Origin of the sequence: Novosphingobium sp. ERW19, assembly GCF_012641315.1 — a bacterium.
Classification (GTDB): domain Bacteria; phylum Pseudomonadota; class Alphaproteobacteria; order Sphingomonadales; family Sphingomonadaceae; genus Novosphingobium.
This window is the reverse complement of record NZ_JABAIC010000002.1, coordinates 1-57,671: the sequence shown is the minus strand read 5'-3', so window position 1 is coordinate 57,671 and position 57,671 is coordinate 1. Positions and strand designations below refer to the sequence as shown.

Annotated in this window: 49 protein-coding genes (1 of these 49 running past the window's edge); 17 read left to right on the top strand and 32 right to left on the bottom strand. The window is 63.7% G+C overall.

Going from position 1 to position 57,671, the window contains the following annotated elements; all coding sequences use genetic code 11:
- The 4 genes from HGI46_RS03635 to HGI46_RS03620 all read right to left on the bottom strand — a co-directional run.
- Window positions 1–1,494, bottom strand: partial view of an XrtA system polysaccharide chain length determinant gene (locus HGI46_RS03635; protein ID WP_168903163.1) — the 5' portion only. Its footprint begins 24 nt before the window's first position; 1,494 of the gene's 1,518 nt are visible here — the first part of the coding sequence; the start codon lies at window positions 1,492–1,494; its stop codon lies off the left edge, out of view.
- A 10-nt stretch (window positions 1,495–1,504) separates the two neighbouring features.
- The gene (locus tag HGI46_RS03630) at window positions 1,505–2,152 is read right to left on the bottom strand and encodes an XrtA/PEP-CTERM system exopolysaccharide export protein (RefSeq protein ID WP_168903162.1); all 648 of its coding nucleotides are present in this window, start codon (window positions 2,150–2,152) and stop codon (window positions 1,505–1,507) included.
- A gap of 209 nt (window positions 2,153–2,361) precedes the next feature.
- Window positions 2,362–3,588, bottom strand: a complete 1,227-nt coding sequence (locus HGI46_RS03625) for a pyridoxal-dependent decarboxylase, exosortase A system-associated (protein ID WP_118074100.1) — start codon at window positions 3,586–3,588, stop codon at window positions 2,362–2,364.
- The gene (locus HGI46_RS03620; protein WP_168903161.1) at window positions 3,585–5,111 is read right to left on the bottom strand and encodes an acyl-CoA ligase (AMP-forming), exosortase A system-associated; all 1,527 of its coding nucleotides are present in this window, start codon (window positions 5,109–5,111) and stop codon (window positions 3,585–3,587) included. Before HGI46_RS03620 ends, HGI46_RS03625 begins: the two co-directional genes overlap by 4 nt.
- A 17-nt stretch (window positions 5,112–5,128) precedes the next feature.
- Here HGI46_RS03620 and HGI46_RS03615 point away from each other — a divergent pair, with 17 nt between their 5' ends.
- From HGI46_RS03615 to HGI46_RS03600, 4 genes are read left to right on the top strand one after another with little or no spacing between them, the layout of a single operon-like run.
- The gene (locus HGI46_RS03615; RefSeq protein ID WP_168903160.1) at window positions 5,129–6,133 is read left to right on the top strand and encodes a GNAT family N-acetyltransferase; all 1,005 of its coding nucleotides are present in this window, start codon (window positions 5,129–5,131) and stop codon (window positions 6,131–6,133) included.
- A gap of 36 nt (window positions 6,134–6,169) precedes the next feature.
- On the top strand, window positions 6,170–6,427 hold the full coding sequence (locus HGI46_RS03610) for an acyl carrier protein (RefSeq protein WP_205525194.1): 258 nt from the start codon (window positions 6,170–6,172) through the stop codon (window positions 6,425–6,427).
- Entirely contained in the window at window positions 6,424–7,095 is a 672-nt protein-coding gene (locus HGI46_RS22045) for a hypothetical protein (RefSeq protein ID WP_168903159.1), read from the top strand. Before HGI46_RS03610 ends, HGI46_RS22045 begins: the two co-directional genes overlap by 4 nt.
- Window positions 7,092–7,880, top strand: coding sequence for a hydrolase 1, exosortase A system-associated (locus tag HGI46_RS03600; RefSeq protein WP_168903158.1), 789 nt, complete (start codon window positions 7,092–7,094; stop codon window positions 7,878–7,880). The genes HGI46_RS22045 and HGI46_RS03600 overlap by 4 nt, the downstream gene beginning before the upstream one ends.
- On the opposite strand, the gene trxB is transcribed toward HGI46_RS03600, so the two are convergent.
- The 6 genes from trxB to HGI46_RS03570 form a co-directional block, all read right to left on the bottom strand.
- On the bottom strand, window positions 7,877–8,851 hold the full coding sequence (gene trxB / locus HGI46_RS03595) for a thioredoxin-disulfide reductase (RefSeq protein ID WP_168903157.1): 975 nt from the start codon (window positions 8,849–8,851) through the stop codon (window positions 7,877–7,879). The genes HGI46_RS03600 and trxB overlap by 4 nt on opposite strands.
- Window positions 8,852–8,948: 97 nt before the next feature.
- Entirely contained in the window at window positions 8,949–9,815 is an 867-nt protein-coding gene (locus HGI46_RS03590; protein ID WP_346766666.1) for a tyrosine-protein phosphatase, read from the bottom strand.
- Window positions 9,816–9,854: 39 nt separating this feature from the next.
- Window positions 9,855–10,241, bottom strand: coding sequence for a response regulator (locus HGI46_RS03585; protein ID WP_168903156.1), 387 nt, complete (start codon window positions 10,239–10,241; stop codon window positions 9,855–9,857).
- Window positions 10,238–11,347, bottom strand: coding sequence for a PAS domain-containing protein (locus HGI46_RS03580; RefSeq protein WP_168903155.1), 1,110 nt, complete (start codon window positions 11,345–11,347; stop codon window positions 10,238–10,240). The genes HGI46_RS03585 and HGI46_RS03580 overlap by 4 nt, the downstream gene beginning before the upstream one ends.
- A 74-nt stretch (window positions 11,348–11,421) precedes the next feature.
- On the bottom strand, window positions 11,422–11,856 hold the full coding sequence (locus tag HGI46_RS03575) for a hotdog fold thioesterase (RefSeq protein WP_118074109.1): 435 nt from the start codon (window positions 11,854–11,856) through the stop codon (window positions 11,422–11,424).
- Window positions 11,853–13,055 (bottom strand): M20 family metallopeptidase, encoded by a 1,203-nt coding sequence (locus HGI46_RS03570; RefSeq protein WP_168903154.1) that lies wholly within the window; start codon window positions 13,053–13,055, stop codon window positions 11,853–11,855. The genes HGI46_RS03575 and HGI46_RS03570 overlap by 4 nt, the downstream gene beginning before the upstream one ends.
- Before the next feature lie 136 nt (window positions 13,056–13,191).
- On the opposite strand from HGI46_RS03570, the gene HGI46_RS03565 reads away from it, so the two are divergent.
- Together HGI46_RS03565 and HGI46_RS03560 are read left to right on the top strand one after the other, a co-directional pair.
- Window positions 13,192–14,439: an acetyl-CoA C-acetyltransferase gene (locus HGI46_RS03565; protein ID WP_118074111.1), complete on the top strand. Its 1,248-nt coding sequence runs from the start codon at window positions 13,192–13,194 to the stop codon at window positions 14,437–14,439.
- 81 nt (window positions 14,440–14,520) lie between these two features.
- A complete protein-coding gene (locus tag HGI46_RS03560; RefSeq protein WP_168903153.1) occupies window positions 14,521–15,564 on the top strand; it encodes a DUF4118 domain-containing protein in 1,044 nt (347 codons plus the stop codon).
- 106 nt (window positions 15,565–15,670) lie between these two features.
- Here HGI46_RS03560 and HGI46_RS03555 read toward each other — a convergent pair whose 3' ends face one another.
- Window positions 15,671–16,999: a M28 family peptidase gene (locus HGI46_RS03555; protein WP_168903152.1), complete on the bottom strand. Its 1,329-nt coding sequence runs from the start codon at window positions 16,997–16,999 to the stop codon at window positions 15,671–15,673.
- Between the two features lie 136 nt (window positions 17,000–17,135).
- On the opposite strand from HGI46_RS03555, the gene ettA reads away from it, so the two are divergent.
- Window positions 17,136–18,809 (top strand): energy-dependent translational throttle protein EttA, encoded by a 1,674-nt coding sequence (ettA, locus tag HGI46_RS03550; protein WP_118074114.1) that lies wholly within the window; start codon window positions 17,136–17,138, stop codon window positions 18,807–18,809.
- A gap of 308 nt (window positions 18,810–19,117) precedes the next feature.
- On the opposite strand, the gene HGI46_RS03545 is transcribed toward ettA, so the two are convergent.
- On the bottom strand, window positions 19,118–19,591 hold the full coding sequence (locus HGI46_RS03545) for a DUF6265 family protein (RefSeq protein ID WP_168903151.1): 474 nt from the start codon (window positions 19,589–19,591) through the stop codon (window positions 19,118–19,120).
- A 29-nt stretch (window positions 19,592–19,620) separates the two neighbouring features.
- Window positions 19,621–20,208: a flavin-binding protein gene (locus HGI46_RS03540; RefSeq protein ID WP_168903150.1), complete on the bottom strand. Its 588-nt coding sequence runs from the start codon at window positions 20,206–20,208 to the stop codon at window positions 19,621–19,623.
- A 191-nt stretch (window positions 20,209–20,399) separates the two neighbouring features.
- Here HGI46_RS03540 and HGI46_RS03535 point away from each other — a divergent pair, with 191 nt between their 5' ends.
- On the top strand, window positions 20,400–21,353 hold the full coding sequence (locus HGI46_RS03535) for an RcnB family protein (protein WP_168903149.1): 954 nt from the start codon (window positions 20,400–20,402) through the stop codon (window positions 21,351–21,353).
- Between the two features lie 58 nt (window positions 21,354–21,411).
- Here the strand turns inward: HGI46_RS03535 and HGI46_RS03530 are convergent, their stop codons facing one another.
- Window positions 21,412–21,780 (bottom strand): MarR family transcriptional regulator, encoded by a 369-nt coding sequence (locus HGI46_RS03530; protein ID WP_168903148.1) that lies wholly within the window; start codon window positions 21,778–21,780, stop codon window positions 21,412–21,414.
- Window positions 21,781–22,029: 249 nt separating this feature from the next.
- Here HGI46_RS03530 and HGI46_RS03525 point away from each other — a divergent pair, with 249 nt between their 5' ends.
- Together HGI46_RS03525 and HGI46_RS03520 are read left to right on the top strand one after the other, a co-directional pair.
- A complete protein-coding gene (locus HGI46_RS03525) occupies window positions 22,030–22,722 on the top strand; it encodes a 2OG-Fe(II) oxygenase (RefSeq protein WP_240946571.1) in 693 nt (230 codons plus the stop codon).
- Window positions 22,713–24,575: a DUF885 domain-containing protein gene (locus tag HGI46_RS03520; RefSeq protein WP_168903147.1), complete on the top strand. Its 1,863-nt coding sequence runs from the start codon at window positions 22,713–22,715 to the stop codon at window positions 24,573–24,575. Before HGI46_RS03525 ends, HGI46_RS03520 begins: the two co-directional genes overlap by 10 nt.
- A gap of 15 nt (window positions 24,576–24,590) precedes the next feature.
- Here the strand turns inward: HGI46_RS03520 and HGI46_RS03515 are convergent, their stop codons facing one another.
- Together HGI46_RS03515 and HGI46_RS03510 are read right to left on the bottom strand one after the other, a co-directional pair.
- Window positions 24,591–26,213, bottom strand: coding sequence for a lysine--tRNA ligase (locus HGI46_RS03515; protein ID WP_118074120.1), 1,623 nt, complete (start codon window positions 26,211–26,213; stop codon window positions 24,591–24,593).
- A gap of 125 nt (window positions 26,214–26,338) precedes the next feature.
- Entirely contained in the window at window positions 26,339–27,166 is an 828-nt protein-coding gene (locus tag HGI46_RS03510) for a flagellin (protein WP_168903146.1), read from the bottom strand.
- Window positions 27,167–27,339: 173 nt separating this feature from the next.
- On the opposite strand from HGI46_RS03510, the gene HGI46_RS03505 reads away from it, so the two are divergent.
- The 3 genes from HGI46_RS03505 to HGI46_RS03495 all read left to right on the top strand — a co-directional run bounded on the left by HGI46_RS03505 (window position 27,340) and on the right by HGI46_RS03495 (window position 31,426).
- Window positions 27,340–30,063 (top strand): ATP-dependent DNA helicase, encoded by a 2,724-nt coding sequence (locus HGI46_RS03505; protein WP_168903145.1) that lies wholly within the window; start codon window positions 27,340–27,342, stop codon window positions 30,061–30,063.
- Window positions 30,060–30,605: a histidine phosphatase family protein gene (locus HGI46_RS03500; RefSeq protein ID WP_118074123.1), complete on the top strand. Its 546-nt coding sequence runs from the start codon at window positions 30,060–30,062 to the stop codon at window positions 30,603–30,605. Before HGI46_RS03505 ends, HGI46_RS03500 begins: the two co-directional genes overlap by 4 nt.
- 161 nt (window positions 30,606–30,766) lie before the next feature.
- Window positions 30,767–31,426 carry a ferredoxin gene (locus HGI46_RS03495; protein WP_206065530.1) on the top strand — a complete coding sequence of 220 codons (660 nt, stop codon included), beginning with the start codon at window positions 30,767–30,769 and terminating at the stop codon, window positions 31,424–31,426.
- A gap of 113 nt (window positions 31,427–31,539) precedes the next feature.
- Here the strand turns inward: HGI46_RS03495 and HGI46_RS03490 are convergent, their stop codons facing one another.
- The 5 genes from HGI46_RS03490 to rpmF form a co-directional block, all read right to left on the bottom strand.
- Entirely contained in the window at window positions 31,540–31,950 is a 411-nt protein-coding gene (locus tag HGI46_RS03490) for a MerR family transcriptional regulator (RefSeq protein WP_168903144.1), read from the bottom strand.
- Window positions 31,951–31,960: 10 nt separating this feature from the next.
- On the bottom strand, window positions 31,961–32,257 hold the full coding sequence (locus HGI46_RS03485; protein ID WP_174544584.1) for an integration host factor subunit alpha: 297 nt from the start codon (window positions 32,255–32,257) through the stop codon (window positions 31,961–31,963).
- A gap of 140 nt (window positions 32,258–32,397) precedes the next feature.
- Window positions 32,398–33,375 (bottom strand): beta-ketoacyl-ACP synthase III, encoded by a 978-nt coding sequence (locus tag HGI46_RS03480; RefSeq protein WP_168903143.1) that lies wholly within the window; start codon window positions 33,373–33,375, stop codon window positions 32,398–32,400.
- Entirely contained in the window at window positions 33,372–34,475 is a 1,104-nt protein-coding gene (plsX, locus tag HGI46_RS03475) for a phosphate acyltransferase PlsX (protein WP_168903142.1), read from the bottom strand. Before plsX ends, HGI46_RS03480 begins: the two co-directional genes overlap by 4 nt.
- Before the next feature lie 25 nt (window positions 34,476–34,500).
- On the bottom strand, window positions 34,501–34,680 hold the full coding sequence (rpmF, locus tag HGI46_RS03470) for a 50S ribosomal protein L32 (protein WP_039331452.1): 180 nt from the start codon (window positions 34,678–34,680) through the stop codon (window positions 34,501–34,503).
- Between the two features lie 245 nt (window positions 34,681–34,925).
- On the opposite strand from rpmF, the gene HGI46_RS03465 reads away from it, so the two are divergent.
- A complete protein-coding gene (locus HGI46_RS03465; RefSeq protein ID WP_118074128.1) occupies window positions 34,926–35,318 on the top strand; it encodes an MAPEG family protein in 393 nt (130 codons plus the stop codon).
- A gap of 67 nt (window positions 35,319–35,385) precedes the next feature.
- On the opposite strand, the gene HGI46_RS03460 is transcribed toward HGI46_RS03465, so the two are convergent.
- Window positions 35,386–36,066, bottom strand: a complete 681-nt coding sequence (locus HGI46_RS03460; protein WP_118074129.1) for an MBL fold metallo-hydrolase — start codon at window positions 36,064–36,066, stop codon at window positions 35,386–35,388.
- 65 nt (window positions 36,067–36,131) lie between these two features.
- Here HGI46_RS03460 and HGI46_RS03455 point away from each other — a divergent pair, with 65 nt between their 5' ends.
- Complete coding sequence (locus HGI46_RS03455) at window positions 36,132–36,569, top strand: acetyltransferase (protein WP_168903141.1); 438 nt, start codon at window positions 36,132–36,134, stop codon at window positions 36,567–36,569.
- Here HGI46_RS03455 and HGI46_RS03450 read toward each other — a convergent pair.
- The gene (locus tag HGI46_RS03450) at window positions 36,566–37,264 is read right to left on the bottom strand and encodes a LexA family transcriptional regulator (protein WP_168903140.1); all 699 of its coding nucleotides are present in this window, start codon (window positions 37,262–37,264) and stop codon (window positions 36,566–36,568) included. The genes HGI46_RS03455 and HGI46_RS03450 overlap by 4 nt on opposite strands.
- 120 nt (window positions 37,265–37,384) lie before the next feature.
- Here HGI46_RS03450 and HGI46_RS22040 point away from each other — a divergent pair, with 120 nt between their 5' ends.
- Both HGI46_RS22040 and HGI46_RS03440 read left to right on the top strand, forming a co-directional pair.
- Window positions 37,385–37,573, top strand: coding sequence for a hypothetical protein (locus HGI46_RS22040; protein ID WP_118074132.1), 189 nt, complete (start codon window positions 37,385–37,387; stop codon window positions 37,571–37,573).
- Window positions 37,563–37,946: a hypothetical protein gene (locus tag HGI46_RS03440; protein WP_168903138.1), complete on the top strand. Its 384-nt coding sequence runs from the start codon at window positions 37,563–37,565 to the stop codon at window positions 37,944–37,946. Before HGI46_RS22040 ends, HGI46_RS03440 begins: the two co-directional genes overlap by 11 nt.
- A 76-nt stretch (window positions 37,947–38,022) precedes the next feature.
- On the opposite strand, the gene HGI46_RS03435 is transcribed toward HGI46_RS03440, so the two are convergent.
- The 9 genes from HGI46_RS03435 to HGI46_RS03395 form a co-directional block, all read right to left on the bottom strand.
- Window positions 38,023–42,600 (bottom strand): hypothetical protein, encoded by a 4,578-nt coding sequence (locus HGI46_RS03435; protein WP_240946570.1) that lies wholly within the window; start codon window positions 42,598–42,600, stop codon window positions 38,023–38,025.
- Between the two features lie 11 nt (window positions 42,601–42,611).
- A complete protein-coding gene (locus tag HGI46_RS03430) occupies window positions 42,612–44,618 on the bottom strand; it encodes a hypothetical protein (protein ID WP_168903136.1) in 2,007 nt (668 codons plus the stop codon).
- A complete protein-coding gene (locus HGI46_RS03425; protein ID WP_118074136.1) occupies window positions 44,618–46,606 on the bottom strand; it encodes a heme-binding protein in 1,989 nt (662 codons plus the stop codon). The genes HGI46_RS03430 and HGI46_RS03425 overlap by 1 nt, the downstream gene beginning before the upstream one ends.
- Entirely contained in the window at window positions 46,606–47,955 is a 1,350-nt protein-coding gene (locus tag HGI46_RS03420) for a cytochrome c family protein (RefSeq protein ID WP_240946569.1), read from the bottom strand. Before HGI46_RS03420 ends, HGI46_RS03425 begins: the two co-directional genes overlap by 1 nt.
- A gap of 254 nt (window positions 47,956–48,209) precedes the next feature.
- Window positions 48,210–49,646: an aldehyde dehydrogenase family protein gene (locus HGI46_RS03415; protein ID WP_168903134.1), complete on the bottom strand. Its 1,437-nt coding sequence runs from the start codon at window positions 49,644–49,646 to the stop codon at window positions 48,210–48,212.
- Between the two features lie 122 nt (window positions 49,647–49,768).
- A complete protein-coding gene (locus HGI46_RS03410) occupies window positions 49,769–51,424 on the bottom strand; it encodes an acetolactate synthase large subunit (protein ID WP_118074138.1) in 1,656 nt (551 codons plus the stop codon).
- A 162-nt stretch (window positions 51,425–51,586) separates the two neighbouring features.
- A complete protein-coding gene (locus tag HGI46_RS03405) occupies window positions 51,587–52,525 on the bottom strand; it encodes a D-2-hydroxyacid dehydrogenase (RefSeq protein ID WP_168903133.1) in 939 nt (312 codons plus the stop codon).
- A gap of 64 nt (window positions 52,526–52,589) precedes the next feature.
- On the bottom strand, window positions 52,590–54,071 hold the full coding sequence (gene cysS / locus HGI46_RS03400; protein ID WP_168903132.1) for a cysteine--tRNA ligase: 1,482 nt from the start codon (window positions 54,069–54,071) through the stop codon (window positions 52,590–52,592).
- Between the two features lie 38 nt (window positions 54,072–54,109).
- The coding region (locus HGI46_RS03395; RefSeq protein ID WP_168903131.1) for a hypothetical protein at window positions 54,110–57,671 on the bottom strand (3,562 nt) is incomplete at its 5' end.

The window sequence follows — 57,671 nt, the reverse complement described above, 5'->3', positions numbered from 1 at the left end:
CATCTCGACGCCGAGCAGGACGAAGAGGACGACGAACAGGCCCGCCACGCCGCCCGCCCAGTATTTCAGGCGCTTGGCGCGCAGGGCCCGCATATCGCGCGTGATCCCCTCGGAAATCGCGCCGAGCACGGGCAGGCCGGTGGCACGCTCAAGCTGGCCGGTGGTCGAATAGGCGGACTTGAGCTGGCCCAGCGCGAACGCGCCGCCACAGCCCGCACCAATGCCGACGATCAGCACAAGGAACAGCAGCAGCGGCCGGTCCGGCGCAGCAGGGCCACGAGGCATCGTCGGCGGATCGATCACCTCGAACTTCACAGCATCGCGCTCGGTCTCGACCTGGCCGCGCAGACGCAGCTGTTCACGGTCGCGCAGGAGCTTGTCGTACTGCTCCTTGAGCACATCGTAATCGCGGTTGATGCGCGCGGCTTCGGCAGCCACGGTCGGCTCGCTGTACTGCTGCGCGGTCAGTTGCGAGATTTCGGCCTGCAGCGATGCGCGGCGCGATTGGAGGGAGACGAGGCTGGCCTCGCGGTCGGCCTTGATCGATACCAGCGAGCTGTAGGCCGGGTTCGGCGCGCCGCCGCCACCGCCCTCGCCCGCCGCTGCCTTCTGCAGGTTGGCGATCTGCGCCTTGGCCGAAATCACGTCGGGGTGGCTGTCGGTCAGCCCCCGCGCGCGCATCGATCCAAGATCCGACATGGCCTGAGCCAGAGCGCCCTTGGCCCCGCCCGAAACCCCGGGAATGGCAATGGTCTGCGGCGTGCCCGAAAGCTGGCCGTTGATCGAGGCCAGCGCGCTCTGCGCCGCAAGCAGGTTGGATTCGACATCGCGCATCTGGTTGCGCGCCGCTTCAAGCCGGGTGGTGAGCGAACCGGCACCGGGGATGAAGCCGGCGTTCTTCGATTCGAACTCGGTGCGCTTGAGCTCAGCTTCTTCCAGCGCCTTCTTACGGTCGGCCAGTTGCTGGTCCATGAAGGCCAGCGTGTCGGTCATTTCGCCACGACCGCCCGCAAGGTTCTCCTCGCGGAAGATGTCGATCATCTTCTGGACAACGTCCTGCGCGAGCTTGGCATTCTCCGCGTCGTTGCGGCCGCCACCACCCGCCGTGCCGGTAATCTCGAACAGGTTGTCCTGCTGGCTGACCACCGTCACCTGCTTGCCGAGGCTCTCGACCGCAGACTGCATCTGCTTGTCGGTAGTGACCTTGTCGCCAAGCCGCGTGGCGCGGACCACCTTCTCAAGGTTGACCGCGCTGGTCAGGGTCTGGCGCACACGCTCGATATCGCGCTTGCGGTCACCACCGATGCCGATCTGGTCGGCCAGCACGTCATCGATCTGTACGAAGATGCGGGCCTTGGATTCATAGCTGTTGGGCACCATCGCCACAACCAGCCAGCCAAGCAGGCACACCGCCCAGGCAACTCCCAGCGCAATCCAGCGGCGATGCCAGATGCCGTGGAGCGCTATGCGCACTTCTTCGTAGATGCTGGTCATCGGGGCGCGCTCAGAACGTGCTCTCGGGGATGATGATCACGTCACCGGGCATCAGCAGCACGTTGGCCTTGGTATCGCCCTTGCGCAGCAGATCGCCGATGCGCACCGCATATTCCTTCTGCGCGCCCGACTGCTTGTCGAACCGCACCAGCCGCGCCTTGTTGCCGGCCGCGTATTCCGAAAGGCCGCCCACTGCGATCATCGCATCAAGCAGCGTCATGTTCGCGCGGAACGGGATCGAGGCCGGCTTTTCGGTGGCACCGACAATGCGCACCTGCTGGCTGAAGGTCCCGGCAAACTTGTTGACGATGACCGAGACGATCGGTTCCTGGATGTACTGCGAAAGCTGGAGCTTGATGTCCTCGGCCAACATCGACGGCGTCTTGCCGACGGCCGGCATGTCGGTGATCAACGGCGTGGTGATACGCCCGTCCGGCCGAACCTGCACGCTCGCGCCGAGTTCAGGATTGCGCCAGACGAAGATGGTCAGCTCGTCAAGCGGGCCGATCACGTATTCCTCGCCCGGCCCCTCCTGCAGCGCCACGAACGAGGCGGGCGGCAACTGCGGCCCCGCCCCAACCCCGCCGCAACCGGTCAGGGCAAGGCTCAACATGGCCGTTCCGGCAAGCATACGGGTCAGGCGGGAATTGAACGGCATGGACAGTCCTTCTTGCTGCGGTGCCCCCGCCCATCTGCCTTGTCGGCAACGGGCACGGGTCCGCAAATCACCGCTGGCTATCGCCAAAAAGGGTGAAGATTGCGTTAGCCTTGATTGCTTGAAGGCGTGACGCCAAGCGCCCATTCGCCGCCGTCCCGTAACGGGACTGGCATGGCGTCATCCGTTAACGGCCGGAACCTATACTCTTGTCAGACAAGCATTTCCGCAGCCGGACCCTGGCCCAGGAACATCGCCGGGCTGGCGCTCGCGCCATAGGCACCGGCGCAGAATATGGCGACAATATCGCCGACGTCAGCCCGCGGAAAACCGCCCTTGTCGGCCAGCCGGTCGAGCGGCGTGCACAGGCATCCGACGATGCTCGCCTCCTCATCCGCCGCCGCATCGAAGCGCGTGGCGATGGCACTGGGATAATTGCGCCGGACCACCGTGCCGAAGTTGCCCGAGGCGGCGAGTTGATGGTGCAGGCCGCCATCGGTGACGAGGTAGATCTCGCCATGGCTCTCCTTGCGATCAACCACGGTCGCCAGGTAAACGCCCGCTTCGCCAACAAGATAGCGACCGAGCTCGATGCAGAATGCCGTGTCACGCAGAACCTCCGGCAGATCGGCAAAGCGCTCGGCCAAGGCGGCGCCAACCGCGTTGATATCAACCGGCTCATCCCCCGGAAAATAGGGAATGCCAAAACCCCCGCCGAGATTGCACTTCGGCAGCGTCACCCCGGTTTCCTCGGCCAGGCGCGCGGCCAGTGCCAGGGTCTGCCCCTGCGTTTCGATGATCGCATCGGCCGAAAGCGCCTGACTTCCGGCAAAGATGTGAAAGCCTTGCCAGTCCGCCCCCGCAGCGATCAGCTTGCGTGCGAGCGCCGGTACTCGGGCCGCATCTATGCCAAACGGCTTGGCCCCGCCGCCCATCTTCATGCCCGACCCTTTGAGGTCGAAATCCGGATTGACCCGAATGGCAAGCCGCGGACGAAGGCCCAACCGCTCAGCAATGGCCAGCGCGCGGCTCGCCTCACCCTCGGATTCGAGGTTCAGCGTCACCCCTGCCAAGATAGCGGCTTCAAGCTCCGCGTCACGCTTTCCCGGCCCGGCAAAGCTGACCAGCGCCGGGTCGATCCCCGCCTCCCGGACGATTGCGAGTTCGCCGCCCGAGGCAATGTCGAAGCCGTCGACCAACCCGAGCATATGCTTTAGCAAAGGTCCGTAAGGATTTGCTTTGACAGCATAATGAATGGAAAGGCGGTCCGGCATCGCTGCGCGCAATGCCGCAACCCGCGCCGTCAACAGCTCGTGCGAATACACGAACAGAGGCGTCGTGCCTGCTTCGGCGACGAGCTCTGTCACCTTGCGCCCGGCGACTGCCAGCACCCCGTCGACAGAGGTGTAACCCGAAGGAATGGGGCCAAGCGGCTTCATGGCTGCATCTCCTCGGCCAGTTCAGCGGCCAGTGCAACCCGGTCAAGCTTACCATTGGGACTGACGGGCATTACCTCGCGCCAATGTACGTGACGCGGCACCATGAAGTTCGGCAAGGCGCGGGTCAGCGCCGGAACCAGGCCATCCTTGTCGGCACCGGGCATCGCGCGCGCCACGAGATGGATTGCTTGCCCAAGTTGCGGATCCGGCAAGCCGAGCGCGACGGCCTCAGCGACGATCCCGGTGGCAACTGCGGCTTCTTCCACTTCCTGCGGGCTCACGCGATTGCCGCTGGTCTTGATCATCGCGTCGCGCCGCCCGACGAAATGCAACAGTCCTTGGGGATCGCGCTTCACCCGGTCTCCCGACCAGACGGCCATGCCGCCAAGCTTGGAGCATGCAGGCGCGGGCTTGAAACGCTCCGCCGTGCGCTCGGCATCCTGCCAATACCCTTGCGCGACGAGCGGCCCGGCATGGACCAATTCGCCTTCCTCCTCGGCATGAGCTTCGTCCCCCAAGTCATTGACGACCAGCACTTCTGCAAAGGGGATTGCGCTTCCGATCGAGGTTGGATGCTCGTCCACCAGCGCGGGATCGAGATAAGTCGATCGGAAGGCTTCGGTCAGCCCATACATCGGATAGAGGTCGGCCGCTGGAAACTTCGCCCGCAACGCTCGGACCAGCGATGGCGTCAATGCTCCGCCGCTGTTTGTCAGCCGCCTCAGCGATTGCGCGGCTTCCCGCGGCCAGTCCAGTTCCACCAGCTGCAGCCAGAGTGGTGGCACGGCAGCAATGGTGGTGATACCGTGCCGGGCCACAGCCTTCACCACATCGCGCGGCGTGAGGTAATCCAGCGGCACCACGCTGCCCCCGGCGTACCATGTGGAAAGCAACTGGTTCTGGCCGTAATCGAACGCCAGCGGTAGCACGGCGAGCACGCGGTCTTGCGGCCTGACCTTCAGGTAGTGCGCAACGCTCACTGCCCCCAGCCAGAGGTTGGCCTGGCTGAGCATCACACCCTTCGGACGCCCTGTAGAGCCACTGGTATAGAGGATGGCGGCAAGACTATCGCGCTCTGCACCGGACGGCGGAAGCTCGCCACCATCGGCTTCGACTTCAGCCCAGAGCGCGGCTTCCTCGATCACCGGGCAAGGTGCGTCGCACTCTTCCAGCGTATCGAGCCGGCCCTTGTTTGCGATCAGCAGCGCCGCTCCGCTGTCGGCGAGAATATGCGCGACCTGCGCGCGCTTCAGCAGCGGATTGACCGGTACGTGGACCAACCCTGCTCGCACAGCAGCGAGTGGCATCAGGCAGGCGAGTTCGGTCTTGGGCAGCCACGTCGCCACCCGCGCGCCCGTTTCGCCGACGCGCGATTTCAACCACTTCGCAAGGGTTCCTACACGCGCATTTAACGCTTCATGGCTAAGCGTGCGGTCCTTGAGCACCAGTGCAGGGGCATTTCGCTCGCCGCGCAGGGCAAGGTGGTCGAGCGGATACACAGTGGGATCGGGCGTTTCGGGCACTCGGTTCTCGATAGGGAATGGCACAAGCGTTGGACGTCTATCACGCCAGTCTTAAGGAAGCGCAAGCAGACCCGCGCGTGATCGCGGTGCAAGGCGCTTCGCCGTTCGAGCGGCTCGACTGGCTGGCCTTGCTCACATCGCATTGCCTCGACGAGAAAAAAGCGCGGGTCACCATCGCTGCGGATGCGCAGGGATGTACCGCCCTGCCCTGGCTCGAAGGCAAAGGGCGGATCACTGCGCTTGCCAATTGGTACAACTTTTTCGTTGGATTTCTGGGAGATGAGATTCGTCTTTCGGAGATCGTGCGAAGACTGCCTCATGGCCGAGCGCTGTTCGCCCCCTTGCCCAAGGATGACGCCGCTGCCCTTGCTGAGGCATTCCGCAAGGCGGGCTGGATGGCACTGGTCGAGCCTTGCGACAGCAACCACATCCTTGCCGTGAATGGTCGCAGTTTCGCCGAATACTGGGCTGACCGTCCCGGCGCGCTGCGCGAAACCGTCCGCCGCAAGAGCCGCAAGGGCGAAGTGAACCTGAGGCTCGTCACGCAATTTTCCCAAACCGATTGGGATGCTTACGAGGCAATCTACAGGTTGAGCTGGAAGCCTGGCGAAGGGTCGCCGGATTTCCTGCGGGCCTGGGCCGAAATGGAAGGCAAGACTGGTCGCTTGCGACTTGGCATTGCCGAGGTTGCCGGCCAACCAGTTGCCGCGCAATTCTGGACGGTCGAGGGCGGCACCGCGTTCATTCACAAGCTTGCGCATGATGAACGCTTCCGCAAGCAATCGCCGGGGACCCTGCTCAGCGCGGCCATGTTCGAGCATGTGATCGACCGCGATGGCGTGTCGCTGATTGATTTCGGCACAGGGGATGATCCGTACAAGCGCGACTGGATGGAAGATGTGCGGGTGCGCTGGCGGGTTCGGGCATGGAGAAAGTCGTCGGTCCGTCATTGGCCTTCGTTGATCCGTGCTCTGGCAGCGCAAAGGCTGCGCCCCCTTGTCTCCCGGAACCACCATGGTTAAGGGCCCGATGAAACTGATAACGGCAGCTGGACACTGATGAGCGACACCGACAGCACCCTGCGCGCGATCCTCAAGGACGTTCTTGGCCTCACGGCCGAGCGCGTGGCCGCTTTCGATGCGTCCACCGGCCTGTTCGGAGAACTGCCCGAGCTTGATTCGATGGCCGTGGCCGGCCTGCTTACCGAGATCGAGGACAGGCTCGACATTGTGATCGAGGACGACGAGGTCGATGGCGAACTGCTCGAGACCTTCGGCAATCTGCGATCTTTCCTGGAAGCCAAAGTCACGGCGTGATTGCGCGCTGGCCTTGCCCCGGCCCCGAAGGCCAGAGCGAGGAGTATGCGCTTGCCTTCGATCGCGGCCGCGAGAAACGGCTGCTGATCGTCCCGCCCCTATTCGATGAAGCCAACCGCATGCGGCGGATGCTGGTCGATGCCATGCGCCTGCTGGATGACGCAGGCGTCGACACGTTCCTGCCCGACCTGCCCGGCTGCCATGAAAGCCTGCAGCAGTTCGAGGCGCAGAGCCTCCACGGCTGGCGCAGCGCGATGCAATTGGCTTCAAGTCACTTCCGTGCGACCGACGTGCTGGCGGTGCGCGGCGGCGCGCTGGTGTTTCCCAATGCGCTGCCGGGCTGGGCGCTGGAACCCGCGAAGGGCGCAACGATCCTGCGCCAGATGATCCGCGCACGCGTAATCGCCTCACGCGAAGCGGGCGTGAATGAGGACAGCGCGGCGTTGCTCCAACTCGGCCGCAGCGAAGGACTGGAACTCGCCGGGTGGCGCTGCGGTGCGTCGCTTATCGCCGGGCTGGAGAACGCCTTGCCACAGGTCGAAGGGCATCACCTCATTGCGCAAAACCGGTTGGGCGGTGGTGGGCTGTGGCTGCGCGCGGAGCCTGCAGCAGCGCCCGAACAGTCCGCCGCCCTCGCCCGCGTGATCCTGTCCGAGATCGACGCGTGACCCGGCGCCACCTCACCTTCACCTGCGAGGGCGCGACGCTGATCGGCACGCTGGACCGCGAGGCCGCAAGTCACTCGACTGGTCTGCTGATCGTCTCCGGCGGCAATGAACTGCGCTCAGGCGCTTGGAGCGGACAGGCGCAACTGGCCGCCCGGATCGCCAGCGAAGGCTATCCGGTGTTTCGTTACGACCGGCGCGGCGTCGGTGACAGCCAGGGCGAGAATCGCTCGTTCCGCCACTCCGGGCCGGATATTGCAGCGGCGCTGGCCGCATTCCGTTCAGCGGCACCGCACGTTTCGCGCATCGTCGCGTTCGGCAATTGCGATGCGGCCGCAGCGCTGACGCTCAATGCGCCTGCACTGGCAGTGGATGCCCTCGTTCTCGCCAACCCTTGGACGATAGATGGCGAGGAAGCGCCAAACGCCATGCCCGCGTCGGCCATCCGCAGCCGCTATCTCGCCAAGCTCGCCAACCCGCGTGAGGTCTGGCGGCTGCTCACCGGCGGGGTGAACCTCGGGAAGCTGGCCAAAGGATTGCGCACTGCGGCCTCGTCAGCCCCGGCTCCCGCTGGCCTTGTCGACGAGATGAAGACCGGCCTTGCAGCTTTCAACGGGCCTGCAACGATCCTCCTCGCCAGCCGCGACCGAACGGCGCAGATGTTCAGCGAAGTCTGGGACAACGCAGACCCGCGCATTCAGCGCATCGACACCGCGTCACACAGCTTTTCAGACGAAGCCGCGCGCGAATGGCTTCACGCGCGGCTGATCGAAGTGCTCAGGCCTTAAACTGCTGCGACTTCCGCCTGGGCAGCCTTGAAGTCCAGTTCGGCAAGGAAGCGCTCGGAATCGAGCGCGGCCATGCATCCGGTGCCCGCCGCCGTCACAGCCTGGCGGTAGGTGTGGTCCATCACGTCACCGCAGGCAAAAACGCCCGGGATGGCGGTCTTCGGCGTGCCGGGTTCGACCACGATGTAACCGCTCTCGTCGAGTTCCAGCTTGCCCTTGAACAGTTCGGTCGCCGGAGCATGACCAATCGCCACGAACGCGCCGTCCGTCTCGACCACGCTTTCCGCGCCCGTGACTGTGTCGACCACCTTCACCCCGGTCAGGCCCTTGCCCGCCTCGCCAATGAAGCTGTCGACCTTGGCGTTCCACAACACCTTGACGTTGGGGTGCGCGAACAGGCGATCCTGCAGGATGCGTTCGGCGCGCAGGGAATCGCGGCGGTGGATCAGCGTCACGTCGGGCGAATGGTTGGTAAGGTAGAGCGCTTCCTCGACCGCGGTGTTGCCGCCGCCGATCACCACGACCTTCTTGCCGCGATAGAAGAACCCGTCGCAGGTGGCGCAGGCCGAAACGCCTTTGCCAGAAAACTCCTGCTCGCCCGGAACGCCCAACCACTTGGCCTGCGCGCCGGTGGCGATGACCAGAACATCGCCTTCATAGATGTCGCCGCTGTCGCCGACGGCACGGAACGGGCTGCCGTCCATGTTCACTTCGAGGATCGTGTCCCACATCATCCGGGTGCCGACATGTTCGGCCTGGGCCTGCATTTCCTGCATCAGCCACGGCCCCTGAATCACATCGCGGAAGCCGGGATAGTTCTCGACATCGGTGGTGATGGTCAGTTGGCCGCCGGGCTGCAGCCCCTGCACCACGATCGGCTGCATCCCTGCGCGCGCGCCATAGATCGCGGCAGAAAGCCCGGCCGGGCCGGAACCGATGATGAGCATGCGGGTCTTGTGCGTGGTCGCCATGGGAAAAGTCCTCCAGTCGCCAGCGAGATAAGCAGCGCGCGGGCCAAAAGCCAGTCCGCGCCCCCCGCTTTTTCCGCAGCTATCGGACAGATTTTCTTTATTCGACGAGGTTGGCTTCCATCGCGGCGAGCACCTGCGGCGTCACCCCCAGAACTTCCTCGGCATAGGCCTTGACCGAGCCGTGGCGCGCCTCGATCGCGGCGAAGGCGCGCTCGAGAAACGGTGTTTCCACCCCCATCAGCACGCGGACGGCAGCATCATCCATGCGGATGCCGAACCCTTCCCGCACGTGCCGGGCTCCTGCCTCGATACGAGCCTCGGCATTGCCGGCGCTGTTGGTAAGCAGGTAATCCGCGACGATGTCATCGCGGTGAACGCCCAGAAGAGCGTGAACCAGAGCCGCCGCCACGCCGGTACGATCCTTCCCGGCAAGACAGTGCAGCAAGCTTGGCGACGGCTGCTCCGCCAGGGTTCGCATGTAAAGGCGATAGGTGCCCACGAGAACCGGCCGGTACGGCAGCGTCTCGTAAAGAGCGAGCATGGCGTGCCGCGCATCGTCGGCGGTGCGAACATCGCGGGCCATCTCTTCGTGCGCCGCGCGCCCGGCCGCGCTTGCGGTTTCGCCGGGATGGAACAGCACGCTGCCTTCGAACTCTGGGTGCCTGAGGCAACGGTTGGCAGCGCGCTCGCTGTCGCCGCGCAGGTCGATAACGGTGGCAATCTGCAAGGCGTGGACTTTTTCGAGATCCTCAGTGGTTGCCTCGCTATGCTGGCCCGAGCGCCACAACACGCCCTTGCGCAACTGCCCGTTGCGTGCGCCATAGCCGCCGTAGTCCCGAAAATTGTGGATGCCCGTCATCGCCAGTACCCGGGCGTATTCCTGCTCGCTCATGTCACCGTCCTTGCTGCGCACAGCAATGGCAGCTTCGTCCCAGCGTGCAAGCCTGTCCGCCTGACGTTTCACGTGGTATCCGCACCACCGGACCGGCAGAACGAAAGCTGTTTATTGCCGAACGGCCAGCGGCTCCAGCGCGCGGGCGACGACCACCGCGGCAGGTGTCGGCTTGGGCACAAGAGTCCCGCCCAGCCGCCGGACAGCCTCGTCCATGCGATCGAGATCGCCGGTGTGCAGCACATAAGGGACGCCCATCGCTGCAAGCGTCCGCGCCACCTGTTCACAGGTCTGCCCCTGGCCGAGCGAAACGTCGAGAATGGCTGCGGAAATCGCATTGTTCTGCACAATCGACAGCGCTTCCATGAGATCAAGCGCAGTCAACGGCTTGCACCCGGCATCTTCGACCGCAAATTCCAGGTCGAGCAGGATCAATGGTTCATCGTCGAGCACGAGCACCCGGCACGGCTCGGACGAAGCATGATGCATCCCGGTCATTCTGCGGCATCCCTCAAGGGAATGCTGAGACGGGCATGTAGCCCCTCGCGCTTCAACTCTCTCACGATTCCTCCCCTCGCCATGCCGAGCATGCGATCCACGATGCCGTCTGCCGCGCCCGAGTTCGCCGCCGCTTCCAGCAGCGCGCCAGTTCCGCGCCCATGTTCTACCCAATCAATCCGTATCGCCGGGCTCTCTGCCGACCCATTGCGCTGCCAGCCAACCGTAACGCGCCCGTCATCCCGACTGAGCGCGCCATGCCGGATGGCGTTCACCGCGAGTTCGTGCAGGGACAATCCGAGCACCGAGACCGACGCAAAATCCGATCGAAGCCCATTGCCCTCGAACAGGATGCGCGTTCCATCCGGATCATAAGGCGCAAGAACGGCACGAATGGCCTGGCCCACCTCGACCGTTCCCCGGTGTGAATCGTCGAGTGTGGTCTCATAGGCCCGGCCCAGCGCCTGTATGCGATCGTTGATTTCCCGCGCCTCGACCTCGATGCCGCGCGCCCTGCCGGTGAAGTTCACGATGCCGCCGATCACGGCGAACATGTTCTTCATGCGATGGGACAGTTCGCGCGCCAGTTCGCGTGCGTGCAATTCGTCGGCACGCGCCGCGCGCACGTCCGATACGTTCCATTGGCTACCGAAGAAATAAATCAGTTTGCCTTCGGCGTCATAGACCGGCCCAAGATGGAGAGCGTTCCAGAACGAACTGCCGTCCTTGCGATAGTTGAGCAGTTCGACCACCGTCACATCCTCGCGCTGGAGCGCGGTGCGGATCCTCCCCAGCGAAGAGCGGTCGCTTTCGGGGCCCTGCAGGAAACGGCAATTGCGACCGACGATCTCGTCTTCTTCATATCCGGTAAGATGTCGGAACGCCCGGTTTGCAAAGACGATGGGCATATCTGTCTGATGAGGGTCGCACAGGCAGATCGCCATGCGCGTCTGCGCCATGGCCTGCTCGAACAGCACGCCGGATGCCCCGGCGAACGTGTCTTCGGGGTGTTGCGCCCGAAAGCGCGCTACGGACGGATCGAACACGGTATGGGCCTGATCGATCGGACCAGACCCAGGAATGTCATCTGAAGAGTTACGGTTCATATCAGTGGCTACCTGCCACCGAAAATGCAGTTCCTACTGCTTGGTTCCGGAAAAAAGTAATAAATTCATGGGTGTCATTTCCGTTCCAGCGGAATGACGGCGAGTGTCAGACGGGATATACAGACCAGCTTGTCCAATTCGTCGACGATGCGGATGGACCAGACGTGGGTGCTGCGCCCCAATGCCTCCGGCCGCGCGGTCGCATAGACCCAGCCGTCGCGCACCGGTCGCAAGTGGTTGGCATTGATTTCCATGCCCACGCAAGCGAACCGGTCAGGGTCCACCACCATTGCTCCGGCCATCGAGCCGATCGTTTCTGCCAGCGCAACCGATGCGCCCCCATGCAACCGTCCGAAAGGCTGATGCGTGCGGTGGTCGACCGGCATGCGCGCCGATATCCAGTCGTCGCCGCAGTCATGAAACTCGATGCCGAGATGGGCCGGCATCGAGGAGCTGCCCAATTTCGTCAGCCGCTCGATCGAGGGCCTTTCGCCATTCCACCAGATCAAGCTGCAAATCCCTCAGCCAGGAACCGCACGGCGCACCCTGCCAGAACCGCAGTGCCGAGCGGCAGCACGCTTTCGTCCACCATCATCCTGGTGGAGTGGATCGAACAGCAAGAGCGCCAGTCTGCGCCTTCGTGGGCCACGCCCAGGAAGAACATCGCTCCGGGCACTTTCTCGAGCACATAGGAGAAGTCTTCCGCCCCCATGATCGGGGCGTCCAACCGGTGGAAGCCACTCTCGCCCGTAAGATCGCGAACAACCTTCTCCCCGAGGTCGACAGCACGTCCATCAGACACAGTGACAGGGAACCCCGGTGTGATCGTCACTTCGGCCGTCATGCCGTGGGCCGCGGCAATGTTCGTCGCCACCAGCCGCAGCGCTTCATGCAGGCGCGCACGATTGCCCGCAGAGAGCGTGCGCAACGTGCCGCGCATGGCGACCCGATCGGCGATCACGTTGTGGGCCGTTCCCGCCTCAATCTTCGCCACGGTGGCCACGACAGGATCGCTCACCGGGAATTTTCGGGTCACGACAGTTTGGAGCGCGGTGACGATCTCGCAGGCCACCGGCACCGGGTCGAGCGCATCGTGCGGCATCGAGGCGTGGCCACCGCGCCCCTGCACCACGATGTCGAACTGGTCCGCCGATGCGAGCAGCGGCCCTGCCCGGCCGGCAACCAGGCCATGCGGACTGTTGGGCATGATGTGCAGTGCGAAGGCGGCGTCGGGGAGCGGATCGATCAGTCCGTCGTCGAGCATGAATCGCGCGCCGTGAAAGCCCTCCTCGCCGGGCTGGAACATGAACTGCACTTCGCCGGCCAGCTGGTCGGCCCGCGCGCAGAGCAGCTCCGCCGCGCCTGCCAGCATGGCGGTGTGCGTATCATGGCCACAGGCATGCATGGCGCCGGGAATGGTCGAGGAGAAATCGAGCCCGGTCTCTTCGGTCATCGGCAGCGCATCCATGTCGCCGCGCAGCAGCACGCGGCGCCCCGGCCCCGCTCCGCCCTTTAGCGTGGCGACCAGGCCGGTTGTCGACGGCCCTTCGCGCCAGGTCAGCGGCAGGTGGGCCAAAGCCGCCCGCACCTTGTCGCGCGTCTTCGGAGTATGCAGGCCGAGTTCGGGTTCGGCATGGATCGCGCGTCGCAGCGTGACGATCGCATCGGAATAGCCGCGCGCCTGTTCGAGCAGTTCGTGGTGGAGCATCTGGGCCTCTATGGCTGGAATCTGACCAAGCTGACACGTCGCCGCGCCTGTGTCGAGCCTTCCGCTTTGGACTTGCACCAGCGGGCAGGACGCGTTAATCGGTCGATTAAATAGCCCAATGACGGAGAGAGTCCCGATGCCCGAAGCCTATATCATCGATGCCGTTCGCACTCCGCGCGGGGTCGGCAAGCCCGGCAAGGGCGCGCTGTCGCACCTGCACCCGCAGCATCTTGCCGCCACGGTGCTCAAGGCGCTCAAGGAGCGCAACAACCTTGATACCGCGACGGTCGACGACATCATCTGGTCGACCTCGTCGCAGGTCGGCAAGCAGGGCGGCGACCTCGGCCGCATGGCGGCGCTGGCCGCGGGGTACGACATCAAGGCATCGGGCACGACGCTTGACCGCTTCTGCGGGGGTGGCATCACCTCGGTGAACCTTGCCTGCGCCTCGGTCATGTCGGGCATGGAAGACTGCGTCATCGCCGGTGGCACCGAGATGATGAGCTTCACCGCCGCGCATGGCGCGGAACAGGCCAATGCCGGGATCAAGCCGCTGGGCATGGGCTCGGGCAACATGGCGCTTGATGCGATCCACCCGCAGTCGCACCAGGGCGTGTGCGGCGATGCCATCGCCAGCATCGAAGGCATCAGCCGCGAAGCGCTCGACGCGCTTGCCCTCGTCAGCCAGCAGCGCGCCGACAAGGCAATCAAGGAAGGCCGCTTCAACAAGTCGGTCGTGCCGGTCCTGAACGAGGACGGTTCAGTTGCGCTTGACCGCGAGGAATTCCCCCGTCCTGAAACCACTGCCGAAGGCCTCGCCGCGCTGAAGCCGAGCTTTGCCGGTCTTGCCGACTTCGATCTCGGCGGCACGAGCTTCCGCAAGCAGATCAACCGCCGCTACCCGGACGTGGAAATCCAGCACTTCCACCATGCCGGCAATTCCTCGGGCGTGGTCGACGGCGCAGCGGCGCTGCTGATCGTCTCGCCCGCCTATGCCGAGAAGCATGGCCTCAAGCCGCGCGCCCGCATCGTCGCTTATGCCAACCAAGGCGACGACCCGACGCTGATGCTCAACGCGCCGGTGCCTGCGGCGAAGAAAGTGCTCGCCAAGGCGGGGCTGAGCAAGGACGACATCGACGTCTGGGAAATCAACGAAGCCTTTGCCGTTGTTGCCGAAAAGTTCATCCGTGACCTCGAACTCGATCGCGAGAAGGTGAACATCAACGGCGGCGCGATGGCGCTTGGCCATCCGATCGGCGCGACCGGTTCGATCCTGATCGGCACCGCGCTCGACGAACTCGAGCGGTCGGGCGGACGCTACGGCCTCGTGACGATGTGTGCTGCGGGCGGCATGGCGCCAGCGATCATTATCGAGCGCATTTAACCAAAGTAAATACTCGAGACAATTAGTGGCCCGGCGATCGAATGCCGGGCCATTGTTTTTCAAGAAGTTGCAAATGTTACGTTGCAATACGTCGCCAGCGCTGGCATTTGTCGAGCTAATATGCCCGCATTTCCGCGAACTCTTGTCAGACCCCTGCGTGGTAAGCTGTCCGGCTACGCCGTAGCGATTGGCCTTGCGATAATCGCCACGATACTCAGGCAGGCAGCCGACAATCTTCTACCTCCCGGCTTCCCATTCCTGACGTTCTTTCCCGCCGTGATCGTCACCGCATTTGTTGCCGGACGCGGCCCCGGCGCGCTCTGTGGCGTGCTTAGTCTGTTGTCTTCATGGTATTTTTTCATTCCGCCAGCGAATACTTTTGTGCTCTCTGCTCCAGTGGCGACCGCGCTGCTATTCTTCGCAGCAGTGGTGATTGTGGATGTCCTTCTGATCGACGGGCTGCAGCAGCGGCAGGAGAAACTGGTCGAAAGCCAGCGCCAGCTTGCCGCCATGGCCGACCAGCAAACCCTGCTTTTTCAGGAACTTCAGCACCGCGTCGCCAACAATCTTGCCTCGGTTTCGGCCATGCTGCGCATCAAGCGGCGCCAGATAGAACGCGCGCCGGAGAGCGCCTTGGCACTGCTTGAGAGCGCCGATCAACGGATCGAGCTGATGGGCCGTGTGCACCGCCAGCTCTACGACCCGGCCGCGCGCGAGCTGGCCCTGCCCGAGCAGATCGAAAATGTGGTCGCGCAGGCGCAGGACGTTGCCGGTGCCAGCCATGTCACGGTGATCGTCAGCGCCGTCGATGCACGCCTTGCGATTGACCGGATGATGACGCTGATGCTGCTCATAACCGAGGTGCTCAACAACTCGATAAAGCACGCTTTTCCAGAGGGTTCAGCCGGTGAAGTGCGGCTGACGCTGGATCGCGTCGCGGCGGGGCGTCTGCGCCTGACGATTGCCGATAACGGCAAAGGCCTGACACCTGAGGCTGCCGGAACCCCACGTCACAACGGCCTCGGCACCGCGATCACCAAGGGCTTTGCAACCCAGTTGGGCGGTACGATTTCCGTCGACGGCAGCAAGGGCGTGACCACCGTGGTGGAGTTCCCGGAGGGCTGAGGAGAGCATTTCCAACTCTACCCCAACTCCCCCATAACTCTACCCCAACTCTCCCTCCATTCGTGCAGGCAAAGCCCCAACTCGGCGAGGCTTTGCCCATGGACCTTCAGGGTGCCGCAGCGATCGGCCCCGCCTCGTTGGCGACGACCTTGAGCACTTCGGTCCAAGCCGCGACATTTTGCGCCAATTCGGCGGGAACGACCTTGTCCAGAGTGTCGTCCGGGGTGTGATGGAGATCGAAGTAGTGGGTGCCGTCCTGGTTGAGATCGACGACGGCGAGCTTCTGCCTTTCGATCACCGGTTCGACGTCGGTCCCGCCATCGGCCTTGCCGCTTCCGCGAACGATGCCCATCGGTGACAGTGCGGCAGCGATGCGATCGGTCAGCGCCTTGTCGGCCATGTTGAACTGGACGCGCCAGACGCGGGCGGCGCCGAAGTCGCTTTCCATGGCAAGGGCGTGGGGTTCGGTGTGCTTTTCGGCGTAGGCCTTGCCCCCGAAGCCGCCGAGTTCTTCCGAGCCGGCCCAGAGGACGCGGATCGTGCGCAGGGGCTTGCCGCCTTCCTGCGCCTTCAACGCCGCGGCGGTGATGATGGCGCAGCCAGCGGCATCGTCGATCGCGCCGGTGCCGAGGTCCCAGCTATCGAGGTGGCAGCCGAGCAGGATCGGCGGGAGCGAGGGATCGCGGCCGGGAAGTTCGCCGATGACGTTGCCCGAGGGCAGATTGTCGGTGGTCTTGCCGGTAAGCGTCAAAGACAGGCGGATCGGCTTGCCGCTGCGGGCGATGCGGGCGATCAGATCGGCATCGGGGTTCGAAACCGCGCCGGCCGGGATCGGTTTTACTCCGTCGGGAAACGTGGTGCCGCCGGTGTGCGGGTTGCGGTGGTTGTCGGTGCCGATCGAGCGGATCACGACGCCCAGCGCGCCCTTGCCCGAGGCGATGGCGGGACCGGCGCGGCGGACCTGACCGTAAGGACCGTAACCGCTGCCGTCCTGGTTGCGCTTCATGGCGTGGTCGATGAAGGCGATCTTGCCGTTGAGTGAGCCTGCTGGCGCGGCCTTGAGGGCATCGAGCGTGGGGAAATAGACGACTTCGCCTTCGATGCCCTTTTCAGTCGTGGTGCCGCTGTAGCCCAGCGCCGTGACCGCGAGCCTGAACGGGATGGGCGCAAGGAGGCTGGCTTCGTCACGCCCGCGCACATAGCCACGGATCCTGAACGGTTCGACGGTGACCTTGCTGAAGCCCAGCGCCTTCAGTCGCGCTTCGGCCCAGACGCGGGCGCGGGCTTCCGCTTCGGAACCGGGCATGCGCGGGCCGACTTCGCTGGTGAGCCCGGCGAGCAGGTCCCAGGCGACATCGCCTTTCGTATCCTGGGCGTAAGCGGTTGAAGCGAATAGGGTGGCGGTGAGCGCGAGGGCGCGAGCTTGGTTTCTCATGCAACCGTGCTATCGCCCGGCCCACCGCCTGCCAAGCCCTGCCCGCCGCCCTTGTCGCACAAGCCCCGCTTGCCCGACCCTTCGCGCTCGGATAGAGGGCGCGCAACAGTTTTTGCCTTCTACCCAAGGACCCGAGATGGCTGCCCAATACGCCTACGTCATGAAGGACATGACGAAGACCTTCCCCGGCGCGCAGAAGCCGGTGCTGAGCAATATCAACCTGCAGTTCTACCAGGGCGCCAAGATCGGCATCGTCGGTCCGAACGGTGCCGGTAAATCGACGCTTATCAAGATCATGGCCGGGATCGACAAGGATTTCACCGGCGAAGCCTGGCCGGGCGAGAACATCACCGTCGGCTATCTTGAGCAGGAACCGCAGCTCGACGAGAGCAAGACCGTGCTCGAGAACGTCAAGGACGGCGCGCGCGAGATCGCCGACATGGTCGAGCGCTTCAACGCGATCGGCATGGAAATGGCCGAGGAAGATGCCGATTTCGACGCGCTGGGCGCGGAGATGGCCGAGTTGCAGGACAAGATCGACGCGGTCGATGGCTGGACGCTCGACAACCAGCTCGAAATCGCGATGGAAGCGCTGCGCTGTCCGCCGGGCGACTGGTCGGTGGCGAGCCTTTCGGGCGGTGAAAAGCGCCGTATCGCGCTGACCCGCCTGCTGATCCAGAAGCCTTCGATCCTGCTGCTGGACGAACCGACCAACCACCTTGACGCTGAATCCGTCGAATGGCTGGAAAACCACCTCAAGGATTATGCCGGCGCGGTGCTGATGATCACCCACGACCGCTACTTCCTTGACAACGTGGTGGGCTGGATCCTCGAACTCGACCGCGGGAAGTACTTCCCCTACGAGGGCAACTACTCGACCTACCTCGAAACCAAGGCCAAGCGCATGGCCCAGGAAGAGCGTGAGGAAAGCGGCAAGCAGAAGGCGCTGCAGCGGGAACTCGAGTGGATCCGCCAGACCCCGGCCGCGCGCCAGACCAAGTCCAAGGCGCGTATCCGCAAGTTCGAGGAACTGCAGAACGCGCAGGACAACCGTCCGGTCGGCAAGGCCCAGATCGTCATCCAAGTGCCAGAGCGCCTTGGCGGCAAGGTGATCGAGGTGAAGAACATCTCGAAGGCCTATGGCGACAAGCTGCTGTTCGAGGACCTCTCGTTCATGCTGCCACCCGGTGGCATCGTCGGCGTGATCGGGCCGAACGGCGCGGGCAAGTCAACGCTGTTCAAGATCCTGACCGGCAAGGAAACCCCGGACAGCGGGACCGTGGAAATCGGTTCGACCGTCCATCTCGGCTATGTCGACCAGAGCCGCGACGACCTGAACCCAGCGAACAACGTGTGGCAGGAAATCTCGGACGGCCTCGATTACATGAAGGTCAACGGGCAGGACATGTCGACGCGTGCCTATGTCGGCGCGTTCAACTTCAAGGGCCCCGACCAGCAGAAGAACGTCGGCAAGCTTTCGGGCGGTGAGCGCAACCGCGTGCACATGGCCAAGATGCTCAAGGCCGGCGGCAACGTGCTGCTGCTGGACGAGCCGACCAACGACCTTGACGTCGAAACGCTGGCGGCACTGGAAGACGCGATCGAGAATTTCGCCGGTTGCGCCGTGGTCATCTCGCACGACCGCTTCTTCCTTGACCGTCTGGCGACGCACATCCTTGCGTTTGAAGGCAACAGCCACGTCGAATGGTTCGAAGGCAACTTCGCGGCCTATGAAGAGGACAAGCGCCGCCGTCTGGGCGATGCGGCGGATCGTCCGACTGCGCTGGCGTACAAGAAGCTGACGCGCTGACGCGCTTTGGCAAGAAGCTGACGCGCTGACGCGCTTTGGCAAGAAGCGTACGCGCTGATTTTTTCGCACATTGGTGATTGAGACACCCCGTCGGCCCATGCGGCTGGCGGGGTGTTTTCTGTTTCATGCAGAGGCGCGGAGAAAAAAGGGAGGCGCAGAGAGGTCCTGATTGCGGCGAAGCCGCACTTACAATCTCACGTGGCAGTTTGCGGAAACGTTGAACCTTCGGAGCGGCTTCGCCGCCTGCGCTGATCCTCCGCGTCTCCCTTGCTTCTCCGCGCCTCTGCGTGAACTATCCTGCTTTCGGATCAGCCCTTGCGGCGGAAGCGGAAGACGAGGGTTTCAGTCTTGCCGCCTTCGCTGACCTTGACCGAGGCTGTCATCGTGTCGGCGCCGGTGCGTTCGTAGACGAGGCCGGAGAAATCCAGCCGGTCGCCCTCGCGGTCGGTCAGGGGGAAGGACACGACCTTGTCCTTTTCTTCCCAGCCGGTGAGATCGGCGTTGAAGTGCTTGAGGCGGTAAGCGAGCGAGCCGCCCTCTTCGACGATGGTGATGAGTTCGTAGAACATCACCGTGCCGTCCTTGTTCAGCTGGCGGAAGTGGCCCACCATCTGGCCGCCTGCCGCCGGGGCATAGGCTTCGAGCGCGGGTGCGCCCTCGATACCCTCGCCTTCCCAGGAGCCTTGCAGCCAGGCAAGGTCGGCCAGTGTGGCGGGCGGTGCGGCCATGGCGCCGGTGATCGTAAGGATGGCGGCGGCGAATGTGACGAGCGGTCTGATCATGGCTGTCCCCTCTTTGATCGCAGGTTACATCACGGCGCGAGCCAAGTCGCCTCCCACGGCGAGGCTGCATCTGCGCGGGTGAAGCGGGCGCGGGTGCCACCTTCGTGGGTGAGTTGCAGCCAGTCGAGGCAGCGCACCTCGACCAGCAGGACGGCGAAGTTGGCGCGGCCTGGCAAGGTTTCCTCGATGCTCGGCGAGCGGTGGCGGAGGTGTTCGGGAATGGTCGAAGCTGCAGTTTCAAGCACGGCGCTGGGGCCAGCTTCGGCGAGGTAGCAGCGGCGGCTGGAGGCCGTGGCGCGCTCCCACGCGGCATCGGCGGTGGCGCCGTGATGTTCAATGCGCCCTTCCCCGCGCATACGGAGCTGGATGCGGGTTTCAGGATCGTAGGCAAGGACGCTGACCGGGGCACCAGTTGCAATGAGGGCGCACTTGGGACTGCGCAGGTCGGTGTGGAAACGCAGGGTCAGGTCCGGTGTGGCCTCGCGCAGGACCATGATCCTGAGATCGCCGTCAGAGGTGCCGACGACCGGCGTATGCAACGCGCTGCGGCGCTGCTTCACCGCCTTGGCGAGGCGATCGGTGGCATCGGCAAGAACGCTATCGAGCGTCAACTCCATTCATCTTTCCCCATGCGAACCTGAACAAAAGGCTACCAAGCCGGTTCAGATATCGGACAGCGCGAATCGTTTATTACCATCGTATTAAAGCTGCGAAGGGTGTCGCGGCTCTTCATATCGGGAAAGGGTCGGTCACGATGTCCGGCAAGTCAATCTTCAGAAGCAGTGCACTTTACGCACTGGCTGTGGCCATGACCGCAACAGCAATTCCCTCGACGGCGTTTGCCCAGCAGCCGCAGCGCGAAGAGCGTGGCGGCGGTTGGCAGCGCGGTGGCGAAAGCCGTGGCGGCGGCGAGAACCGTGGTGGTGGCAACTGGCGCGGTGGCGGCGATTTCCGCAACCAGCAGGTCCAGCGGCCGCAGACTCCACAAGTGCAGCGGCCGAGCGCACCGCAGGTCCAGCGTCCGGCCTGGGGCGGAAGCAATCCGCAAGCCCAGGCACGGCCGGAGCAGGCACGGCCAGACCAGTCACGTCCGGCATGGCGTGGGCGGACCGAGGGTTCGCAGCGGGACTGGGGCCGCTCACAGGGCCGCGACTGGCAATCGGGCACCGTGAGCCGTCCGGCACCGGCACAAAACGCCGGCCGGCCCGCCGTGCCCGAGCGCGGCTGGGACGGCAGGCAGTGGAACGGAACCAACCCCGGCAACCAGAACGCCGGGCGGGATTGGAACCGCAACGGTCGTGACTGGAACCGGGATCGGGACGGGCGCAACTGGAGCCGCGATCGCGATGGCCGGACCTGGAACCGCGACGGTCGTGACTGGAACCGCGACAACTGGCGGCGCGACGATCGCCGCGGCGACAACTGGCGCAACAGCTATCGCGGGGACTATCGCCGCTGGAGCAACGACTGGCGGCGGGACAACCGTTATAACTGGAACCACTACCGCAGCGTGAACCGCGGGATCTATCGGATGCCACGGTACTACTCGCCCTATCGCGGGTACAATTACAGCCGCCTGTCGATCGGCATTTTCCTGAACTCTGGCTTCTATGGCCAGAACTACTGGATCAACGATCCCTGGGCCTACCGCCTGCCGCCTGCATACGGTCCGTATCGCTGGGTGCGCTATTGGGACGATGTGCTGCTGGTCGACGTCTATTCCGGTGAAGTGGTGGACGTGATCCACGATTTCTTCTGGTAAGGCGTCCAACCCATCGGGCCCCTGCACCACGCGGTGCGGGGGCCTTTTTCTTGGCCGGTCAGGCCTGTGTGTGCTCTGCCAGTGTGCGCAGCACGTTGAGCATCATTTCCCGACCCTGCCCGGTCAGCCGCACGTAGCGGCGGCGCGCGTCGGTCGTATCGGGTTCGCGGAAGATCAGTCCTTCATCCTCGAGACGGGCGATCCAGCGCAGGATCGTGGTCGACGGGATGCCTGCATCGAGGCACACGCTCGACACCTGGATATCGGTGCGCCGGCAATCGGCGATGAACAGGTCGAGGAGGATGTCCCAGCCGGGTTCTGCGAACAGGCCGGGCCGTCCGCTCGCCTCGTCGCGCTTGCGCCGCAGGTTGTACAGCGCTTTGGCGAGCCGAAGGGTTTCGGCGTTGGGATCTACGTAAGCGTCCAAGCAATGCTCCATGCGAGCGACAAGAAATCACGAGAAGCATGCTGGCACCCGAAGCCGACAAATGGCATTGCGGCTGTGCAGATCCCGACCCTTGAAGGTCTGACAGCATTCATGATCTATTGGTGACCCGAGATGACCTCATAAGGAAGTTTGGTTAACGCAAAGGACTGCAGAAAGCTTCGCCAAATCCATAGTATTAGTCCGGTTCGGATCAATTGAACTGGGTGGCGGTGACGAGCCGATTCGAACATGAGATCGCGCAACATGGGATTGTTTTCAAAGAAGAGTCAGTCATATGCAGAGACCTCGGCACTGCGTTCGATCGGGGAGACAGTCCGCAAGCGTCTCGCAAACGACTCTGGCGCCTATCGTATCCCGGTGGATGGGCTCGAGATCTTTGGCGTGGCCGATTTCCTTTCAGCCGCCGAGTGCGAAAGGCTGATCGCCATGGTCGACAAGGTGGCGCGCCCTTCCCCCACCTACAAAGGCACGGACGCGACCGGCCGAACCAGCTATACCGGGGACGTGGATCCCTTTGACCCTTTCATCCTGATGCTGCAGCGTCGCATCGACGACCTGACCGGCATCGATCCGGCGTTCGGCGAGACGATCCAGGGGCAGCGCTATGAACCGGGACAGGAGTTCCGTGGCCATTATGACCACTTTCTGCCTTCGCAGCATTTCTGGGATACGGAACAGAAACGCGGCGGCCAGCGTAGTTGGACGGCCATGGCGTATCTCAACGCCGTGGAGGAAGGCGGGACGACCGACTTCACCCGCGTCAACCTTTCCATCCCGCCGCAACCGGGTGCGCTGTTGCTCTGGAACAACATGAAGCCCGATGGCACACCAAATCCCGATGCCCTGCACGCCGGAACCCCGGTCGTGCGCGGCAAGAAGTATGTCCTGACGAAGTGGTACAGGTCGCGCCCATGGCATTGAAACGGGGGGCCTGGCACGGCCTGATCGCACTGGCTTTGCTGCAGCCGGGCGCGAGCCATGCTGCAGCTGAGACAGCAGCCCCTTCCGTTGTGGCGGCGCAGATCGACAATGGCCCGCAGGCGCAAAGCGGTCTTTCCGAAAACGCCCAGCTGGAGCGGATCTTTGCCGATGAAATGCGGCAAGGTTTCGCGCTCGACCCGGTTGGCGCCCTGCAGCAAGGCCAGCGCGTTTCGGTCGAGGCTTTCCTCCAGCTGTTCTCGCCCGAACTTGCTAAGGCGCGGCGCGAGGCAAATGCGCAAGTGCTGGCACGGCTGCGGCAGATCAACCCCGGCAAACTGGACGAGCCGCACCGCCTTTCGCGCGAAGTGCTGATCGATGCAAAAAGCGCCGACGCCGCACTGCTGCAACCCGACCTTCTGGCGTTGACCGAGGTCCGCCCGTTCAATCACTTCGGCGGTTTCCACGTTTCCTACCCCGAACTGTCATCGCCGGGCAGCGGTATCGCCCTGGAGACCACAAGCGATTACGAGTTGCTGATCGCACGGCACCGCGTGCTCGGGCGCGTCTTCGATCAGGCTACTGCGCGTTTCCGCGAGGGAATGGCAAGCGGCGTGACTGAACCTCGGCTGACGGTGGACAACATGATCGCGCAGATCGATGCGCTGCTGGCCCAGCCGGTCGAGCGATCGCCCTTCACCAGTCCAGCGCGGAGCTTTCCGAGCAGCTTTTCGAACGCGGAAAAGCTGCGACTGCGCAAGGATCTGTACGCCGTCACCCGGCGCGACATCTATCCGGCCTACCGCAAGCTCCGCCGGTTTCTGGCAGACGATTACCGCTCTGCAGCGCGTGAGCAGGTGGGCCTTTCGGCCTTGCGCGGAGGCGGCCCGCTCTACCGCGAGCTGATCCGGGCCTATACCACGCTCGATCTTGATCCCGAGACCGTACACGCCATGGGCCTGGGCGAAGTGTCGCGGATCCAGACCGAGATGGAGCAGGTCAAGACGGAGCTGGGCTATACCGGGCCCTTGCGTGGGTTTTTCGACGATCTGCGGACCAATCCGCGCTATCACCCCAAGACCGAGCAACAGCTCGCGGATGGATTTCGCGCCGTCGGCCGCAAGGTTGACGCGCTGGCGCCGCACTACTTCCTGCATCTGCCCCGCACGCCTCTGCAGATCCAGCCCTACCCTGCCTATCGCGCAAAGTTCGAAGCCGGCGGCAGCTATGCGCAAGGGACGCCCGATGGCGTGCAGCCCGGAACGTTCTTCTTCAACACATACGACCTCAAGAGCCGCTACCTGACGGGCGTGACCACGCTTTACCTGCACGAGGGCGCGCCGGGCCATCATTTCCAGATCAGCCTTGCGCAGGAGAACACGGTCCTGCCGGATTTCCAGCGCTTTGGCGGCAACAACGCCTACATCGAAGGCTGGGCGCTCTACGCCGAGACGCTGGGGTTCGAGATGGGCCTCTACAAGGACCCGATGCAGCATTGGGGCACGCTGGACGACGAGATGCTGCGTGCGATGCGGCTGGTGGTGGATACCGGGCTGCACGCGAAAGGGTGGACCCGCGATCAGGCGGTGGATTACATGCTGACCAATTCGGGCATGGGCCGCAGCGACGCCGAGGCGGAAGTGGACCGCTACATAGCAATTCCGGGGCAAGCGCTATCGTACAAGATCGGAGCGCTTACGATCCAGCGGCTGCGCAAGGAGGCCGAAAACGCGCTAGGCCGCAAATTCGACATTCGCGCATTCCACGATCAGGTGCTGGGATCGGGAGCGCTGCCAATGAAGGTGCTGGAAGGCAAGGTGCGCGGGTGGATCGCTCGCACCCGCGCTGCCCGTTAGGGTCAGGACCCTAGATCAATCGCCCAGCGCTTCGGCGATCAGCTTGCGGGTATTGCCGACACCATAGAGTGCGATGAAGCTGCCCATGCGAGGGCCCGCGCTGGAGCCGAGCAGGGTTTCATAGAGGCACTTGAACCAGTCGCGGAGTTGCTCGAAGCCGTAGTGCGGGTCCTTGCCGATCTCGTAGACGATGTTCTGCAGTTCCTCTGCGGTGGCATCGTCCGACGTGCCGGCGAGTTCCTCGTCGAGCGCGGCGAGCGCCCTGGCCTCGTTCTCCTCGGGCTTGCGGCGTTGCAGCGTAGGGGCGATGAAATCGCGGTTGTAGGCCAGTGCGCGGGTGACGAGGCCATCGAGCGCGGGGTGCGCTGCGGGGTCTGCATTCTCGACATAGTTGCCGAGATAGGACCAGACCTGATCGCGCGTTGCCTGCGCGCCAAGCACGCCGACGAGGTTGAGCAGCAGGCCATAAGTGACGGGGAGCTTGTCGCCCTCACCCTGCGCCGGACCATTGGTGCGCAGCAGGTGCCACACCGGGTTGCCCAGCTGCTGTTCGATCGGCTGGGTCGGGATCTTCTCGCGGAACTGCCAGTATTCGTCGACCGCGCGGGGGATAATGCCAACGTGGAGGGACTTGGCGCTCTTGGGTTCGCGGAAGAGGTAGAAGCCGAGGCTTTCCTCGCTGCCATATTCGAGCCACTGCTCGATGGTCAGGCCGTTACCCTTGGACTTGGAGATCTTCTCGCCCTTCTCATCAAGGAAGAGTTCGTAGATCAGGCCTTCGGGGCGCTGGCCGCCGAGCACGCGCGCGATCTTGCCGGACTGCGTGACGCTGTCGGTAAGGTCCTTGCCGCACATCTCGTAATCGACGCCCAGTGCGACCCAGCGCATGGCCCAATCGACCTTCCACTGCAGCTTGGACCAGCCGCCGAGGACTGTGTGTTCGATGGTCTCGCCGTTGCTGTCGGTGAAGCGAACGATGCCGGCTTCGGCGTCGACCACCTCGACCGGCACTTGCAGCACTTCGCCGGTGGTCGGCGAAACCGGCAGGACCGGCGAGTAGGTCTTGCGGCGTTCCTCGCGCAAGGTGGGGAGCATGATGTCCATGATCGCCTGCCAGTTGCGCAGCACGCCCTTCAATGCTTCGTCGAAGGCGCCGGAATTGTAGCGATCGGAGGCCGAGACGAACTCGTAATCGAAGCCGAAGCGATCGAGAAAATCGCGCAGCATGGCGTTGTTGTGATGGGCGAAGCTTTCGAACTTCTCGAACGGATCGGGGATGCGGCTGAGCGGATGGCCGAGGTGGGCATCGAGTAGCGCCTTGTTCGGCACGTTGTCAGGCACCTTGCGCAAGCCGTCCATGTCGTCGGAGAAGGCGACGAGGCGCGTGGGATGGCCCTGCCCTGATTCATTGGCGGTCAGCACTTCATAGGCGCGGCGGACCAGCGTGGTGCGCAGCACTTCCTGGAAGGTGCCGATGTGCGGCAGGCCCGAGGGGCCATAGCCGGTTTCGAACAGGACGGGCACGAGCGCTCCGCTCGCATCGCGTTTGCCGCCGGGGAACCGCTTGATGAGCTTGCGGGCTTCCTCGAAGGGCCAAGCCTTGGAGGTCTGGGCGGCGGTGCTGATTGCGTCTGTCATGGTGCCCGCCCTTTTGCGCGTGGGGGCGGCGCGCGCAAGTGAAAAGGCGGCGAATAACCGGACGACGAAAGGGCGGGACCGCGCATCCGCGATCCCGCCCTTCCGTGGAGGCTTCTGAGGGAGGCTTACTTCAGAAGCGAGAGCACGTTCTGCTGGGCCTGGTTGGCCTGGGCAATCATGGCCGTCGATGCCTGCGAAAGGATCTGGGCCTTGGCCATCGCGGTGGTTTCCGCCGAATAATCGGTATCAAGAATGCGCGAGCGGGCATCCGAGAGGTTGGTGATGTTGTCGTTGAGGTTGTTGATCACCGATTCAAGACGGTTCTGACCGGCACCGAGCAGCGAACGGGCGCCGGAGATCGAGTCCAGTTCCGTGTCCAGCGTGCCGAGCAGGGTGTTGGCCGCGGTGGCCGTCGACACGTCGTAGGAGCCGGCAGCACCACCCGAGGCAGCGAGCGTGGTGAGGTCGGCGATCTCGAGGATGACCTGGTCCGAAGCATCGGACCCAGCCTGGATCGTGATCGAGGTGACGCTGCCATCAAACAGCTGCACGCCGTTGAAATTGGTGTTGGTGATGATCTGATCGACCTGCGCGGTCAGCTGATCGACTTCGCTCTGCATGTAGACGCGGTCAGTGGCGTCCTGATAGGTGCCCGAGGCCGACTGGACGGCCAGTTCGCGGATGCGCTGCAGCATCGCGGTGACCTCGTTGAGCGCACCGTCTGCGGTCTGGGCAAGGCTGATGCCGTCGTTCGAGTTGCGGACACCCTGGCCCATGCCCTTGATCTGCGAGGTCATGGTCGTGCTGATGGCGAGGCCTGCGGCATCGTCCTTGGCTCCGTTGATGCGCTTGCCGGTCGACAGACGCTCCATCGCGGTGCCAAGCATCTTGTTGGCCGAGTTCGAGGCATTGGTCGCGCGTACCGCGCTGATATTCGTGTTGATGACTGCCATTTCCCATTCTCCACTATGGGCCGGAGCATCTGATTGGACACGCCGGTATTGGTTGCTGTGGAGAAGGACGGCGGGCGGACGCGGGTTTTAAGGGGCGTGGCAAATCACGGTGAAAGGTTTGCTTTCGGTGCCAAGCAGGCTTGCCCGGTGTTCCATTCCTGTTCTAACGCACAATGGTGACGGAGCGCCCTGCCCTCAATCTGCCAGCGATTCATGCAAGCCATGGCGGGTGCTGGCTGCGCGACGGCTTTGCCACGCGCGGCCTTGGCAAGGGCGAGGCCATCGTGGCGGCGGCCGATACGCCGCTGCTGATGCTCAACGCCCCGCTGGTGGCGAGCAGGCTGGGCTATCCGGACCTGTCTGGGCTCGACCTGCTGGAGCTGTTCGCCTTCGTCCACCCCGCCCGTTTCATGGTGCCGACGCCAAAGGGCCTCGCCCATGCGCTGGGGCTGGACGAGCCGACGGGTGACGACAAGGTGCCGCAGCTGTTGCAGGAGGCGGCAGAGGCCTTGCTGGCCACATGCGAGAGTGCGGACTGGGCCGAGCGCGAAGGCGCGTGGACGGCGCTGCAATCGCTGGTGCGGATGCGCTGGCCTTGGGCGACCTTGTTGACCCCGCGCATCAGAAAGCCGGAAAGGGCGGAGCGGTGGCTGTTCGCCAAGCTGCCGGAGTGGGAGGAAGCGGCGGAGCGTCCGCAGCCGGCGCAAGTGGTGCTGGGCGAGAGGGCGGTGGTAGCTCGGCTGGCCGAGCTGACCGGCGCCGGGGCCGAGGCGCGACCGACGCAGCAGGACTATGCGCGCGAAGCCTCGCGGATGTTCGCGCCGCGGCAGGGTCAGGGTCAGCCGCATGTCGTGCTGGCGCAGGCGGGGACTGGCACGGGCAAGACCTTCGGCTATCTCGCGCCGTCCTCGCTGTGGGCGGAGCAATCGGGCGGGACGGTGTGGGTTTCGACCTATACCAAGGCGCTGCAGCGGCAACTGCGGCGCGAGAGCCGGCGGGCGTTCCCTGCGACGCGCAACGGCAAGCCGCCGGTGGTGGTGCGCAAGGGGCGCGAGAATTACCTGTGCCTGCTCAACCTGGAAGACGCGCTGCAGGGCGGGTTTGCCGGGCGGGCGGCGATCCTGGCGCAACTGGTGGCGCGCTGGGCGGCCTATTCGCAGGACGGCGACATGATCGGCGGGGACTTGCCCGGCTGGCTCGGCACGCTGTTCCGCAAGCGCGGCATCGCGGCGCTGACAGACCAGCGCGGCGAATGCGTCTATGCCGGGTGCCCGCATTACCGGAAGTGCTTTATCGAGCGCGCGGCCCGGGCCTCTGCGGATGCGGAGCTGGTGATTGCCAACCATGCGCTGGTGATGGTCAACGCAGCGCGCGGCCGCGATGCGGCGCAGCGGCCGACGCGGATCGTGTTCGACGAAGGGCATCACGTGTTCGAGGCGGCGGATTCGACCTTCTCGGCAGCGCTGACCGGGGCGGAGACGATCGAGCTTCGGCGCTGGGTGATCGGGCCGGAGGGCAAGTCTCGCGGCAGGCGGCGCGGGCTTTCGGCGCGGCTGGCGGACGTTGCCAGCTACGACGAGGAAGGCGAACGCGCGATTGCCCAGGCGCGCGAGGCGGCGGAAGCCCTGCCCTCGGAAGGCTGGCTGTCGCGGGTGGTGGAAGGCACGCCATCGGGGCCGCTGGAGGACCTGCTGAGCGCAGCGCGCGCGCTGGCCTATGCGCGCAACGAGAGCGGCGGGCAGGAAGCGGGCTATGGTCTGGAGACCGAGATCGCGCAGCTGGATGGCGGGTTCATTGAGGTGGCGGGGCGCGCGCAGGAGGCACTGGAGGCCTTGCGCAAGCCGCTGGTGCGGCTGGGCTTGCGGCTCGAGGCGATTGTCGAGGATGGGCCGGACTGGCTCGACGGCCCGGCGCGCGCCCGGATCGAAGGCGCGCGCAGTGCGATTGGCTGGCGCAGCGATCTGATTGCGGGATGGATTGCGCTGCTGGCGCGGCTCGGCGGCCCCGGCGATCCTGATTTCGTTGACTGGATCGCGGTCGAGCGTTCGGACGGGCGCGAGTGGGACGTGGGACTGCACCGGCATTACCTCGATCCGATGAAGCCCTTTGCCAATGCGGTGCTGGCGCCCTCGCACGGGGTGATGATGACTTCGGCGACGCTGCGCGATGGCGACGACTGGTCGAGCGCGGTGGAACGCAGCGGGGCGCCGCACCTGGACATCGCGCCGCGGCTGTTCAGTGCGGAAAGCCCGTTCGACTATGCCGCACAGGCTGAAGTGTTGATCGTGACCGATGTGCCCAAGGGCGACATTCCGGCGCTGGCCGCGGCCTATGGGCGGCTGATCGAAGCGTCGGGCGGCGGGGCGCTGGGGCTGTTCACCGCGATCCGGCGATTGCGCGCGGTCTATGGGCGCATTGCCGACCGGCTGGCGCGCGGTGGCTTGCCGCTGTTCGCGCAGCATGTCGATCCGATCGACACCGGCACGCTGGTCGACATCTTCCGCGACGATCCGCGCGCCTCGCTGCTCGGCACTGACGCCTTGCGCGACGGGGTGGACGTGCCCGGGGATTCGCTGCGGCTGGTGGTGATGGAACAGGTGCCCTGGCCCAAGCCTTCGATCCTGCACCGCGCGCGCAGGCTGGCCGGCGGTGGCTCGGCCTATGACGACAGGATTATCCGGGCGCGGCTGGCGCAGGCGTTCGGGCGGCTGATCCGCTCGGCCGGCGACAAGGGGCACTTCGTGGTGCTGTCCTCGGCCTTTCCCTCAAGGCTGCTTTCGGCCTTTCCGGCAGGCACGCCGATCCGGCGCGTGACGCTCGATGTGGCTTTACAAAGCGTCGGTGCCAGTGTTTCTGGGCGGGAGAGTGCTCAGACACCGCGCGAGGGGATTTCGTGAAGACACTGGCCCTGTTTCGCCACGCCAAATCGGACTGGAGCGATGCGCGCGCGCGGGATTTCGACCGCCCCTTGAACGAGCGCGGCAAGCGCGGCGCGCGGGCGATGGGCGAATATATCCGCGATACCGGCCGCACCTTCGACCGCATGATCGCCAGCCCTGCCGTGCGCGCGGCCGAAACGGTGGAGGAATGCAGCAAGGCGTGGAAGTGCACGTTCAAGATCGAATGGGACCGGCGCATCTACCTTGCCAGTTCGGCCACGCTGATCGACCTGCTGAAGGAACTGTCCGGCGATCCCAAGAGCGTACTGATGATCGGGCACAATCCGGGGCTGGAAGACCTGATCTTCGACCTGGTGCCCGATGACGGCTCCAGCCCGTTGCGCGAAGTGGTGGAAGAGAAGTTCCCGACCGCGACCTTTGCGGTGATGGAACTTGATGTCGACGACTGGGCTGACGTGACCGAGGGCTGCGCGCGATTGGTGGAGATCAAGCGGCCGCGGGATCTGGACCCGACGTTGGGTCCGGTGTTGGTGGATTGAGTTTGGTGAGTGGGCAACCAGTCGATGTCTGACAACGTTGCTAGTCGACAAATTTTCGCCAAAGAGAACTCCGCCACTCAAACGCTAGTTGAGGCCACTGCACAGCAATAAGACTGCGCCTTTTTGTGGAAGCGCGCCATCCAAACAGCTATCGTTAGCGGATGTCAGAGACATACTTATCTACGAACAGGACTATGGCGGAAGACGGGGACTTTTACGTTGAAGCCAACTGCTGCCTCCTGTGCGGTGTGCCAGAGGATGTGGCGCCCGAGATATTCCAGACAGGTAAAGATTACTGCTTTGTGATCCGGCAGCCCTGCTCGCCAAAAGAGGTCGATAGGACGATACGCGCGATGTGGGCTAGCGAAGTGGATTGTGTTCGATATCGTGGTCGTGATCCTTTGATGCTTGAAAGGCTGGCAAGAGCCGGAATGAAAGATCAGGCCGACTACGGCGAGTCACTGAACACACCTTTGCTTGCGCGCGATACCGTGAGTTTCGAAATGCCGGAAGTTCGGAGCCATATGACGCCCGTGTGGTTTGCCCATGAGTTCCGAGCAGATCTGAGAGGAAAAGGCAAAATCGTCTTGCCCGCCTTGTTCGGTAAGCACTCAGTCTGGGTGTCTTGGTTTAAGAACCGCTTTCATCGCGTCCATTTTGCCGATGCGGGTCAGGGACGTTTCGTCGCAAGCCTAGGGCCTACTTCGGCGGTCCAAGGGCTGGGATGGCTGCTGGACGATTGGCTTATCGCGAAAGGTGCCAAGGATATTTTTTGGGAGAAAACTGGCGATCCAACCTCAAAGAGCAGGACTCCGATTTGAATCCCCCATTGCTGCTCGCGATGGTCTGCCTCTCGATCAATAACGGCCATTCCGAAGAGGCCAAGCATCCACTTCAGGCAGCAGTTCAAACGCTAACGGTATAAGCGGGCAGCCTACTCTTCCAATGCCGCAGCCAGCCGGTCGCGGATGGATTGCAGGTAGCTCAGGAGTGGGGCGGCGGATTGTTCATCCGACGAATGTGGCGCAGGCTCTGCCGACGGAGCCGCAACAATAGAAGCCCCCTTCTTCCCCCGCAGCGCTTGCCTTGCGCCCTTGATCGTGAAGCCTTCCTTGTGGAGGAGGCGGTGGATTTCGGTGATGAGGGCGACGTCTTCGGGACGGTAATAGCGGCGGCCGCCCGCTCGGGTGAGCGGGCGGAGCGTGGGAAACTGTTCTTCCCAGTAGCGCAAAACGTGCTGGCGGATACCGAGCGCCTTGGCGACTTCGCCAATCGTGCGGAAAGCTGCCGGGTCTTTACCGTCGTCCGGATCAGGTCCGGCATCGGGAAGTTCGGGGACGCTCATCCGCTGGCGATCAGCCCTGGCCGATGCGGTCCTTCAGCATCTGGCTGGCGCGGAAGCTGAGGACGCGGCGCGGCGTGATCGGCACTTCAATGCCGGTCTTGGGATTGCGGCCGATCCGCTCCGCCTTGTCGCGCAGCAGGAAGGTGCCGAAGCCCGAAATCTTCACGTTTTCACCCTCAGCCAGTGCATTGCACATGTGCTGCAGGATGGATTCAACCATTTCGAGCGAATCCGCGCGCGACAGCCCAACGCGACGGTTGATGCTTTCGGCCAGATCGGCCCGGGTCAGTGTACCTACAGAACGCATCCTTTATTCCCCCCAGAAGTCAGAAGACGCCAAGGGGAATGACAATAACGCTGATTCTGCGGAACGCAATGCAATCCATTGCTTGCTAACGATAAGACTGCGCCAGCGCGGGACGGGCCGTGCCGGTCAGATCGAGTCCGTCAGATGCGGGCGAGGCTGGCGCCCCAGGTGAAGCCGCCGCCCATGGCTTCGAACATCACCAGATCGCCCTGCTTGATGCGGCCATCGCGCATCGCGACATCGAACGCGAGCGGAACCGAGGCCGCGCTGGTGTTGGCGTGCTGATCGACGGTGACGACCACTTTCTCGGCGGGAAGGTCGAGCTTGCGCGCGGTGGCGTCGAGGATGCGGAAGTTGGCCTGGTGGGGCACGACCCAGTCAATCTCTTCCGCAGCGTGGCCCGTGGTTTCAAGCACTTCGCGCAAGACATTGGCAAGATTGGTGACCGCGTGGCGAAACACCTCGCGGCCCTTCATGCGGACCTTGCCGACCGTGCCGGTGGTGGACGGACCGCCATCGACATAGAGCAGCTCGTTGTGCGCACCATCGGCATGGAGGCGTGAAGCCAGTACGCCAGGCGCCTTGGGATCGGTTTCGTCAACGTCCTGCGCTTCGAGCACGATGGCGCCTGCGCCATCGCCGAACAGAACGCAGGTGGTGCGATCTTCCCAATCGAGAATCTTGCTGAAGGTCTCAGCGCCGATCACCAGCGCGCACTTGGCCATCCCGGTACGGATCATCGAATCCGCAGTGGCCATGGCGTAAAGAAAGCCCGAGCAAACCGCCGCGACATCGAACGCGATGCCACCGTTGCAGCCAAGGTTGTGCTGGACGATGGTGGCGGTGGCCGGAAAGGTCTGGTCGGGCGTTGCCGTGGCAAGGACGATCAGATCGACCTTCGTAGCATCCACGCCAGCCGCTTCGAGCGCACGACGGGCAGCCGCAGTGGCGAGGGTAGACGTGGTCTCCCCTTCCCCGGCAATATAGCGTTGGCGGATGCCGGTGCGCTCAACGATCCATTCGTCGGTCGTATCGACCATCGTCGCCATTTCGGCATTGGTGACGCAGCGCTTTGGCAGGGCCGAGCCGCTGCCACGGATGATCGAACGCACGGTCATGCTGCGTCCTCGCCGGTAGCGGCAGGGGCCGTGCTGCGGCCAGAGCGACCGGAAGTGCGGCCAGAAGTCCTGATCGTCTCGGCGCCAAGGCGCGCAAGGTCGGCTTCGATACGCTCGGTCAGGTTTTCCTCCAGCAGGCGGGCGGTGACGGCGACGGCATTGGCGACGCCGAGCGCCGAGGCGCTGCCGTGGCTTTTCACAACCACGCCGTTGAGGCCGAGGAAGACCGCACCGTTATGGTTGTTGGGATCAAGATGGTGCTTGAGCAGCTCGGTGGCGGGGCGCGAGATCAGGAATCCGAACTTCGAGCGCAGCGACGAGGAGAAGCTGCGACGGAGCAGATCGGCGACGAAGCGGGCCGCGCCCTCCATCGACTTCAATGCGATATTGCCGGAGAAGCCATCGGTGACGACGACATCGCAATCGCCGCGCGAAAGCTTGTCAGCCTCGGTAAAGCCATCGAAGCTGAGCGCGAGGTCTTCGCCCAGCGCCTTGAGCTGGGTGGCGGCATCGCGCAGGGAATCGGTGCCCTTGGTCTCTTCAGTGCCGATGTTGAGGAGGCGCACGCGCGGGGATTCAAGGCCGTTGACGATGCGGGCATAAGCCGCGCCCATGATCGCAAACTGCACGAGGTTGCGGGCATCGCAATCGGTGTTGGCACCGAGATCGAGCATAATCAGGTCGTGCTCGCCAAGCGTCGGCAGCAGGGCCGAAAGCGCAGGGCGATCAATGCCAGGCATGGTGCGCAAGGCGAGCTTGGCCATGGCCATGAGCGCGCCGGTGTTGCCCGCGCTGACAGCAGCGCCGGCATGACCCTGCTTCACCGCGTTGATCGCCAGACCCATCGACGTGGTCTTGGCGCGGCGGAGGGCCTGGGTCGGCTTCTCGTCACCCGACACAACGTCGGGCGCGTGAAGGATTTCCGAAGCCTCGCGAAGATTGGGGTGGTTTTCGAGGGCCTGCTTGATGCGGCCCTCGTCACCAACGAGGAGGAACTTGAAACGGTCATGGCGACGACGGGCAAGCGCCGCGCCTTCGACCATCACGCGCACGCCCTCATCACCGCCCATCGCATCGACGGCGATACGCGGCAGGCTCATGTCCTCAGTCCCCCCGTTTTAAGGCTTAGAGCCCGACGGCGATGACTTCGCGACCGTTGTAGTGACCGCAAGCGTTGCAGAGGTTGTGCGGGCGCTTGAGTTCACCGCAGTTGGAGCATTCGTGGAACGCTTCGACGCTGAGGGCGTCATGGCTGCGGCGCATGCCACGGCGTGAGGGCGAAGTCTTTCTTTTGGGGACGGCCATCTCGGCACCTGTTCTTAGAATTGCGTAGTTTTGTTGCGGGCGCGATAGGGAAAACCGGTCCATCGCACAAGCCCTGTTTGCGGCAGGACCCGTACGCGGCGAAGGACGCCAGACAGACACGGGATTCGCCAATCACTGGGCGAAGGCGCGCCTATACGGATTTTCTGGTGCTTTGCAAGCGCGCCCGCGCTAGCTTCGGCCCCAGATCCCAGGACGGACAAACACAAGGGGGAGTACCTGAAAGCATGCTTATACTGCCAATCACGCTGTGCGCGGCTGCGGCCGCGGCGGCGATCAACATCTGGCTTTCGATCCGTTGCGGCATGGTTCGCGCCGCCAAGAAGATCAGCATCGGCGATGGCGGCGACATGGACCTGATCGCGCGGATGCGGGCGCAGGCGAATTTTGTCGAGAACACGCCCATAGTGCTCGTGCTGATTGCGGCAGTCGAGCTTGCGCGGACTGGCAATCCTTACTTGATGGGCGCGGCGGCGGTCTATCTGCTGGGCCGCGTCGGCCACGGCATCGGCATGGACGGCGGGCCGCTGGGCTTCCTGCGCGGTGTCGGCACGCTCACGACCATGCTGACCCAGCTTGGGCTTGGCGTCTGGGCGGTGTCGATCGCCTTGGACATGTGACAGTTGCAGGGGTGGTGCAGCGACATGCCCACCCCCAGCCCCTCCTGCGTGCGGGAGGGGATATTCCTCAGCTCAGGGCATAATCGCTGACATAGGCATTGGTCTGGCGTTCACGGCCGAACGTGCTGTTGGGGCCGTGGCCGGGGACGAAGGTCACGTCGTTGCCGAGCGGCCAGAGCTTCTGCGTGATTGAATCGATCAGGTCCTGATGATTGCTCATTGGGAAATCGGTGCGGCCAATCGACCCCTGGAACAGCACGTCGCCGACGATTGCCACCTGCGACGGCGCGTGATGGAACACGACATGGCCGGGGGTGTGGCCGGGGCAGTGAATCACGTCGAGCTCAACTTCGCCTACCGTGACCTTGTCGCCATCGTTGAGCCAGCGGGTGGGCTCGAACACCTCGGCGGGAATGCCCCAGCGCTGCGAATCTTCATCGAGTTGCGCGATCCAGAAGCGGTCCGCCTCCTGCGGGCCTTCGATCGGCACGCCGAGTTCTCGCGCGAAAATTCCGACGCTGCCGCAGTGGTCGAGATGGCCGTGGGTGACGAGCAGCTTCTCGATGGTGACGCCGGTCATCTCGATCGCCTTGCGCAGTTTGTCGAGATCGCCTCCGGCATCGATGAATGCACCACGCATGGTCTTGGTGCACCAGACCAGCGTGCAGTTCTGCTGCAAAGGCGTGACGGGGATGATCGCGACCTTGAAGGGCGGCTGCGCGGCGGTTTGTGTGGCGGCTTCGGTCATGCCTGCCGATTTGGAGCGAAGGCACCGCAATTGCAATGCTTCGGTCCGGTGCCTAACCTTGCCCGATGATATCGATACGCCCTTCCCGACTTGAAGATGGCGAGCGAGCGCTGGAAATCTGGGCTTGTGCCGTGGACGCCACGCACGATTTCCTTTCAGCTGAAGACCGGCTGGCGATTGGGGAAGAGGTTGCGGGCTTTCTTCCCGAAACGCCCATGACGCTCGCTGTAGATGCGAGCGACCGTGCCTTGGGCTTCATGATCGTGGACGATGGAAGCGTCGAAGCGCTGTTCGTTGATGCTGCCTGCCATGGCCAAGGGGTTGGCAAAGCCTTGATCGAACATGCAACCCGGGTTCTTGGAGCGCGGCGCCTTGAGGTCAACGAGCAGAATGTAGGCGCGCGCGGCTTCTACCGCCGGATGGGCTTTAGAGAGATCGGCCGCAAGGAGTTGGACAGCCAGGGGCGGCCCTATCCGCTGATCGTCATGGAATTGCGCGGCTAGAGTCGGCCGCCTTTCCAGACGACGCGGCCGACCAGTTCGACCTCGTTCAGCAGGCGCTCCAGACGGGGATAGGCGGGATTGTCGGAGATGATCCGAACCATGCCGCCAGGGCCGGATTCGAGGCGCTTGACCAGCAGCACGTCATCGAGCCGGATCACATGGATCCCCGCGCGCAAGGGGCGCGGGGTGCGGTCGACGAGGATCTCGTCACCATCGCGCAAGGTTGGCTCCATCGAATCGCCTTCGACTTCGATCACCGAGAGCATTGCCGGCTCGAGCCCCTGCCCCTTGAGCCAACGGTGATTGAAGCGCAGGCGGCCGGAGGGAATTTCCTCTGCCGGGAGCGTGCCGGGACCAGCTGACGCGCCCAGCGGCAGGCGGGGAATGTCAGCCCATTCGGCGGCAATGGCCCGAGGGGGTGTGACGCCACGCGGTGCCCCCTGCCCGGCGGTAATTACACCGCCGCGGGGAGAGGCACCAAGTTCGCTTTCCGGAACGCCGAAGAATTCGGCCAGCGTGCGGCGGTCATTCTCTTCGAGCTTGCGCGGGCTGCCCTTGCGGACGAATTGCTGGAGATAGGTCGTGTTCCGACCGATCAGCGCCGAGAGCGCCGAGAGGCTGACGCCGCGCTGCGTGGCAAGGCTGACAAGACGAGCGCGCGCGCCGTCGTCGGATTCGTTGTCTGCCGGGACCATCTTCGCCTTACTCCGATTTCGAAGGACTTTTCCTAGCATTGTAGGATTTGGAGATCAACATAGGAAAAATCCTATTTCGAGTCGTCTCCGCGACTCCGCAGCTGGAGGTCAAGAAACGCCATGTTGCTTCGCAAGATCGAGAGCTTCCTTCGCCAGACGGGCATGCCGGTCACCAAATTCGGCCGCCTTGCCGCCCGCGATCCCCGTCTTGTCGGGGACCTGCGCAATGGCCGGGAGCCGCGTTCCGGAACGGTGGAACGTATAGAACATTTCATGAACAACTTCGGAGGGAATGTCCATGCTGCTTGATCCTCACGCTTTCGAGACCAAGGCGCTTTGTGAAACCATTCCTCCCCCGCTCACCCCTCGCCCGTCGACGGCCGAGCGCCTGCTGCGGACCGTGCGCGAGATCAGCGGGCCGCATGCCGAGGTGATCAGCCATGACGAGACACCATGGGCGAGCATCACGTTCTCGGGTGCGCGGCATCGGCTGGTCCTGCGCTTTGCCGGCAGCGAGGCAGTTAGTGACGGTGAGAACTTCATCGCGGTCCTGCCCGAGCACGAGTTCAAGCTGCGCGGGCGTCTGGTGGCGGATGCCGCAGTGACCCGGGTGGACCACGAGATCCTGCCCGCGCCGCTCATGGAAGTGGAGTGCGAGCTCCTGCTGCTTGACGAGGACTGAAGAGATCGGCGGGTGCTCTCAAGCGCCTGGACGCAAGGCACAAGCGCTCAAGGCACCCGCTCTCCTCTCCAACCGATCAGTTCGTCTTCGCGAGCAGCGGCGCCGGTTTGGCGCCGACCCACAGGCTCATGTCCACAGCGTTGGACACGCGGAAGACATCGCCCTTGCTGTTAAGGAACAGCTCTTCCATCTCCGGCCGCGTGAACGGGCGGGAGCCAAGGCGGCCGAAGACAGCCATCTGGCCGCCGGTCTCGTCCACGCCGCGATCGCGATCCAGCCCCTTTGACAGAGCCAGGGCCGGTGTCGGTGTGCGAGCCCAGGCGATGAGCTCCGGCTTGGGTTCGGGCGAGAAGCCGTAGAAGTTCGGCTGGCTGGCGGGCGATGTAAGCTGCAGCACCTTCATCCCGTTCCGGCCATCGGCGACATAGGCGAAGAGCGAGGCGTTGGTCGAAGCGACGATCACGTCCTCGGCATCGTTCAGCTGCCCGTCGGCGGTATAGCTGGTGTAGATCGACGGGCGCGTCGGCGCGGTGATGTCGACGATGACCAGCCCCTGCGACTTGGCCGCGACATAGGCGTAGGTGCGGGCAAGGTAGACGCGGCGAGCGTCGGCCAGCGGCACGGTTGCCGAAGGCACGGCCTTGGGCTGGGCCAGGTTGGTGATGTCCATCAGTTCGAGGCCATTGGCCGTCGTCACCCAGAGGTAGCGGAACTGCACCGCCGTGGCGCGGGGATCCCGCAGGGGCACGACCGAGGTGATGCGCGGATCGAGACAGGTCTCGCCGCCCTTCTTCTCGCTGACTTCGCACGGCTTCTGCGAAGACCACGGCTTGGGCAGGTGGACGGTCACCAGATTCTTGTCGGTGACAATGTAGGCATAGTCACCGGCCAGAGTGATATGGCGGGCACCGGTCAGCACGCCGTCCGGGTTGAAGGTCAGCGCGCGGTTGAAGAAGTTGTTGCGAAATTCGCCGTCGGCCAGCGTATCGACGTTGACCGCGATCAGACCTTCGACCGCATCGGTGATGAAGGCATAGCTGTAGATCGGCGAGAACGGCTGCTCCTGATTAAGACCGCGCAGTTCGGGCGTGTTGCGCGTGGGCGCAATCGACTGGTTGGTCGGCAGGGCCATGCAGGTCGCGTTGGTGGTGGCGACATGGGTATCGTGGCCCAAGGGCGAGAACGGCGCAGTGACAATGCGTTCCGAGAAGCCCTTGTTGCCAATCGCGGCGATGTCATAGGCGCGGAATCCGCCCTTCCCCTCGGCTACGTACATGTATTCGCCGCGCATTTGCAGGCAGCGGACCGCGTCCTTGGTGCCTTCCACCACGTTGGCGAACTGTTCCTGCCCGGTGGTTTCACCCGAAAGCTTGCCATCGACGATCTTGCCGCGGGTCCAGTTCTTCAGTTCGCGCCCGTTATCCTCGACGTGAGCTTTCCAGTAATCCGGATAGGCATAGCGATGCAGGTAGGAGCCGATCACCGCTTGCGGTTCGTCCCATTCGGTGACGCGGATAGCTTCGAAACCGCCGTCCAGACCGAACCAGGCATTCATGCCGACGAAGTTGACGTAGTTGGTGCCGAGCAAGAGCAATTGCGCCATCGTGGCGTTGTTGTCCTCGTCCTGGCTGACGTGGCAATCGGTGCACTGCTTGGTCTCGTTCTTGCGAACGGTGTGCGGGAAGTGCGGCGCGAAAGCCTGTGACGAGTAGCCGATCGAGGAAATCGGCGGCTGCTGCACGTAGATGCGTTCGCGGTTGATGTTGGTCGACGACAGGATCAGCGCCGAGGTCGAGCGGATCGGCGCGGTGATCGCCTTGCCCGAGACCGGATTGCCCGAGGCATCATACTGCACCGGATCCGAACCCGACGACTTGTTGCGCTGGTGCTTGCCCAGCTGGAACATGTCATCGCGCGCAACCTGGGGATTATAGGTCGCGTAGTTGCGGGTGTAGTCTTCCTCGTACTTGTGGGTGGCCGACTTCCAGTTCGCCTCGATCGGCAAATGGCAGCCGGCGCACGAGGTGGTCCACGACAGGTGACAGGTGAAACAGGCCATATCGTCGTCACGATGGGCGCGCGCTTCCTTGGCAACGCCGGTGCCGAACTTGTAGACCCCGTCGTCCGAGGCAGACTTTGCCATCAGCTTGGCGCGCGCGGCCTTGGGATTGAAGATCGGCTTGCCGGTGGCGTCCATCTTGCCGGCAAAGCGCGCGTCGACCGAATCCTTCACCAGGCTGACGCGCCACGACAGGTTGGGATCGATGATCGAGCGCTGGATCAGCACGCGACGGCCATCGGCCTCGTTGAACCATTCGAAGCGGCGCTGGCCATCGGCGTTGCGCACCAGGGCAAGGTTGTTGCCCTTTTCAGGGGCCGCCATGTTCGAGGTCAGCAGCGTCGGATAGTTGTCGGGCGTGCCATGGCAGTCTTTGCAGCCGATCTCGACCGCATTGGCAACCTCGCCATAGATCATGCCGTTGCCGTGGCTGTCCTGCGAGAAGTGGCAATCGGCGCACTGCATGCCGATCTGGGCGTGGATGTCCATCATGTGGACGGCCTTGCCGGGATTGCTCTCACCCGGTTCGACGAACTTGCCCTCGCCGGCCTTGCGGAACTTTTCCGGATCGTCAGGCGAGATGATGTGCGCCTTGTCGGTGCCGTAGGAGGACATATCCCCTTCATCGTCGAGCAGGTTGCCGCGACGGTCGCGCTTGAGGATGGCGCGGAAGTTCCAGCCATGGCCGTGATAATCGGCAAACTGGGTGCGTTCCAGCTTGTCGTTCAGGTCATAGACGTTGCGCAGGAATTCGACATCGCGCCACAGGCCGCGGGTGGACGCGCCCTCAGGATTGCGGTCCAGCACTTCGCGCTGTTCGTCGATGTTCGGGTAAAACTGCTTCTTGAAGGTCTTTGCGTAGTCCGCATCGGACATGCCGGCAGGTTTTGGCGCGCGGTTCTCAGGCCCCGGCCACATGCTCGGCGCGTCGGATTCGTAGTCCCACATCGTGTAGCCGAGGTAGGAGTTCAGGAAGATGTTGGGCTGGTGCATGTGGCAGTTCATGCACTGCGCGGTCGGGATGGCGCGGGTGAAGGCGTGGACCAGCGGGTGGCCGCGTTCGCGATCCTGCATGGCGACAGGGCCAGCGCCTTCGTGCGCATCTTCGCCATGGGCATCTTTCTTCGGGTGCCCCTTGGCGTCAAGCCCGGCCATGGCGTGGGCCGAAGCCTGGTCCATCTTGTCATGGTCCATCGAGCCATGCGGCGCGACGCCCTTGCCAGGTGAATAGACCAGCTGTTCGGCCGAGGTGATGGCGCGGGCGCAATCGCCTTCCATGTCGGCCGATTGTTCGGGATCGGTCCGGTCGCCGCCGAGATAGGCGCGCTTGCCGCCGAGCACGGTGCCGCGCACCTTGTCGTGATGCTCTTCCTTTTCGGCGTCGTAGGAGCCGTAAGCGCCCTTGCGGTGCTGACCTTCGCGCAGGGAATTGATCGTCGGGTCGGCAGTGATGGTCTGACCGTCCCGCCCGCACTTGCCGTAGTTCAGCGAGTGGCGCGGTTCGCGGTCATTCGCATAGATGACGTGGCACGCCGCGCAGCCCGAGGAGCGATAGTCGCCCGGCTGATCGTTGGTGCCCATCTGGAACAGGAACGGGTCATTCAGGCGCGTCTTGTGGATGTTGAGCACCGGGATGGCGACGCGCAGGCCCGTGGCAGGGCCGCGGTTGGACTGCTTGAGATCAGGACGCCCCGGTTCGTCGAGGCGCTGGATCAGACCTGTGGAGTTGGGCAGGCCGATTTCGGGGAACTGCGGGTTGATGTTGCGACCGCCGTCCTCGAACACGCGGAACACGTCGCCCGGCGGAATCGTGTGCCAGCGCGGCAGCGGATACATGACCGGCAGCGCGCCGCGCGCCTTTTCCTTCGGCGTGACCGTGCCCCACATCGGCTTGCCGTCCGCACCGATCTCCTTCGAGGCCGACTTGAGCAGGGCAGGCTCACCAGTGCGGGTGAAGCTTTCACCGAACATGTAGTTCTTGAAGGGGACAATGCCGTTGTTATAGGCCGCCCCGCCCCACAGCATCGCGCCGGTGGACATCAGCGAGCGTTCGGATGCCTCGATGATCTGCATGTGGCAGGCGCCGCAGGAATCACGGGCGACGCGATAGTCCGAGGGATTGACGAAGCGGATGAACTCGGGGCTTTCCTTGCCCAGGAGCGCGTAGGAACGCTTCGGGTTGGCTGAAGAAGGCCAGCCCCATGCGGCCGGGTACTTCGGCAGGACGTGCGCGTCCTTCATGGCCGCGACATAATCGATCGAATTGCGGTTCCATGACCGGTCCGCCATGACCTTGGTGTTGCCGCCGTGGCAATCGGCGCAGGACAGCACCACGGCCGGGCTGGCGTGCATGGTGCGATGGTCGCTCTTGGTATGGCAGCTGACGCAGCCTGCGTTCTGCTTGTCAACGTAGGCCCACTGTTCCTCGACGGTATCACCGGGCTGGCCGCGCGGCGCAGCAGGTGCGCGGGTATGCGTGACCTTCTGGGCTTTCTCTTCACCCGAAGCGTAAAGGGCGCTCGGGATCAGCAGCACGGCAAGTGCCGCTGTCAGCCATGCCAGCGAGAGTTTGCGGAAGCTGCGCGTTTCGGTCATGGGCTGGGTCATCAGAAGGCCAAAGTCGCGTTGGCGAGGACGGAATAGAAGCGGCTTGCCTTGCCCATCTGGGCGAAGAGATCGTCAAAGCCCGCCCCCGGATCGAGCACGGCGCCCGAAAGGCGGAAGACGAGGTTCTGCGAAGCGTTGGGCCGCCAGATTGCCGAGACGGAAGCATCCCAGCCAATGTCGCGCGGGATCGAACCTTCGTTGCGCAGGACTTGCAGCACCTTGGTGTTCTCGAACCACAGGTGGTTGACGTTGGTCGAGACGCGCACGGTGGGCGTCAGATCGAAATCGGTGCCGAGCCCGACGAGCATGGTGCCGGGATTGGTGAAGTTCGACTGGCCCTGCTCCTTCGATGAGCGAAGCGAGTTCAGGATGCCGTTGCGACCGTTGACCGAGATATTGCGGCCGCCGCCTGCGAAGGGAATCGTCTGGCGGATCCAGTAGCTGGTGTCCGCGCCGGCAAATTGAGGGTTTTCGAAGATGGCATCGAAGCCGCCTTCGGTCTTGTCATAAGGATCGCTGTCGCCACTGGCCCAAAGACCCGAGAGACGAACGCGGGTCCAGTCGAAATCGTAGCTCACTTCGGCAGCGGCCATGAATGCCTTGATCTCGGCCGCGCGGCTGGTGAGGAAGTTATTCCGGTCCTCACCCAGCGCGGCATAGGCCTGCGCGGTGATGTTGAGGCGACCGATATGGCCGTCAGCCGCGTAACCCAGATAGACAACGTCGTACTCGCGGCCGCGCAGATCGCCGATCAGGGCGGGCCGGACCGGGAAGCCGTTGGTGTCGACCGTGATCTCGTTGCGTTCACGGTTCATGTTGTAGGTGACCGAGAGCTGGCTGGTCAGGCCGACAAAGGGAAAGTCCTGACGATAGAGGTTCGCCATGAACACCCAATCGTTGCGCGGCGCCCGGCTGACATCGTTCAGGCCCGAATTGGTTTCCTTCTCCAGCCGCCAGAACGCGGCGAGATTGAACTGCACGCGGTTGTTGTCACGGTTGCCGAAGAGGCGCACGCCCAACTGGTTGTCGTTGAACAGGAACCCGCGAAAGTCCGACTGCATCGGCTGGATGCCGGCACGCATGGAGACGAAATCGTAGCGCTTCGTATCAAACCGGCCAATGTGGTAGTCGATGAAGGCTTCCTGCAGGCCAATGAAACCATCGGTGCGCCTGGTGCCCTTTGACGGTTCAACGAACAGGACGCGCCGCTCCGGCACCTGGACGTGGTTGAGGTTCGCGGCGACGGCGATGCGATACTCGATCACCGGCGGCTTGTAGGCCGTCATGCCCTTGAGCAGGGAAAGGCTGGCGATGAAGGTCTGTGACAGGACCAGGCTGTGGCTGCGACCGAAGGTGTCAATCTCGCCGGGGTTGGTCGTGGTCTGGTTGCCAACCGGGATCGGGAAACTGCGCGGTTCGACCACAGTATCGGAAACCGCGCCCGCCAGCAGGTACCAGTCATCCCCCTTCAGGAAACCGGGACGCTTGCCGCGCGCAAGCGGACGATCGCCCTTGAGCAGATTGTGATGGAACGGATCGAGCTGCGAATGGCAGACATATTCGAGCTTCGGAAATAGCGTGTAGAGCGAGCGGTCCTTCTTGCCGGTTGCCCTGTCCTTCTGCGGGCAGAGCGACGACATGATGCGCCAGCGGTCAGGCAGGGAGACGTCCAGACCGAGATCGCCCACAGGTCCTTCGCCATCGTACTTGTCGTAGAAGGCTTCGGGCGGCGGGGCATTGACCGCACCGGGATTGTCCTGCTCGACCTTCTCGGGAAGCTGCTTGTTGAAACCGGGACGGCGGCGTCCATCGATCAATGCGCCGTCGGCGTCGGTCTCGCCACCGGGCAACGGCGCCTTGCTGTCAACCGTCGGCGCTTGCTGGGGTTCGGCAGTTCCTGGCGCCGATCCTGACGCGTCCTGCAAGTAGAACGTCAGCGGCGCCGGCTGGACATGCGGCGTGGTGATGCCGAGGACCGGTGCGAGAAGGAGAGCGACCTGCTGCATCACTTGCCCTCGCAGACATTCTGGTCGGTGGTGTCGAGGAACGGCGCGAAGGGACAGTTCACATAGCGCAGGCGAACGCCCTGCCCGACCGGCACGACGATGGTATCGGCGCGGATTTCCTTTGGCGCGTTACCGATGGTGCCCGCCTTGGCACCGCCATTGTGCGTTCCGAGGAACGCGATCATGTCGTCCTGATCGATACCGTCACCGGAGATGCCGATAGCGCCGACCAGCTTGCCATTGCGGTAGATCGGAACCGAGCCGGGGAAGATCTGGATGCCATTGGCCAGCCGCTTCTTGCCGGTCGGTGTATCCGGAACTGCAGTGCAACGCTGCACGACATCACGCGCGTTGAGTGAGCCTTCAACAAAGACCGCGTGCTGGAGCAGGTTCGCTTTGACCAGCGCGATCTGCAGACCGGTGGCAAGCGGGCTGAAATCGGTGATCGGGCGCGAGAACGGGCCGTGGGGACGCCCTACCTCGCCATCCGGGAAGAACGGACGCGACAAGTTGCCGCCGGAACGGTCTGCAAAGGCGATCTTGCCGGTCAATGCAGTCTGATCGCCGAGGAAATCGCGGGCGCGCTGAACGAAAGCCGGGATTTCCGCATCGGTATTGGCGAGAAGCTGTTCGGCTGCGACCGGGTTCGAGAAGAAGGCTGCGGTGCGAGCCTTCTGCAGCGACACGTCGATACCGAAGATCGGTGCATCCGGGCCGCGGACCAGGCCGAGCACTTCGCCATAAGTATCGACAACGGAAATCGAGACCTGTGCGCGGCTGTCGAGCGGGCGGCGGATCTGCGCGCGGGCGCGCGTCATGATCGTGAAGGCTTCTTCCAGCACGGCACGCACTTCGGCCGCAGTCAAAGGCGTGCCGACCGCAGCAGAATCGGTCCCGGGCTTGATGGGATAGCGGTTTACGCCAGAACCGTTGCTGAGCACGTAGGCATCAGCAAGCGAGAACTCGCTGGAAGTGGCACGGCGAATGCCGCTCGCTTCGGTTCCATAGGGCGTTCCGGCGAGAACCGCGGTTCCGTCATAGTAGCCACGCACCGGGATGAGAGTGCCAGCCGAGTTGTTGATTGCGGAAAAGCTGGTCTGGAGCGGGTGAAGGCCTTCGACCCGCGCATCCGCAAAGCGCAGGGTGGAACCATCCACCGGGATGCGATCGGCGCGAATTTCAGCCGGCGGTGCGAAGCCCTGAATGCCGGCGAGCGCCATGAACTCTTCAGGATCGCCATCAACATCGGTCACATCGGGATCGTAAGCGTAATCGCCGTCCGCCATCACGCCGATGCCGCCAACGACGACTCCGTTCTTGTAAAGTGGCAGTCCTCCCGGATCGGCGGCGAGCCCCAGCGGAGCGCGCTTGGGACCGATGAAGGCCCCGCTCCCGGCGTTGCCCGTTGCGAAGCGGGCGGAAAGGTCCGAACAGGGCAGCTGGCTGAACTGCACGCCGAAGAGCGGGCCGGATTCAAGCCCCGGCGTATTAGGCGCCGGCGGGAAATGCTCCTGCACGATCATGCTGGCCGTGCGGGTGGAAAAGGCGTTGCCGCTCGACGAAAGGTACGCAGCGGTGACAGCCTTCGAAATGGCTCCCATCGTCGCTTCGACCTCAAGCCCCTGCGCGTCGACTTCACGCGGCGAAATCTCGCCCGTGGCGGTGCGCGGGCTGATGATCATCCGCGTTGCCGCCCCGTTCATGCGGAAAACGGCCAGGACGTTGCCGACACGATCGACCACTGCGATGATTGCCGGGTAGTTGAGCGCCTTCGCCTCTCCCACCGCCTGCGCAATGATTTGCTGGACTTCGGCGGCAGTCAGGGCTTCCTGCGCGGGATCGGCGAAGAAGCGCGAAGACGATGTCGGGGTAGGCGTCGGCGTAAATGTCCCGCCCGAGCCTGAGTCACCGCCGCCGCACCCAGACAAGGTGAGAGAGAGCGCGAGTGCGACGGCGGTAGTCTGCCGGAAAGCCAACGGCATGCGCATCAGCGAAGGCTCCGGATGGATCGTACCGCGCTGCCCAGAGCGCGGCGGAATGCGAGAGGCTGGAAACCGTTCGGATCACGCACGGCGGCATAGGCCTGGTTGATCTGCACGCGCAGACCGCTGGCGGAACCTGCTGAAACCATGCCTTGATTGACGAGACCGTTGAGCAGCGTGTCGACCGCCATGACCGACTGCACCGCGCCTTCGTAATCGGTGTAGCGTTCGCCGATGGCGTCGCTGGCAATCGAATCCATGATCGCGAAGGTCTGCTCCCGCGTGAAGCTGGCAGAGGCGAAGCGCGCAGAAAGCGCATCGGCAGACTGGCGCAGTGCCTGGGCCGCGGCGACGGTTTCGGCACGGTTGGCCAGCATCGCCTTGTGGAAAGCCTTGGCCCGTGCGTCGAACGTGGCAGCGGCATCGGGCGCGATGACCCGTGCCGCCGCCAGCAGCATGATCATGTTCTCGTCGTTATACGGTGGCGTGCCGAGATCGATGGGGCGGCCGGGATTGCGGATTGCCGTGACGTTTCCGTCCTCACCATCATAAATGCGGCGGTGGCAGGAGTGGCAATCGTAGAACGTGAACTCGGGGAAAATGCCATCCATGGCGCGAGCAGGCTGGCTGTAGAGCTCGAGGCTGCGCTTCACGGCCTCAGCCTGCCCTACGGCCCACATGCGCATCGAGTTGGTCTTGCCGCCCTTGCGCTGAACGTAGTCGGCGTCCTCATCATGGTGCTGCTGGAGCGTGGTAAACAGGTCCAGTTCGAACGAGATGCGCGGGTGGCCAGCGGCCATGATGCGGTGGGCGATGAATTGCCCCCTGGCGTCGCCCGAGAAATGGCAGTCAAGGCAGACCTGCGCCTTGACTTGCGGGCGGGTCAGATCGGTCATGCCCTGGGCGACGTTGCGGGCGTGGCTGGCGCCGACGGTGTAGTGGGACGAGAGCCAGCCACCCGAGGCGCCGTGGCACGCTTCGCAATCGACGCCATCGGAAGGACGCGCCGAACCCGGCGAGGCGTGGCAACCGGCACATTCACGCTGAACGCCAGCCGCATCGAGCCCCATCCGCCTGACGATGGCCTGCCCGCGCGGTTCCTGGATCACGCGCCATGCACGGCTGTGCGCACCCGAGGGCGAGGAATCTTCCTGCCAGCGCATGAGCTCGTCCTGCCGAACGACAGCGCCATCGGCGACGCTGCGGCCATGGCAGGTAGAGCCTGCGCATGACGCGACACCGACGTGGCCGCGCAGCACCGCCGGAGCGGTCCCTTGAGCCTGCAGCGATGGTGAAACCAGGGACGACGCACCAAGCGCGGCTCCGGCCATGGCAAGGCAGAACGCCATCGCCATGGCAGCGGAACGCGGTAGGGCCCGGCAAGTTGCCGCGAGCTGCCTGATTCGCAAGATAGTACCCAGCATTGCCCCTCGTCCCCACCGGCCCTGCGTATCGCGCGGCTTTTGCCTTGTGCGATAGCTCTTGCCGGAAGTGCTGCAATGCGACCCCGTTGAGCTTCAGGTTAGGACACTCTTACCCCTTGGTTCAAGTGGCTAATCAGAAACTTTGGAAACATATCGGAAAGACTGGCATCTTTCTGCATCGGAAATCACTTCCTGCGGATGACCATGTTCCGGATCTCGGACATGTCTTCCATGGCGAAGCGGATTCCTTCACGGCCCAGGCCGGAATCCTTGACCCCGCCATAAGGCATGTTGTCGACGCGATAGGAAGACACGTCGTTGACGACGATGCCACCGACGTCGAGCCTGTCCCAGGCGTCCATGACCTTGTGGATGTCGGCCGTGAACAGACCGGCCTGGAGCCCGAACTTGCTGTCGTTCACTTCCTCGAGCGCGGCATCCCAATCCGTGAACTTCGACAGGATGACGACGGGACCGAAGGCCTCTTCGGTATAGACGTCCATATCGCGGCTGCAGCCTTCGAGCAGGGTGGCTTCGAGCATGTTGCCATCGCAGCCACCGCCCGCGAGCAGCTTGGCGCCACCGGCGACTGCGGCGTCGATCCAGGTCTTGAGGCGCTGGGCTTCCTTGGCCGAAATCATCGGACCGATGAAGGTATCGCGGTTCTTGGGGTCACCGGACTTCAGCGTCTTGACCTTGGCGGCAAGCATGTCGCGGAACTGGTCGTAGATGTCGGCGTGGATGATCACGCGCTGGACGTGGATGCACGACTGGCCGGATTGGTAATACCCCCCGAAGATGATGCGGGCCAGCGCGTGTTCGAGATCGGCGTCCTTGTCGACCACCACGGCAGCGTTGCCGCCGAGTTCGAGGACGACCTTCTTCTTGCCCGCCTTGGCCTTGAGTTCCCAGCCGACGCCCGGCGAACCGGTGAAGGACAGGAGCTTGAGCCGGTCATCGGTCGTGAACAGATCGGCGCCATCGCGGCTGGCAGGCAGGATCGAGAATGCGCCTTCCGGCAGGACATCGCACTCCGCCAGCACTTCACCCATGATGATCGCGCCCAGCGGGGTGAGCGACGCGGGCTTCATCACGAACGGGCAGCCCATGGCGATGGCGGGGGCAATCTTGTGCGCGGCGAGGTTCAATGGGAAGTTGAAGGGCGAGATGAAGCTGCACGGGCCGATCGGCACGCGCTTCCACATGCCCATGTAGCCCTTGGCACGGGGGCTGATATCGAGCGGCTGGACTTCGCCGTAGTTGCGCGTGGCTTCTTCGGCGGCGATGCGGAAGGTGTCGATCAGGCGACCGACCTCGCCTTCGGAATCGGCAATGGGCTTTCCGGCTTCGACACACAGGGCATAGGCCAGTTCGTCCTTGCGCTCGGCAAAGCGGCGGACGCAGTGGTCGAGCACGTCGCGCTTCTCGTAGGACGCCAGCTTGGCCATTGGTTCAGCCGCGCGGACGGCACCGGCAATGGCTTCATCGATCACGTCGGGCGTGGCGAGCGCAGTGCGGAAAGCGACTTCGCCGGTGAACTTGTCGGTCACCGCAAGATCGGTGTTCGGCTGCACGGCCTTGTTGTTGAGATAGAGCGGGTAGACGTCCTTGAGCTGTGACACTTGATAACCTCCAACGCCATCCCGGGGCTGACCCGGGATCCCGCTATTTATCGAACCGCCGCAGGGGGAAAGCGGGACCCCGGGTCCAGCCCGGGGTGACGACATGATGAATCGCCTGAACCCTAAAGTGCCTTGGACAGTTCCTTGATATCCTTGTTGAGAATCTGGTCGTTCTCCGAATAGTCGACCGGACAATCGATGAGGTGGACGCCCGGCGTATCGCGGCAATGGGCGAGCAGTTCCTTGAGGTGTTCGGAACTGGTGACGCGATGCCCGTGCGCGCCGTAGCTTTCGGCGTACTTCACGAAATCGGGGTTGCCGTAGGTCAGGCCGAAGTCCTCGAAGCCCATATTGGCCTGCTTCCAGCGGATCATGCCATAGGCGCTGTCGTTGAGGATCAGCACGGTCAGGTTGAGACCAAGGCGGACCGCGGTTTCCATCTCCTGGCTGTTCATCATGAAGCCGCCATCGCCGCAGATCGCCATGACCTTGCGCTCGGGATAGAGCATCGCGCTCATCATTGCAGAGGGCAGGCCAGCGCCCATCGTGGCCAGCGCATTGTCGAGCAGCACGGTGTTGGGGTGGTAGGCCGTGTAACCGCGCGCGAACCAGATCTTGTAGACGCCGTTATCGAGGCAGATGATCGCGTCCTCAGGCAGGGCATCGCGGATCTGCTGCACGAGGTGCGGCGGGAAGATCGGGAAGCGGGCATCCGCCGCGAGCGGTGCGGTGTGGGCGACCTCGGCGGCGCGATAGGCCAGCATGTGATCGAAGTTCCAGGCCGGGTTCGGCTCGACCGCTTCCTTCATCTGCCAGATGGCGTTGGCGATATCGCCGATCACCTCGATGGCGGGGAAATAGACCGGATCGACCTCTGCCGTCTTCGTCGAGACGTGGATGACCGGCGTGCCGCCTTCGCGCATGAAGAACGGCGGCTTTTCGATCACGTCATGGCCGACGTTGATGATGAGGTCGGCATCCTCGACCGCGCGATGGACGAAGTCACCAGCGGAAAGCGCAGCGCAGCCAAGAAACTTCGGATGCCGTTCGTCGATCACGCCCTTGCCGAGCTGTGTGGTGAGGAACGGGATACCGGTCTTCTCGACAAACTCGCGCAGCATCTTCCCGGTCATCTTGCGATTCGCGCCCGCACCGATGACCAGAACCGGAGCCTTGGCATTCTGCAGGGCGTGCACGGCCTGCGCGACCGATTTGGCATCGGCGTTGGGGCGGCGGACGAGACTGCGCTTGAGGGGGACGGAGTCGGTGTGCTCGTCGGCAATATCCTCGGGCAGTTCGATATGCGTTGCGCCGGGCTTCTCCTCCTCGGCGAGGCGATAGGCTTCGCGCACGCGGCTGGGGATGTTGTCAGACGAGGCCATCTGATGGGTGAACTTGGTGATCGGCCCCATCATCGAGACGACGTCGAGGATCTGGAAGCGGCCCTGCTTGGACTTCTTGATCGGCTTCTGGCCAGTGATCATCAGCATCGGCATGCCGCCAAGCGTGGCGTAGGCCGCAGCCGTGACGAAATTGGTGGCGCCCGGCCCAAGCGTCGCGATGCAGACGCCGGTCTTGCCGGTGTGACGGCCGTAAGTGGCGGCCATGAAGCCGGCACCCTGTTCATGGCGCGTGAGGATCAGCTTGATCTTCTTCGAGCGTGACAGCGAATCGAGGAAATCGAGATTCTCTTCGCCCGGAACGCCGAAAATGTATTCGCAGCCTTCTTCCTCAAGGCACTCGATGAACAGGTCTGACGCCTTCTTGCCTTCGGCCATTTTTGGTCGCTCCATCAACGGGAACGCGCGGCCAAGGCTGCGTTACCCTCCCCAACTCGGATGCGACCACAGGGCAAGTTCCCGGCGCGTGTCGTTATGGCCCCCGCGCCTGCCCTTGCCCGCATGGCTATCAAAGGTGCGCGCCGCTGTCACGCCCCGCCGTCAATAGCCGAGCGAAAGATCGACCTGCGGCTGGAGCGGCTCGCCTGCGCGGAAGCGGGCGAGGTTCTGGAGAAAACGCGTGACCGAACGCTCGAACATCCGGGTCTGCGCACGGCCGGATAGATGGCTGGTGATGTGGGCATTGGGCACGTCCCACAGCGGGTGATCCGCCGGCAGGGGTTCGGGGCTGACGACATCGAGGAAGGCGTGACCCGGGCGGCCTTCCTTCAGGCCCGCAATCAACGCTTCCTGATCGACGACGCTGCCTCTTGCGACATTGACCAGCGTGGAGCCGGGCTTCATCGCGGCAATCTCTGCCGCGCCGATCATGCCTTCGGTTTCGGGCGTAGCGGGCACGGCGAGGATCACCCAGTCGAAGGTGCCGAGCTGACTGCGCCACTCGTCGGGACCGAGCGTGCCCTCTCCCTGCGACCGTCGTACCTTCACCACGTCAACATCGAAGCCTTGCAGCATGCGCTCCACCTTCTGGCCGATGGCGCCATAGCCAAGGATCAGCGCCCGGCTGCCGGCGAGTTCGACCTTGCCGGGACTGTCGAGCAGCCATTCGTGCCGGTCCTGCGAGCGCACGACTTCGCGGTAGCCCTTGGCCACGGTGAGCATGCCCATCACGACATATTCGGCGATGGTGATGGCGTTGATGCCGGTACCGTTGGTGAGGATCACGCCGCGTTCGCGAAGCACATCCAGAGGGAAGAAATCGACGCCGGCATAGACCGAGTTGAGCCACTTGAGCCGTGTCGCCAGCCGGATCGCCTTGTCCATGCCGCCGGGCTGGTAAAGGTCGAACCAGCCAATCTCCGCCTCGGGAGCCAGGCCGAACAATTCCTCGGCGCTGCGGAAATAGCGCGGCTCGACCCAGTCGGGCAGGTGCGGCTCGATCAGCGGCGCTGCCATGGCGTTCATCACGAGGACGGTCATGCTTAACTCTCTCCCGAAAACATTTGCGAGAGACTTAGCCTATCGATTGCGGATTGAAACCCGTTCAGACGAGCTTCCATTCCCAACCGAGCGGGTCACCGTCCATGACCTCCACGCCCTTGGCGGCAAGGTCATCGCGCAGGGCGTCGGAGCGGGCGAAGTCCTTGTCCGCCCGCGCGGCCTTGCGGGCTTCGAGAGCAGCTTCGATTTCGGTCTCCGCGATCTCGACACCCTTGGGTTTGAGGCGAAGCGCCTTGCGATCGAGCGACAGCAGACCGAGACCGAGCACGGCGTCCATCGCTGCCAGCGCGGCAAGCTTTTCCGAGGTGTCGACCTTTTTCAGCGCGAGCACTTCTTCGAACACGGTAAGCGCGACCGGGGTGTTGAGATCATCCGACACAGCTGCATCGAAGCGTTCGAGGAAGGGCGTAAAGCGCGGACCGGGCTGGGCGCCTCCCTCCCCGGCCCGCTCCTTGAGCTGGCCCACTGCAATCAGCATGCGCTTGAGGCGCGTGAGAGCGGCTGAGAGCCCCTCCCACGAGAACTCCAGTTCGCTGCGATAATGGGCCTGCAAGCACATCAGGCGGTAGGCCAGCGGCGAGTAGCCCTTGTCGATCAGAAGCTGCAGCCGCAAGAACTCGCCGCTGGACTTGCTCATCTTGCCCGAGCGTTCGACGAGGAAATTGTTGTGCATCCACACCCGCGCGCCGGAATTGGCGGGGAGTTCCAATCCGTTCGTGCAGCAAAATGCCTGGTTCTGCGCGATTTCGTTGGGGTGGTGGATCTCGCGGTGGTCGATGCCGCCGGTGTGGATATCGAACGGGAAGCCGAGCACTTCGCCAGACATGACCGAACACTCAAGATGCCAGCCGGGAGCACCCTTCCCCCACGGAGAATCCCACTCCATCTGGCGCTTCTCGCCCGGCGGCGTCTTGCGCCAGATCGCGAAGTCAGCGGCGTTGCGCTTGCCTTCTACGGCCTCGATCCGGCCCTCGCCGTCTTCCGTTTGGGCGCGGGCAAGGCGGCCGTAGTCGGCCACGGTCGAGACGTCGAAATAGAGGCCGCTGTCGAGTTCGTAGCAGTGCCTGGCCGCGATCTTCTCGGCAAAGGCGATCATCTGCGGTACGTATTCGGTGGCAATGGTCCACCGTGCCGGCTGGCGGATGTTGAGCGCCTTCACGTCCTCCCAGTAGGCTTGGGTATAGTGCTGCGCGATGTCCCAGATCGACTGTGCCTGCGCCCGGGCCATCTTCTCCATCTTGTCCTCGCCATCGTCGGCGTCGTCGGTCAGATGGCCGACGTCGGTGATGTTGATGACGTGGGTGAGCTTCAGGCCCTTGAACGACAGCGTGCGACCAAGGATGTCGGCGAAGACATAGGCGCGCATGTTGCCGATGTGCGGGTAGTTGTAGACCGTCGGCCCACAGGAATAGACGCGCGCCTCGCCTGCGTGGACGGGCTGGAATTCCTCAAGCTGGCGCGTCAGGCTGTTGAACAGCTTGAGCGGTGCGGAGGGCGCGAAGGGGGCGGGGCCGTGGACTGACATGGATCAGCCATTGCCCCGCCCCCCCGCATCAGGTCAAGTCACTCGCCAGTCTCGCGCGCCGCACCCAGCAGATCGTCATTGCCCGTGCCTGTCACCGGCTCGTCGATCAGTGGCTCGAAGCCTGCTGGCGCGATCTGGTTGAGCTGGATGAGCGTGGTCTTGGTGAAGCTGTCGGTCACCTGCAGCGCGCTGTCCTCGGGGTCGGTCTTCAGCACTTCCTCGACGAGATCGCGTAGCTCGATGATCTCGAATGGCAGCTTGTTGCAGGTGTTGGCATTGACGATCACGCAGCCGTTGACCGAAGAAAGATCGGTGAAGCTTTCGTCGAACGAGATCTGCTCGATTGCATCGACACCAGTCTGGCCATTAACGATGCCATTGATCACGATGTCGAGCTGGCCACCGTCACGCGAACCGATGGTCAGGCTGTTCGCAACAAGTCCGCGGCGGTCATCCAGGCGAGTACCGAGCGAGGTGTTCTGGATAAAGACCTGTTCGTCAGACCGCAGCGTGATCGCATCAGCTTCTACCAGAGTCCGGCCATCGCTGACGCCGTCGTTCAGTCCGAGGCGGTCAGTGATCAGCGCAGTGTCAGTCAGTTGCGCAATGTCCTCGAGCGCTGCGCGCGTGACCATTGCGATCCCGCTGCCCGACAGGAGGAGCGAGCCGCCTCGCGTCTCGCCTTCGAGAAGGCGGATCGAACCCGTTGTAGCATCAAGGTAGATCCCGTCCACACTGCTACTGACCGACAGGGTGTTGCCCGCAGCGTTGCTGATCGAGAGAGCGCCAAAAAACGAGATCAGACCGGTGGAGCGCAAGGACAAGGTGCCGGTCTCGCCAATCTGGCCCTGCACCGTGCCAGCCTGCGCAACAACCGCAAGGTCTCCAACGAGCATCTGCTGCGTACCACGAATGGTGAGGTTCCCGCGCGAGCGGATGCGGGAGAATTCGGCTTGCGAGATGGCATAGCCGCTCACCGTAGAAGCGATGTTGTCGCCCAGCCTCAGCGCCCCTTGGCCGGTGTTGCGCAGTGTGATCGCGTCGGTGTGCGCGGTTTCGCCGAGGCGCCCGCTGGCGCCGATCTCGAGATCGGCCGAAGTAAAGTCCATCGTCACACCGGTGGCCAGCCCGTTGAGCCGGATGGTGTTGCCGGCATTCATGGTGAAGGCCTTCGCCGCATCGGCCACGTCGTTGATGACGATATCCCCGCTCGCGACGATATCGATGTTGCCTTGGCCGACGGCCCCGGAAGTGACGGTGCCAAGCGCGCGGAGCGAGCCGCCCACGGCGTCGGCGTATCCAGCAGAAAGATGGCTTATCACGACATCGCCGTTGCTGGCCAGCAGAGCGATATCGCCCACAGCTTCGATTGTGCCACCGCGGATCGAGCCGCTTGCCGAGAGGTCGACATTACCAGCGTCGGCAAGGATGCGAACGATCTGCAGGTTGCCCACGGAGGCAAGGCCTACGGCATCGGCTTGGACGCTGATCGCGCCCGTCAGTTGCAGGCCGGAGACGTTGACGATTCCGCGGGAAGAAATCCGCGCGGATGCTCCAGACAACGCCGACAATGCAAGATCACCCTCTGTCGAGAGATCTATGTCACCTCCTGCGGCGATGGAAGTTCCCGTCATCGCCGTGTTGGCGGATCGGAACGCGCCACCAGCTTTTATCGTCGAGAAACCAAGGTTCCGGGCCTCGATGTCGACGTCTCCTGCGGCATCAATCGTGCCCAAACTTGCATAACCGCTCACGGCAATGGCGAGATCCTGGGTGCGTGCCGTCAGGGCACCGCCCGAAACCGTTTGGCCACCAATCGCAATGCCCCCGCCCTCGATGCTGCCATATGTGAAACTGCCCGTCCCGGTCGCAATCCGGATCTGCCCGGTGGCGACGAGATCCCCGCCAGCCACGTTCCCATCGGTGACGACGTCAAGCGCTCCCCCGCTCGACATGCGGGTGAAGGTCAGTGACCGGCTTTTCACCTCAAGACCCGTGCCCGCCGTTGCCGTGCCAACTTCAACCGTGCCCGAACCTGTCAGGGTAAAGCTGCCGGAAGCGCCGAGAACCGGAGCACTCAGCGAGCGGACATTGGCAGAGAAATCTGCGCCGGATTGCGCGCTGGCAAGTGTAACATCGCGGGCAGTCAGGTCGATCGATTCACTCGCAACGAGCTGGCCGGTGGTCAGATCACCCACCACGTCGGTACGAAGGTTGCCCGCGCGAGCCGTAATCGCGCCACCGCTTGCCGAGGCGGCACCGATGATCACACTGCCTCCCTCGACGCTGCCATAGGAAAGCGCGTCTCCGGTTGCGACGGTGACTGTATCGGCTGCTGTGGCATGGCCGAGCACGATCTTGCCATCGCCATCGATGGTGATGTTCGCGCCCGAGATCAAATCACCGCCCTGCGTGCCGGTGAGCGAACGGATCTGCACATCGCTCGCAGCATCAACAAGATTGAAGTCAAGCGCACCGGTCGCGGCTCTGAACAGCCTGCCCGCAGTGGCGGTGTCGATCACGCTTGCTCCGGTGCTGGCAATCGTGATGTCGGTCCCCGCTGTCAGCGTTCCGGCGTCAATCGTGGTGCCGACCAACGACAACGCCGTCCCTGCATCAGCCCCACCGAGTTGAAGTCCGCCGCCAGCATCAAGAGTGATGGCAGAAGTGGCCTGAGCGGTGCCGATCGTAAGATTTGAACCGGCCGTCACGGTGACGCTGGCCGGGTTCATGGCCGTGCCACCGCTCCCTGCCCCCAGGCCGAAATTGAAGGCTATGCTGCCAGTATTGTCGCCCGCATTCGAATCCCAGTACCCGACCGAAAGGGTTCCCGTGGCCGGCGCCGTGATCGTGCCGTTGGCGCCGACAAGAACTCTCTGTCCTGCGACCTCGCCCACCAGCGCACCGAACGGCGCCGTGAAGTTGCCGATGGTCAACGAACCGAATGCTCCGCCAATCTGCGTCCCGGGTTGGACGCCCGAATCGTCTTGGGCAGTAGCCAGGCGGAACGCGATCAAGCCATCCGCGTCAGAGAAGCGCGGCAGCGCGCCAGCGCTCCACAGGTCATTCGTCGATGATGAAACCGTAAAGGTCTGCCCCTGCACGACATCGAACACCGGGAGCAGTTGCCCGCCGGTGTATGAGTTGCCCAGCGCCTGCACCACGACCTGCACGAGATTCTGACCGGTATCAGCCAAGCCCGCGAAGATGCTGCCGATCTGGGCATTCCCGGAAATTGCCAGCATGCTGTCCCGGCCGGACCTGCTCGTACCCAGCGTCAAAGATGCAGCGGAAAGGTTGAACGCCCCCAGCACCGTCACGGTGCCGAGATCTGCGCTGTTGCTGATCGTCAAAGACAAGTTGCCATCGCCGGTCAGGCTGAGCGCACCGAGGTCTGCCGCACCAATCGAAATGGCACCTCCTGCCCGTACATCCGTCAGCGAGACGCGACCGTTAGTTGCGATACCGATAGTGGTTCCAGCGTCGAGTGCGCCTGCCTGCAGGCTGTCGGCGCCGAGCGTCATCGTCGTGCCCGCAGTGACCGAGGCCAGCGTCAGTGCGCCGGTCGCGGTCACGGCGATGCTGGTACCCGCATCGAGC

Excerpts from the sequence above, each read along its gene's own strand:
- HGI46_RS03630 (WP_168903162.1), bottom strand. The coding sequence starts at position 2,152 with ATGCCGTTCAATTCCCGCCTGACCCGTATGCTTGCCGGAACGGCCATG.
- HGI46_RS03625 (WP_118074100.1), bottom strand. The coding sequence starts at position 3,588 with ATGAAGCCGCTTGGCCCCATTCCTTCGGGTTACACCTCTGTCGACGGG.
- HGI46_RS03615 (WP_168903160.1), top strand. The coding sequence starts at position 5,129 with ATGGCACAAGCGTTGGACGTCTATCACGCCAGTCTTAAGGAAGCGCAA.
- HGI46_RS03610 (WP_205525194.1), top strand. The coding sequence starts at position 6,170 with ATGAGCGACACCGACAGCACCCTGCGCGCGATCCTCAAGGACGTTCTT.
- trxB (WP_168903157.1), bottom strand. The coding sequence starts at position 8,851 with ATGGCGACCACGCACAAGACCCGCATGCTCATCATCGGTTCCGGCCCG.
- HGI46_RS03585 (WP_168903156.1), bottom strand. The coding sequence starts at position 10,241 with ATGACCGGGATGCATCATGCTTCGTCCGAGCCGTGCCGGGTGCTCGTG.
- HGI46_RS03580 (WP_168903155.1), bottom strand. The coding sequence starts at position 11,347 with ATGAACCGTAACTCTTCAGATGACATTCCTGGGTCTGGTCCGATCGAT.
- HGI46_RS03570 (WP_168903154.1), bottom strand. The coding sequence starts at position 13,055 with ATGCTCCACCACGAACTGCTCGAACAGGCGCGCGGCTATTCCGATGCG.
- HGI46_RS03565 (WP_118074111.1), top strand. The coding sequence starts at position 13,192 with ATGCCCGAAGCCTATATCATCGATGCCGTTCGCACTCCGCGCGGGGTC.
- HGI46_RS03555 (WP_168903152.1), bottom strand. The coding sequence starts at position 16,999 with ATGAGAAACCAAGCTCGCGCCCTCGCGCTCACCGCCACCCTATTCGCT.
- ettA (WP_118074114.1), top strand. The coding sequence starts at position 17,136 with ATGGCTGCCCAATACGCCTACGTCATGAAGGACATGACGAAGACCTTC.
- HGI46_RS03545 (WP_168903151.1), bottom strand. The coding sequence starts at position 19,591 with ATGATCAGACCGCTCGTCACATTCGCCGCCGCCATCCTTACGATCACC.
- HGI46_RS03540 (WP_168903150.1), bottom strand. The coding sequence starts at position 20,208 with ATGGAGTTGACGCTCGATAGCGTTCTTGCCGATGCCACCGATCGCCTC.
- HGI46_RS03535 (WP_168903149.1), top strand. The coding sequence starts at position 20,400 with ATGACCGCAACAGCAATTCCCTCGACGGCGTTTGCCCAGCAGCCGCAG.
- HGI46_RS03525 (WP_240946571.1), top strand. The coding sequence starts at position 22,030 with ATGAGATCGCGCAACATGGGATTGTTTTCAAAGAAGAGTCAGTCATAT.
- HGI46_RS03520 (WP_168903147.1), top strand. The coding sequence starts at position 22,713 with ATGGCATTGAAACGGGGGGCCTGGCACGGCCTGATCGCACTGGCTTTG.
- HGI46_RS03515 (WP_118074120.1), bottom strand. The coding sequence starts at position 26,213 with ATGACAGACGCAATCAGCACCGCCGCCCAGACCTCCAAGGCTTGGCCC.
- HGI46_RS03510 (WP_168903146.1), bottom strand. The coding sequence starts at position 27,166 with ATGGCAGTCATCAACACGAATATCAGCGCGGTACGCGCGACCAATGCC.
- HGI46_RS03505 (WP_168903145.1), top strand. The coding sequence starts at position 27,340 with ATGGTGACGGAGCGCCCTGCCCTCAATCTGCCAGCGATTCATGCAAGC.
- HGI46_RS03495 (WP_206065530.1), top strand. The coding sequence starts at position 30,767 with ATGTCAGAGACATACTTATCTACGAACAGGACTATGGCGGAAGACGGG.
- HGI46_RS03490 (WP_168903144.1), bottom strand. The coding sequence starts at position 31,950 with ATGAGCGTCCCCGAACTTCCCGATGCCGGACCTGATCCGGACGACGGT.
- HGI46_RS03485 (WP_174544584.1), bottom strand. The coding sequence starts at position 32,257 with ATGCGTTCTGTAGGTACACTGACCCGGGCCGATCTGGCCGAAAGCATC.
- HGI46_RS03480 (WP_168903143.1), bottom strand. The coding sequence starts at position 33,375 with ATGACCGTGCGTTCGATCATCCGTGGCAGCGGCTCGGCCCTGCCAAAG.
- plsX (WP_168903142.1), bottom strand. The coding sequence starts at position 34,475 with ATGAGCCTGCCGCGTATCGCCGTCGATGCGATGGGCGGTGATGAGGGC.
- rpmF (WP_039331452.1), bottom strand. The coding sequence starts at position 34,680 with ATGGCCGTCCCCAAAAGAAAGACTTCGCCCTCACGCCGTGGCATGCGC.
- HGI46_RS03465 (WP_118074128.1), top strand. The coding sequence starts at position 34,926 with ATGCTTATACTGCCAATCACGCTGTGCGCGGCTGCGGCCGCGGCGGCG.
- HGI46_RS03460 (WP_118074129.1), bottom strand. The coding sequence starts at position 36,066 with ATGACCGAAGCCGCCACACAAACCGCCGCGCAGCCGCCCTTCAAGGTC.
- HGI46_RS03455 (WP_168903141.1), top strand. The coding sequence starts at position 36,132 with ATGATATCGATACGCCCTTCCCGACTTGAAGATGGCGAGCGAGCGCTG.
- HGI46_RS03450 (WP_168903140.1), bottom strand. The coding sequence starts at position 37,264 with ATGGTCCCGGCAGACAACGAATCCGACGACGGCGCGCGCGCTCGTCTT.
- HGI46_RS22040 (WP_118074132.1), top strand. The coding sequence starts at position 37,385 with ATGTTGCTTCGCAAGATCGAGAGCTTCCTTCGCCAGACGGGCATGCCG.
- HGI46_RS03440 (WP_168903138.1), top strand. The coding sequence starts at position 37,563 with ATGCTGCTTGATCCTCACGCTTTCGAGACCAAGGCGCTTTGTGAAACC.
- HGI46_RS03435 (WP_240946570.1), bottom strand. The coding sequence starts at position 42,600 with ATGACCGAAACGCGCAGCTTCCGCAAACTCTCGCTGGCATGGCTGACA.
- HGI46_RS03430 (WP_168903136.1), bottom strand. The coding sequence starts at position 44,618 with ATGCAGCAGGTCGCTCTCCTTCTCGCACCGGTCCTCGGCATCACCACG.
- HGI46_RS03425 (WP_118074136.1), bottom strand. The coding sequence starts at position 46,606 with ATGCGCATGCCGTTGGCTTTCCGGCAGACTACCGCCGTCGCACTCGCG.
- HGI46_RS03420 (WP_240946569.1), bottom strand. The coding sequence starts at position 47,955 with ATGGCGATGGCGTTCTGCCTTGCCATGGCCGGAGCCGCGCTTGGTGCG.
- HGI46_RS03410 (WP_118074138.1), bottom strand. The coding sequence starts at position 51,424 with ATGGCCGAAGGCAAGAAGGCGTCAGACCTGTTCATCGAGTGCCTTGAG.
- HGI46_RS03405 (WP_168903133.1), bottom strand. The coding sequence starts at position 52,525 with ATGACCGTCCTCGTGATGAACGCCATGGCAGCGCCGCTGATCGAGCCG.
- cysS (WP_168903132.1), bottom strand. The coding sequence starts at position 54,071 with ATGTCAGTCCACGGCCCCGCCCCCTTCGCGCCCTCCGCACCGCTCAAG.